Consider the following 57,671-nt stretch of genomic DNA (forward strand, 5'->3'; position numbering starts at 1 on the left):
CATGCGGCAAATGCGATGAAACGCGCAAATGGATCCGCACGCGCAGCACCGCGCCGGCATCGACGTGCGCTTTTTTGCACGCCACTTCGGAATCGGCAGGCTGCCACCGTTATGTCGTTTTACCTTTCCAACACGAGAACCCACGTTCGCAAAGCGCGAAGACGGAATCGACGGGCGAGGCACGTCGACCGCCTGGACGCGACGAGGCAGCGCGAAAGTCCATCAGGGCCTTTGTCGCGAGGCGACGTCGAACGATCGAAATCAACCGAAAGGAAACGTCATGCCGATCAGAAACAGCACGCAAGTACGGTCATCATCGCTCGACCTCCCGCGCGACAACACGCAGCCCGCGCCGGCCCCGCGCCAACGAAGCGCATCGATGACCGGCCCGCGCCCCTCCGGCGGCGCATTGCTCGGCGCGCTGGGCAATGCGCCTGCCCTTCCGGCACACACCGGCAACCATGCACCGGCGCAGGCGAGCCCGCTTTCGACGACATCGCAACCGGCCGGGACGGCGCAGCAGCTCCCATCGCCGCCGCTGCCGGCGCCGATGCCGGTCAGGCGCAGCTCGCTGCCTACGCGCGGCTCGTCGTCAGGCTCCGCGATTGGCCGCCAAGGCGGCTCACGGTCGCTGCCCGGTTCGGGCAAGCTGGGCGCTCAACGTGCAGCCTTGGAAGACGGGACGATACCGGTGCTCAACTTGTCGGGCGGCGGGGAGTCGAGCGAAGAAGTGCCCGTACACGAGGAACCGCAGCCACACACGCCTGCATCGCAGCACGACAGTGCGGCGTCCGTTCGACATCAGGAGACCGTCGAAACGAACACTGCCGACACGCAACCGGCCACGCCGCGTTCGGGCAGCCTGTTGCCGCACGATAAGGCGGCCACGGGGCTGACAGCCGCGACGACGAGCGAGGCCGAATCGACACCCGACACGTCGCGCGCGGCCAGCCCGGTGCCGCTCCCGAAAGAGGCGCCCGCGCCCGAAGAAAAGGCAACGACGAGCGCCGTGCCACCGCAAGACGAACCGGTGCCGACAAAAAACACTTTCACGACGCCTTCCCACGCGGAAGCCTCATCGTCGCGCCTGCCCGACACACCTTCGTTGCCCAAGGGGCACGACACGGCGTCCCGGAGCGCCCTCTCCCCGAAGCCGGCCAGCTTCTCGGCGCCTCACGTCGTCGCGCACGACATCGACATTCAGGATTCCGAAAGCCCGACCGAGGCAACCGTTCCGAGCGCGTCGTCCCGGGTAGCGCCGGAAACCCGCACGCTGGCCGCCGCCGCGACATCGGTGCCCGCGGAGATCTCGGTCGCGCAGACCGAGGGCACACGTCCGGCATCGGCCGCCTCGATCACCAACAACCTGTCGGCCGCGCTGTCCCGGCCGGGGCAGATCCAGTCGTTCATCTCGAACGTCGGCGACATGCTGACCCGGAATCCCTACGGCGCCGCGCAACCGCTCAAAGGGTGGACGGCCAACCTCGTCAACGCGTTCAGTCATGAATTCGTCGCAACCGGCGGCGCCACGCTCTTCCGGGAGTTGTGCTCGATGGCTGCCGAAGCAGTCCTCGACAAGACCGGTGCCGGGCCCGAAACACGCGGCGCAATTACGGCCACGCTGTTCACGGCGGCCGCGATGGGCAACCTGGCCGCGATGTTGCACAAGTATCACACCGGCGCCGCGGACAACAAGACCTACGCGGGCCACGGTGCGCAGATCTTCGCGCTGATAGCAACAGTGGCCACCGCAGCCTATACCGGCAAGAACGACGAGGGCAACGGGCACCTTGGGCAGCTCTCCAGCATACTGCCTAGCGCGATCAAATCGTACGCATACCTGGCGCGCGACGTGATCAACGTGTTCCGCCCGCTCGAAGGCAATCACGACGCAGGCTACGAGCACCCCGTCAGAGGTCAGCTGCTCAACGACGCTCCGTATTTCGGAAACCAGCTCGCCGTGAACACCGCGCAGGGCAGCTCGCAATGGTCGGCCCCGTCCTACGTCGACAGCCTCATTCACCACACGAAGAGCAACGCAGCGATCAAAGGCCTGTTCGGCTATTCGGCGGCGAATGCCGCCGGCGAGGGGCTGGATGCGATCGGGGGACGCGTGGCCTCGGAAATCGCGACGCACGGCTTCACGGGCAAGGCGCTCGATGAACTGAAGACGCTGCGCCTGAGCTGGGGCAAGATCGACACCTCCGCAACCAGCACGGCCAGGCAGCTCGGGGACAAGGCGGCCGGCGCGGGAATCGCGCGTCTCAGCCTGTTCCTCTCCCTTTATGCCGCCACCGCCGTGGTCAATCACGCCGTGGAGGGTAAAGGCGATTGGTCCGCCGGCGGCAAGAGCTTCGCGGAGAACGCGTTGGGCGCACTGCTCATCATCGCGGGATGCCTGCCGTTTGCCGCGAGCACGTCGGGACCGTCGAACCGGTCGAACGAGGGGCGAACGATCGGCGCCGACAGCGCGATGGAACTGGGCGTGATGCGTCGCACGACCGCCTGAGCAACCGCGGTGCGCCGAGCAAGCGAAACGACGCGGGTTCGCGCAGGTGGCCGCATCGGTGGCGCGGCGGCTCGCCTGCCGCAAGCCGCAAGCCGCAAGCCGCTTGCATCGGCATCGCGGCCGCCACCCGGTTCGGCGGTTCGGCAATCCGACGACGACTTCGCATCCGTCAACGCACTGTAAGCGCCGGGCAATAAATTAGGTTTCGCGGGCGGCCGCTATCGGCCCTCCATCAGCAGCTGATGAATACCGTCATTCTCACGCGGAGAAAATCATGTCCACTACAGCAGTACAAGGCTATAACGCCGGCTATCTGAACGGCATCGATGATGTCGGCGGCATTGGCGGCACGAACGAATCGCAGCTCGCACAACTGCTCGAGTTGCTCATCGAAGAAATCAAGCAGATTCTCGATCCCTCCAGCCAGAATTCAGGCGATGCGGGTGGCGTGGGCGGCATCGGCGGCGGTACGCCTTCGTACTCCGCGCCGCCCGCCTATGCCGGCGGCGGCACCGCACCCGCTGGCGTGAGTGGCGGCGGTGGCGGCCAGGGCGGTGGCGGCGCGTCGCCGGGCATAGGCGGCGGTGGAAGCGGTGGCGGCGGCAGCCACGGCAACACGCTGCCCACTGTATCGGGCGGCGACGCCGCGCACGCCATCGCACAGGATCTCAAATCGCGCTACGGCCTCACCGACGCGCAGGTAGCCGGCGTGCTCGGCAACCTGCAGCAGGAAAGCGGGCTGCAAGGCAACGTCAATCAAGGCGGCGCGAAGGGCGCGCCCTCCGGCAACTTCGCGGACGACAACGCCAACGGCTGGGGTCTTGCGCAATGGGGCGGCACACGCAAACAAGGCGAAATCAACTATGCGAAGGAGCACGGGCTCGACCCGGGCAGCCTCGAAGCCAACATCGGCTTCATGAATCAGGAACTCGACACGACGTACAGCAAGACGATCACGGACATCAAGCAGACGACGACGGCGGAACAAGCGGCCCTGGTCTGGGACAAGGACTACGAACAGGCCACCGATCCGCAAATGGAAAACCGCAACAAGTACGCCGAGCAATTCCTCGCGCAAGGTTTCTGAACGCGAACGCGTCCGCCCCCCGGGGCGTTTGAAGCTCGCACGATCCCGCCCGATGTCCGGGCGGGATTTTTTTGCCGCGCGAGAACACCGCTCGCCGGCAATTTACGAACTACCCGGTCGCGCCCACGCAGATCAAATCTGCGACGCGATGGCGCCGGCGGCGGTGCGCCGTATTCATGAGGAGGCTCGTCGAAGCGACGGCAGCGGGAGGATGTCGCAAGCGTTGCGCTTGCTCGGACACGACGTCGGCCTTGTCGAGCTCGATCGTTGATGCGTCAGGCGCGGCTGGTGCGGTCCAGGCGCGTACACCGTTATCGGGTGGCAGGTCGAGAGCCCGATTGCGCCGAATCGGCTTGCACGACGATTCGATCCGGCGCGGTGCAATCGGGCATCAGTCTCGTTCGAGCAGGCGTCGCATGGCAAGGCGCACGTAGGGATCGGCACTGTCCTCGTGTGCCGTCGCATAGCCATGCCACGACGGATCGTCGAGGACTTTCAGGCAGATTGCCTTCAGTTCGGGCGCGCGATCGTCGGGCAATCCGTTCACGATCTGCCACGCATCGTGCGGACGCCCGCGCACCAACGCGATCGTCACGGCAAACACGTGCACCTCGCGCGTTTCGGGGTAGACATCGTGCATGCGCGCCAGCAGCGCCTCGGCCTCGTCCAGCTCGTTGGCCTCGATATGCTCGATGATCGCCTGCGCCATGGCCGGCGCATCGGCCGGCAGTTCGGTAAGAAGCTCCATCATGCTCGTCACCGTCCGTGCATCAGGCTGCGCCCGTGCCCGAGGTCAGCGTTCGCACCGCCTCCTTGCCGCCCGCCAATGCGAGTGCGGTAGCGGCGCCCTCCGGCGTCAGGTTTTCCGCGAGCGCCGTGCCGCCCTCGAGCGCCTCGAGCCCACCCGTCGCAATGGCCCCCGCCCCCGCAAGGGCTTCCTTCGGGTTGCCGCTCAGCAGCCCCTTGCCGAACGTCGCCGCGCCGTGCAGCGCGTTGCCGACACCATGAAGGACATCCCCGGCAGCCTTGGTGACATCCCCGACCACGCTTTTCACAATATTGCCGATGAAGCTCATTCGTTTTCTCCTTGATCGTGAAAGAAACGCGCGTTCGATGAAACGCGCGGAACCGAACCGCGCGAAGCCGGCCCTCGTTCCAATCTAATGAATGCGGATGCGAACGCGTTCGCGCGCGCGAAGCCGCACCGCGAAAACCGAATGAGCGACACCCGCGAGACGGCTCGGCGGCAGGCCGCCGCGAACCTGCTTCGTCAATCCGGACGACGCTTCGCGCGGTTCACGGGAGTGTCATGACCGGCCTGCACAGTCCAGTCCATCCTGTCTCCTGGTCCGAGAACATCATGGCTGCTCCACCGAAGATCGAGTTCCGGTCGCGTGCGATCGAATCCGCCGCCCTCACCCGCACGCCGAGCGACCCCGGCCCGTCCACGGGAGCGAAGCCCGCGCCGGTGCCAACCCGGCGCGCGAGTGCCGGCGCGCTCATCGACGAGCTCGGCGGCCTCGGCAAGCGCCCGCGCGCGGAAGGTCCGCCCACCGCGCCCGCTGCGCCCAAGCCCGCCGCGGCTATCGCACCGCAGAAGCCCGGTGTGGACGACATCGGCGCATTCGTGCCGGGTGCCGGCGGCAAAGGCCGGCGCTTCGCCGATTTCGCGCACGCGATGGGCGTCAACCGCAAAGGCATGACGTTGACGGCCTTCGCCGCCAAGCGGCCCGCGAAAGACGGCCTGAACGGCGTATCGACGGCGGCGCACGGGCAGTTCGGCTACGACGCGGCGCCCGCCACCGACCTCGTGAACGCGCTGGCCTCGGGCTCGGCCGCCGCCGCCGCGCATTCGATCCATCGCCGTTACGAAAACAAGGTCAAGGCGATGCTCGCCGCCGACGTCGAACGCTTCGAGCACCCCGAAAAACGCCCGCCGGGCGCGCCGATGCCCAACCAGGTCGACAACCTGCTGCTGACGAAAAACGGCAACGGACAATGGCAATACGACACCGGCAAGCTCTCGCGCATTGCGCGAGACGACGCGCATCCGCTCACGCAGCATGCCCGCGACGTATTGACCGCCATGAGCATCGCCGAGAACAAGGGCAAGCAACGTAACGGCGCGCTCTACCAGTCGGTCACGTCCGCCATCGGCCTGACGGCAAGCGGGCTGCTCGTGGGCGGCTCGCACGGCGCGCTGGCGCCGCTCGCGGCATCCGGGCACCTGACCAACGCGGTCAAGGAAGCGCTCGATTTGAAGAAGCCGTTTGTCGAAGGACGGCAAAACCTGCGCAATGCGAAGGCCGCCACGATTCAACGCTACGTCGACACGGTATTGGCCCCGCACGACTACACGGGCCAGACGCAGGACGAGCGCCTGCGCGCGGCGCTGCAAACGAGCCGCGCGAAGATCGACGATCTGCGCGCCATGGAGGCGCGGCCGGCGGACGAAGGCCTGCCCGCGGACTTGCGCAGCCCGCAGGCGCAGGCGGGTATCTATGCGTCGCTCTATGACGATGCACGCCGCTACGCCAACAGCACGACGTCGTTCGGCAAGCGCTTGATCGCGGGCATGCACGCCGAAGACAAGGCGAAGGTACACAAGGATGCCGAGCGCGACATCGTGGTCAAGCACATTCTGTCGATGGTCACCAGAAGCATCGGGCGCCTCGATCCGGCCACGCTCGCGGCGCTCGCGGGTGCCGACATGGCAGTCGATGCATCAGCCTCGCAGCGCGCCAGGCAGGCGCTCGTGATCGTGGGCAACCATCCGCGCGCGAGCCGCAACCAGGATCTGATCGCCGCGCACACGCTGCTGACGGACAGCGGCATTCCGAAGGGCGAAGCGGCACTGCTGCTTTCGCAGCTTGCACGCGCGCGGCGCGAAAAACCGCAAGAGGCGCCGGCGCCGCGCGATACATCGGCTTCCAGCCGGAGCGCCGCACCGCTGACCGACAGCGAGCGGCTCAAACAGATCGCCAACATCATCGGGCAGCCCGGCCTCACGGCAACCGCCGCCAAGACGGCGGAGGACCTCATCAAGAAAAACCTCGCGCTGAGGTCTTGACGCGCGGCGCGGCGTCGCGCGCAATCGCGACGCCCTCGCCGCGGCGCGCAGCCGGCGATTGATTTGCCGGTTCGCGGCACTCGACGAAACTTCGGAATACGCGGGCTATCCGCCACCGTGCGCGCTTACCGTGAAGCGGGGTGGCCGTCGGCCGTCATCGCCGTCCATGCCGCCCTGACCTTCAATGCGAAAGGGAGAACCGATCATGCGATTCGCGTTCGCCGGCTTCGATCGCTGGCGTGTCGTCTTCGACGCGTTCGTCGCCGCAGGCTGGGAGCCTGTGGCGCTCTACTCGATTCCGGTCGACAACCGGCTCGACTTCAATAGCGAACTCGTCGAGCGCGCGGACAAGCTGCGTATTCCGGTGCAGCTGTCACGCATGAACGAAGACGATCTGCGCCGGCTCGCCGAACGGCAATGCGATGCACTGATCGTGGCCGGCTACAACTGGAAGATTCCGGCGTGGCAGCCCTATCTGCGCCATGCGGCCAACTTCCATCCGTCACCGCTGCCCGACGGGCGCGGCCCGTACCCGGCCATGCGCGCGATCCTCGAGGGGCGGCGCGAGTGGGGCGTCAGTTGCCATCGAATCGATGCCGATTTCGATACCGGGGAGATCGTCGATGCCGAATGCTTTCCGCTCGATGCCGACGAATGGCACGAGACGCTGCAACTGAAGCTGCAGATGGCCGCCCATCGGCTGGCCACGCGCGTGGCCCGTGACTTCGATCGGCTTTGGAACGAACGGCGTCCGCAAGGTGCGGGCAGCTACTGGCCGCGCGTTGCCGATGCCGAGCGCACGATCGATTTCACGCGGCCCGTGGCCGAGGTGATGTGCGTCGTGCGGGCCTGCGGGAACGTCGAATCGATCGCGCCGCTCTTCGGCACGACCGTCCACGTAAGGCGCGCCACTGGCTGGCAGGAAGCACACACGTACGAGCCCGGGCAGATCGTGCATCAGTACCGGCGCTGGGTCGTGGTCGCCGCGCAGGACGGCTTCGTCGCCTTGCTCGAATGGAGCCCGCTGAACGCGTCCCTTCGTCGGCAGATGGAGGGCTGAATCGGGACATCGGTTGCGCGGGTAAACGACGAAGCGGCCGCGCTGCGGTGTTTCGCAGCGCGGCCGCCGATTGTGGCCGCTTGTCCCCGATCGTCGTTTCCTGCAGCCCCCCGATCGGCGGCCGCTCGGGTCGCCGATCGGGATGATCGCCGGAACGGCCGGCAACGTTACTTCGTGCTGACGCCGGCGATCGTACCCGTGTGAATGCCGGTGATGTTCTCGAAGGCAATCGCGGCGCGCGTCTTGCCCGGCGTCAGCACGTTCGCGCCGCCCAGCGCATCCGAAAGCGCCTTGCTCGCGTCGTGGCTGATCTTGCCGCCGCCATGCGCGTTCGCCGTCTGCTGCAGCTGTGCACCGATCGCCGCCGCATCCGACTGGCTCAGCTTGCCCGACTTCACCGCGTTGGCGAGCGTCTTCGCCGCGGCATTGCCGTCGCCGTGCGACAACGCGCTTTCCATGGCCTGGAAGTCGGCGCCGTCCTGCGCGTTGAAATTGGCCAGCGCCTTGCCCTCGTCGGCCATCTGCAGCGGCTTGCCGTCCTTCAAGAGGTCGCCCGTACCGGGTGTGAAGCCTGCCGTCGCGCCCGTCGTCGGCAAGCCACCCGTCGTCGGCAGCGTACCGGTGTTCGTCGGGAAACCGCCCGTGCCGGGCAAGCCGCCCGTCGCCCCCGACTGCCCCGCCGCGCCGCCCGCGCCACCCGTTGCGTTGCCCGCCGCGCCGAGTCCGCCTTGAGCCGCCCATTGGAAATTGCCGACCGCGGACTTGCCGTCGGTGCCCGCCACGTCGTGCGTCTCGATCTGCTGGTAGGCACCCGGGTTCGCGAGCATGGTCTGCGCCGCTTGCTGCACCGTGGGTGGCGTGCCGCCGTCGGCGTTCGTCGCGAGTTTGTACATCGTGTTCGGATCCGACGCGTTGATGCCATGCTGGCCCATGTACGAGGCCAGTACGCCCGCCGCGTTTTGCACCGTCATCCCGCCGGTGCCGCCCGGCATGGCGCCCGCGCCCCCCATGCCGCCGGGCGTGGCGCCCACCCCGCCGGGCATCGCGCCCGCGCCGCCACCAGGCACGCCACCGGGCATGCCGCCAGCACCGCCCGGCATGCCGCCGGGCTGCCCGTTCTGCCCCGTCTGCATCTGCTTGAGCAACTGGCTGATGAGGCCGATGAGATCCTTGAGCACGTCCTGCGTCGAGCTCGCCGAGGCACCGTTGGTCAGCCGTTGCAGGTAGCTCGCCGGATCGGTGGGGTAAGTGGTCATACTCGGAACGTTCAGATTCATGATGTTTCCTTCCTGTCGGGTAAGTGTTGCGTGACCGTGTGTACTACGAAGCAAAGTCAGTCTAGGTTGCTGTCGCTGCTACAAGCGCACCGATGCGAAGGCCGCGATTGAAATGCGAATCGCCCGGCGCGCGGAAAACATGAAACGGACACTCATGCGCGGACCCACGTCATCGACGCGGAGAATCCGCCGTTGTCGGCCGGCCCGCCGTGCGTGCTCGCCGGCGCGTCGGTGGACGCAGGCGCCTGAACGCTGGCGTCGAGCTTGGCGGCACGCTCGAGCAGACGCGCGCCGATCTTCGCGCCCTCGATGCTTTCGCGCTGCTCGGCCGCGCTGAGCGCATAGCTGTGCCACAGCGGGTCTTCGAGGCCGAACAGACACACCGCCATCAGCGCGGTATGAAGCCCCGAGCGCTTCGCTTCGGTGTCGTCGTCTTCGAGCACGCGGCGCGCGTCGCCCCATGCCTGGCGCCGGACGTAGCGCCACGCGGCGACCGTCCCCGTGCCGGGCCATTTGGGCCGAAGCACGCGGATCGCCTCGAGGAGATCCTCGAAGTCGGCTTCGTCGTCGAGCTGCGAAGCCGTCCACAGCACCTTGGTTAGGCCGCCGGCAATCTCGTCCCTGCATCCTGTGTAAGTCACGATGTCCTCGTCTGCTGGAGTGCTGCAATCAAAAAGCGCACGGCGGCGTCGCGCCCAGCCGTGCCACGCTAGCTGCCGGCTCGTGCGGTGGACGTCCCCTGGCGGTTAGTCTCTTGTATCGGGCCGGCTTTCGCCGACGCGATGCGAACGGAACGATCGGGATGCGAAGAGAGAACGGAGAAGAAAACCGACCGCGGCGATGGAAGCGATCGGTGCGACAGGCCGGAGGGCTCGCCGTATCGAAAGGGGATTTGCTTTATGCCCGGCGTAGAAGAAGGCCCGCCATCGGTTGATGCGCCACCGGCCGTCGGCCAGGCGGTCCCCTTCGAATCGCCCCCGGCGACCGATGCAGCGTCCGCAGGCAATCGGCTCATGAAATGGAGCGATCACCACGGGCAGGAGGCGCTCTGTCCATCACGCATCGATCGACGAATCGAAACGCTGGATTGCGCGGGTCTTCTGCTTGCAGAGCAGGGGCGCTACGCGCTCCCACATTTCCACCGCCTGAGGATCCAGCCATTCCGGCGGTTCGATATTCGTGACCAGACCGAAATCGGGTTCCTGCGTATTTAACTGCCGCTTCCCCGGACTACCATCCGCGACGAGCGCACCGCATCCCCTGTGCTTGCACGGCTTCATCGGGCGTCGTGCCATCTCTACAATCCTGCTAACATTATTTGCACATTCGTTAGCATTCTGCTAACATACGTTCATGCACTCAATCGAATTCACCAAACAAGCCGCCCAAGCCCTCAAGGCAATGCCGCGCAACATTTCGGCGACGATTCGGGCAAAGATCGATGCATTGGCAGTTGATCCTTACGCTGCGAATCCGAACGCGAAGAAGTTGGCAGGCCAGCCCGGCTACCGGCTCCGAGTTGGCGATTGGCGTGTGTTGTACGAAATCGAAGATGGCCGCGTTGTGATCGTTGTGCTGGCCGTCAAACCCCGTGGAGGTGCCTACAAATGACCGAAGTTCAATTTATCGAGCAGGACGGCCACCGGGCCTTTGCGGTGGTCCCCATTGAACTGTGGGACCGCGTGAAGGACCTGATCGAAGATCTCGAAGATGAAGCGCTGTACGCGCAAGCCAAGGCAAGCGACGACGGTCGACGCATCCCGGCCGCCGTGCTCGATGCTGAGCTGGCAGGCGATCACCCCGTTCGTGCCTGGCGCAATCATCTGCGCATGACGCAAGACGCACTCGCCGCTACGGCAGGCATCAGCAAACCGTATCTCAGCCAGATCGAAACGCGTCAGCGCGTCGGCACTGCCGACGTTCTCTCTAAGATCGCCAGCGCGCTCTCCGTGCCGGTTGACGACCTGATCGAGTTGCCGCCTCCGCAACCGTAACGCGATGTCGCTCGTCTCACCGGTCTGCATAATGCAATCGCATAAGTGTGGCGACAGCAACGCCCGCGCCCACGCAGCGCGGGCAGCGACGGAACACGAAGACTGCCATATCGAATCCAAGCGCGGATGAGGAAAACGCCACGTGACAATCGCCCCGTAAGTTTCGATACCTATATCGTCTCGCATTGAACGGCGACAAGTAAAATGGGTTTGCCAGATCAGCCGGCGTCAACCACACCGAGAGCCAAATGAAACGAGACAACGCGCTGTTGCAGTCGATTCTTAAAACACTTGAGGATAGTGAATTCGCATATCTGACTGCGGGCTATATCCGTAACACCATATCTGGGAGCGACACGTCGAAAGACGATGCAATCAATCACCATATCCGTTTGCTTGCCGATAGAGGCCTCATCGACATCAGCAACACTGCGGGCATCAGGCTCACCTGGGACGGTCACGACGCGTTGAAGCCCAACTCCGGCATTTTCGGCTAAGCAAACGAAAAAGCCCGCGAGGCCGTTATCTTGCGGGCTTTCACATATCGATCTGAGTACGGCGCTAAGCTGCGACGCAACAGTACTCGATCACATCGCCTTCTGCATCTCATTCACGATATGGTCCACGACCGACTGTGACACGAAAGACTCCGAGCGGCCGGCAACCTGCTTGCCGTTTACCCACACTACGCGACCGCCACCGATTGCGGGCGCACCTCGAATACTGAAGCGCGTCCGAGCAAGCTCATCCTGCCCGTCCCGAACGATGAGTTCAATCGCAAAATGGGTATAACCTTGGGAATCAGGCTTAAAATCAAACGGATGCGCAGCCTCGCGTAACCCGTACCTGATCGAGGGACCGGCGCAGATCTGCTTCAGCGGCGGCCGCACGTCCGGCTACATGCTTCACCAACTGCTCGAAGCGAACGGCGGCATACCGGACAACTGCATCGTCACATTTCAGAACACCGGAAAGGAGCGCGAAGAAACACTCGAATTCATCAACGAGTGCTCGAACGCATTGAGCTCGTCTAATCATTGCTCAACGAGGTTGTCGACGAGCTGTCGCACGGGCTCAACACGTGGGATGAGTTGCCGTGGCCCGGCGTCTGGATCGGCGCGACGATCGTAGACCAGGCCGAGGCAGACCGCGACATCGAAAAGCTTCTCATGACGCCGGCACGCCGCCGGTTCTTGTCCATGGAGCCGCTGTTGGGGCCCGTCGATCTGCGAGCCTGGTTCGACCCAACTGGCGTTTGCTGCATGCAGGAAATGCAGTCCTGTGAAGACTGCCCTGCGGACGCACCGTGGATTCACGGACCAACCACCGAATACGCGGAGGACGGCACAGGCTACAGCTCGCCCGAAATCGACTGGGTGATCGTTGGGGGGAAAGCGGCCACGGCGCGCGGTCGATGCATCCGGACTGGGCGCGCGGTCTTCGCGACCAATGCGCGAGCTACGGCGTGCCGTTTCTATTCAGGCAATGTGGCGAATGGATCGACCATGATCAGCCAGGCGTTGACATGCTCGGCACAGCCCATTCCGCCCTTCACCAAGGGCCCGACGGCAAGCATTCCGTTCGCCTTGGCAAGCGCGCCGCTGGCCGCCACCTCGACGGCCGCACGCACGACTAATTGCCTGGAGTGGTTCGATGAGCGACACGACGATATCAAAGGCTCGGACGAGCGTTCAGGACGCCTATGCTTGCGCCAATGCAAAAAGCAAGCAAGCTCAGTACACAGGTGGCGGTGGCGATCCTCAAAAACCTAACGTGCTTTCCTTTCGGTAAACGCTGAAATCCTTCGTTGAACAGCGTGTTCTGTGTCCAGTACGAACAGAAAACCGCAATGCCCGTGAACAGCAGGCCGACGACGAAGCACACCAAGGAAACCTTCAGTGCACAAAGTGGAATCACTTTCGACAAGCGGTCGAATATCGCGAGCATTCCGGCCGCTGCCCCGCCATTGAGGAGCGCGAGGTATTTGAACACCTCGATCGAAATTGTGACCATCGATTTATAGGTCTCGATCTGATGGTCTTCGTTAAAAGTATTGGCCATATCACTTCCCCAGTTCGAGGAATCGTAGCATGACCGAACACCCTATCCTTTTCCGCGGCCCGATGGTACGGGCCATCCTCGAAGGCCGCAAGACGCAAACCCGCAGAATCATCAAGCTGCCGCGAGGCTGACGAGTTAGGCCGTCAATGGGACGCCGAGGTATACGCCATCGCCACGGGCGCGCGAAAGCCGATCGTCACGATTGGCGAGTGCGTCCGGATCCACGTTACGGACAAGGGCTCAGAATGGAAAGACCGCAAAGGCCGGCTACAGGTTCTGACCAAGTACGCGGCCGAGTACCAGGATCAGGACGCGCTCGAGCTCTACGACTGGTCGATACGATTCGCCGGATACATGCGCGCTAAGGTTGACCGCCAAGGGCGCCCCAAGAAGCCGAGTTCCGATGGAACGATACACAACACGCTCGGCTACCTTCGGGCGGCGATCAAATATGCTCACAAGATCGGGAAGATCGAATACGACCAGACGGCAAAAATGGGCATTCCGAAGCAGAGCGATGAGCGCCATGTCTATAAGGGGCGCCGCGAAATGTTGGAAATCGCGAAAGCTTGCTCGCATCGACAAACCCGAGCCGCCATCCGAACCGCGTTCTACTCCGGGATGCGAATGAGCGAAATTCTGCGCGCGGTCCCGACCAAGGACGGGTTCTCTCTCGGCACGACGAAAAATGGTCGACGGCGGCTAATTCCGATTCATCCGCGGATCGCCGTTATTGCCCGGAGCGTGAAATTTACCGAGCCGGCGTGGAAGATCAAAGACGAGTGGATCAAGGCTCGACGGAAGTCGGGGCACCTGGGGGTGCGGTTTCACGACCTCCGCCATAGCGCCGCATCGGAAATGATCAACGCCGGAATCGACCTTTACACGGTCGCTGGGGTGCTCGGTCACAAGACGACGACGTCGACCAAACGGTACGCTCACTTGGTGACCGATCGGCTCGCGGAAGCCGTCAAGAAGATCGGGCGATCCTGACCCGGTTACACGGATCGGGCAGAAAAACCCACACCCCGGGGAGTTTAGAGGCTCCGTTTGGAACATCGCGAAATGCCGGAAACCCTTGTGGCGGAAGGCAGCAGGAGTCGAACCTACCCAGGAGCGTCTGACGCCCCTAACTGGATTTGAAGTCCAGCCGTACCACCGGATACGAATGCCTTCCGCGGGAAAAAGAAACCGAAGAACAACGAGCGCCTACGCCTGTATACCCACCCAACCGCTGTCAGGCCGCAGGTAGTGAAGATCGCGGTGGAAGCGAGTATACCCAACCCGGTCGAAGAACTCGAGAATCTGGATCGCGCGCTTGCGACCGAGCCCCGTCGCGTCGCGAAACGTCGCCGCATCGAGCCCGCCGCCGCGCGACGGTGCGAGATGCGCGACCAGCGCCGCCAGCTCGCGCGCGACGTCCGCGTGATAGAACAGGTCCCGCACGACCTGATGCACGTCGCCGCGCCGCGCGAGCTTGCGCAGCAGCGTGCGCACCGCGTCCTCGGCCGCGCCAGTATCGCGGGCCAGGTCACGCACCCACGGCGGATCGAAGCGCCCCGCGTGAATCAGCGGCAGCAGTTGCCGCGCGAGCGCTTCCTCGCGCGGCTCGAGGCTTACCGAATGCGACGGCAGATGGAGCCACGGCCCGCTGCGCGCGACTTCGCCGCCCGCCACCAGCGCATCGACGAGCGCGCGCCACAGCACATCGCCGGCGAGCGGCGCAGCCATCCGCCGCAGCCGTGCGGCGTCGAGCCCCTGCTCGTCGGGCATGCGCTCGTGATACACGCGCAGCGTATCGACCGCCCGCGTCTGCAACGCACGCCAGTGCGCATGGGAAATCACCGCGCCTTCGTTCGACGCGGCATCGCGTTGCCCGATCGCCAGCGCGTCGTCCGGCAACGCCAGCGCATTCGGCGCAAAGCCCGTCAGATGCGTGAGCATCGCGCGCGCAATGCCGAGCGGCGCCTGCGCGAGCAGTGCGTCGAGGCGCCCTTCGTCGAGCCACGCCGCGAGCGCATCGAGCCACGCGCGGCGCGCGGGCGTGCGGCGCTTGCGTGCCGGCCCGAACGGATCGAGCACCCGGCCGCCGCCGACGGTGCGCGTCGCCTGCGGATTGCGAACGATGAAGCGGTCGCCCGGCAGCGCGAACACCGGCTCGTCGAATACCAGTTGCACGCGCATCCGCTGGCCCGCCGCGAGCGTGTCGCCGTCGAGCAGCGCGACATGAGCCACGCGATGCAGCGTACCGAGATGCACGTGCAGCGGCGCCCAGTGGGTCAGCGTCAACCCCGCGTCCGCAAGCAACGTCAGCTCGACGTCCAGGCGCGGCGACGTCGAGACGAGCCGCGCATCGGCGACGGTGTCGCCTCGCTCGACGTCGGCCTTGTCGACGCCGGCCAGATTCAGCGCGCAACGCTCGCCCGCGCGGCCAGCCTCGACCGGCCGGTTCTGCGCATGGATGCTGCGCACGCGGGCCGCGCCGCCCGTGCGCACGATCGCGAGCGTGTCACCCGTCGCGACGCGGCCCGCGAACGCGGTACCCGTCACGACGGTACCCTGCCCGGCGAGCGTAAATACGCGATCGACCGCGAGCCGGAACAGGCCGTCGTCGCGACGCGCGCGCCACGCAATCGCCGCGTCGGCCAGGTGCTGCTTCAACGCGGCGACGCCCGGATCGTCGGCAACGGTCGCACGCGTTTCGAAAATCGGCACGCCGGCCAATGTCGAATCGTGCAGCCACGCGGCGATCTCGTCGCGCACCTCGACGACGCGCGCGGCATCGACGCGATCGCATTTCGTCAGCGCGACGGCGCCATGCGTGACGCCGAGCAGTTGCAGGATCGCGAGATGCTCGCGCGTCTGCGGCATCACACCGTCGTCGGCGGCAATCACGATGAGCGCGAAGTCGATGCCGCACGCGCCGGCCGCCATCGTATGAATCAGCTTCTCGTGGCCCGGCACGTCGATCAGGCCGAGCACGTCGCCGTTGTCGAGCGGCGTATACGCGTAACCGAGTTCGATCGAGATGCCGCGCGCCTTCTCTTCCTTCAGCCGATCGGTGTCGACGCCCGTCAGCGCACACACGAGCGTGGTCTTGCCGTGGTCGATGTGTCCCGCGGTCCCGACGATCATGCAGCGGGCCCCGCGAGCGGCGCGCATTGCGCGACGAACGCCGCTTCGTCGGCCGCTTCGAGGCAGCGCAGGTCGAGCCGTAGCGCGTTGTCGGCGATGCGGCCGATCACCGGGCGCGGCCATTCGCGCAGCCGTTTCTCGAGCTGCGCGAGCGCGCGACCGCTGCGCTTGCCGTCCGACGAGCGCACCACGAGGCCGGCGCTCGGCAACTGGTCGACCGGCAGCGCGCCGCTGCCGATCTGGCTGAACATCGGTTCGACCGTCACGTCGAAACCGCTGCCGAACGCAGCCTGCAGCGCCGGCCGCACGCGCTCGGCCGCCTCGGCGATCTCGCGCTGCGGGCGCGTCAGCAGGCGCAGCGTCGTGAGCCGATCGCGCAGGAATTCGGGCGACTGGTACAGGCGCAGCACCGGTTCGAGCGCCGCGAGCGTCAGCTTGCCCACGCGTAGCGCGCGTTTGAGCGGATGCTTCTTGATCTTCGCGATGAGCGCGCGATCGCCGACGATCAGGCCCGCCTGCGGCCCGCCGAGCAGCTTGTCGCCGCTGAACGTGACAACGTTTGCACCGGCGGCCACGGTTTCCTGCACGGTCATCTCGTGCGGCAGCCCCCATTGCGTCAGATCGGCCAGCGTGCCGCTGCCGAGATCGACGGCGACCGGCACGCCGCGCTCGCGCGCGAGCGGTGCGAGTTCGGCGAGCGTCGCCTCCTTCGTGAAGCCGCTGATCGCGTAGTTGCTGCAGTGCACCTTCATCAGCAGCGCGGTACGCGGGCCGATCGCGTCCGCGTAGTCGCGCAGATGCGTGCGGTTGGTCGTGCCGACCTCGCGCAGCTTCGCGCCGGCACGGCTCATGATGTCGGGAATGCGGAACGCCCCGCCGATCTCGACCAGCTCGCCGCGCGACACGACCACTTCCCGCTTCGTCGCGAGCGCCGACAGCGTCAGCAGCACGGCCGCCGCATTGTTGTTGACGACGGTCGCGGCTTCCGCGCCCGTCAGTTCGCACAGCAAAGTGTCGATCAGGTCGTCACGATCGCCGCGGCGGCCGGTGGCGAGATCGAATTCGAGGTTGACGGGCCGCGTGAGCGCGTCGACCACCGCACGTACCGCGTCATCGGGCAGCAGCGCGCGCCCGAGGTTCGTGTGCAGCACGGTGCCGGTCAGGTTGAACACGGTGCGCACGGCGCCTGCGTTCTGCGCGGCCAACGTGCGCGCGACGGCAGCGGCGATGCGCGGCTCGTCGAGCGGCTCGGCCGCCGCGGGATCGTGCTGGGCGGCCGTGCGCCAGCGTTCCAGTTCGGCGCGCACGGCATTCAGCACGCGCGTGCGGCCATAGTCGGCGACGAGCGGCTGCAGCGGCGCCGACGACAGCACGCGCTCGACCGACGGCACACGTGCCAGCACGGCATTCAATTCATTCACACCCGGTTCGGTCACGTCGTTGTCGCTCCAGTCTCATGCTTCGCAGTCGGCCGGGGCCGACGCTCGCGCACCGCCCCGGCCCCGTGCCGTCAATCCGCTTCCCGCGACACGTCGGGCCACAGCAGCGGGTTCGGCGAACTGCGCTGGTAGCCGGCTTCGTTCATCAGCAGGTCGAGCGTGAGACTCGCGAGATCGTCCGCCAGCGGCTCGAACTCGTAGTCCTTCTCCTGATAGCCGATCTTGCGATAGGTCTTGCATTCGTCGCACGATTCGGCCTTGATGGCTTCGCTGCCGCCTTCGATCCCGTGATACGCGATGCCCTTCGTCGAATCGCAGTGCGAGCATTTGGTGCGCACCATGTGCCACTCGGTCGTGCACAGCCCGCACTGCAGGAAGCGGTAGCCCTGATACTGGCCGCCCACCCGCACGACGCTCGCGACCGGATGGGTGCCGCACACCGGGCACAGCCCCGGCTGGTCGAGATACGGCACGTCGGCCGGCGTCACGCGGCTCGCGAGGTCCGTCCACGCGACCTGCAGCGCGGCCATCAGGAACGGCGCGGTGGCCGGGTCGACCTCGGCGAAGCGCAGCGCGAGGATCGCATCGGCCTGCGCGTCGAGCTCGGCAGGCGCCATCAGGCGCAGCCGGTCGAGCAGCTTCGCGAGCGGCGGATTGACGAGCCCGGCGCCTTCGACGCGATCGAGCAGTTCATACAGCACGGCGCGCCAGCGCGCATCGCGCTCGCCGTCGAGCGCCGGCACGAGCGGCATCGAATGTTCCTGCGCGCGCGCGATCGCTTCCTTCGACGGCAGCGGCAGCGCCAGCGTCTGCAGCGTCGCGTGCTGCGCGTCGGCGACGGTGGCCATCAGCCGCAGGTAGCCGCTGATCGGGTTCAGGTCGGCAAGCTTGCGCAGCCGCGCGGCGCGCGCCGCGAATGCGGTCGCGCGCTCCGGCAGGCGAAAGCGCGGAATGGCCGAATGATCGAGCGCCGAGATCTCGGTCGGTTCGAGAATGCGTTGTGTCACGACAATATCTTCCAAAAAAACAAGCGCCGACAGGTCGGCGCTTCGGGCGGTTCCGACGGCTGACGGGGCGGCCCGCCGCAATCGGCGTGCCGCCCCGCTCCGCTGCGCTACTTCACGCTTTCACGGAACCACTTCGGGTGATGCTTGCGGGCCCAGCCCAGCGTGACGGTGCCGCGCACCATCGCGCCGATCGAACCCTTCACCCACAACGCCGCGTAAATGTGCACGATGATGCTCGCGATCAGCACGAAGGCCGCCACGGCATGCACGACAGCGGCCGCGCGGATCACCCCGATCGGGAAGTAGAACGAGAAATAGCGCCGCCAGATCACGATTCCCGACAGCAGGAGCAGCAGCAGGCACGCCACCAGCGTGAAGAATAGCAGCTTCTGCCCGGCGTTATAGCGCCCGACCGGCGGCAGCTTGTCTTCCTGGTTGGTCAGCACGTCGCCGATCTGCTTCAGCCACTGCCGGTCGTCCGCGTCGAGCGCATTGTGGTGCCAGAAGCGCACCACGAGAATCGCGAACGACACGAACATCACAAGGCCGACGAACGGATGCAGGATCCGCGTCCACTGGCCGCCGCCGAACAGCGCGGTCAGCCAGAACATCGACGGATGGAACAGCGCGAGCCCGGACAGCGCGAGCAGCACGAACGTGATCGCGGTGATCCAGTGGTTCGTGCGCTCGTTCGGCGTGTAGCGGACGATCAGGTTGGGGTCGTCGTGGCTCATTTCGCGTCCTCCTTGATGCGTCGCGCCTCGTCCCGGGCGGCGGCTTCTTCGTCGTCGGTGACCTCGTTCGGACCGACCCGCGTGTAGTGGAAGAACCCGGCCAGCGCGGTCAGCGCGAGGCCCGCGACCGCGAGCGGTTTCGCGATCCCCTTCCACAGCTTCACCATCGGGCTGATCGACGGATTGTCGGGCAGCCCGTGGTACAGCGACGGTTTATCGGCGTGATGCAGCACGTACATCACGTGCGTGCCGCCGACGCCCTGCGGGTCGTACAGCCCCGCATGCTCGAAGCCGCGCTCCTTCAGGTCCTCGATCCGCTCGGCCGCGTGCTGCTTCATGTCCTCCTTGGTGCCGAACACGATCGCGCCCGTCGGGCAGGTCTTCACGCAGGCCGGTTCCTGGCCGACCGCGACGCGGTCGGAACAGAGCGTGCACTTGTATGCGCGATGATCCTTCTTCGAGATCCGCGGCACGTTGAACGGGCAGCCGGTCACGCAGTAGCCGCAACCGATGCAGTTCTCCTCGTGGAAATCGACGATCCCGTTGTTGTACTGCACGATCGCACCCGGCGACGGACACGCCTTCAGGCAGCCCGGATCCTCGCAGTGCATGCAGCCGTCCTTGCGGATCAGCCACTCGAGGTCGCCCGCCGGGTTCTCGTATTCGGAGAACCGCATGACCGTCCACGAATGCTCGCTCAGGTCGGCCGGGTTGTCGTACACGCCGACGTTGGTGCCGACTTCGTCGCGCAGGTCGTTCCACTCCATGCATGCCGTCTGACATGCCTTGCAGCCGATGCACTTCGATACGTCGATCAGCTTCGCGACGCTGCCGGTCACCGGTTCGCGCACCGTGGGCGGCGGCGTCGTGGTGGCCGAGACGCGCTTGATATCCAGCGATTGCAATGCCATCTCTTTCCCCTTACGCCTTTTCGACCTTCACCAGGAACGACTTGAATTCCGGTGTATAGGAGTTGCCGTCGCCCACGGACGGAGTCAGGGTATTGGCGAGATAGCCGGGCTTCGTCAGACCCTTGAAGCCCCAGTGCAACGGGACGCCGACCGTCTGGACCTTCTTGCCGTCGACCGTCAGCGGCTTGATCCGCTTCGTGACGAGGGCGACCGCGACGATGTAGCCGCGCTTGGACGACACCTTCACGCGCTCGCCATGCGCGACGCCGACCTCCTTCGCGAGGTCTTCGCCGATCTCGACGAATTGCTCGGGCTGGATGATCGAATTCAGCCGCGCATGCTTGGTCCAGTAGTGGAAATGCTCGGTCAGCCGGTAGGTCGTCGCCACGTGCGGGAAGTCCGCCACCTTGCCGAACGACGCACGGTCGTCCGGGAACACGCGGGCGGCCGGGTTGTTCAGCGCCAGCGGGTTGTTCGGGTGCAGCGGGTTCGCGCCGAGCGGCGTCTCGAACGGCTCGTAGTGCTCGGGGAACGGACCTTCGTTCATCCCCGCGCGGGCGAAGAAGCGCGCGACGCCCTCCGGGTTCATGATGAACGGCCCCATCCCGTTCTCGGGCGGTTCGTCCGCCTTGAAGTCCGGAACGTCGGCGCCCTTCCACGCGCTGCCGTTCCAGCCGATCAGCTTGCGGGTCGGGTCGAACGGCTTGCCGGCGACGTCGCACGATGCGCGGTTGTACAGGATCCGCCGGTTCGCCGGCCACGCCCACGCCCAGTTCAGCGTCTGGCCGATGCCGGTCGGGTCGGCGTTGTCGCGCCGCGCCATCTGGTTGCCGGCCTGCGTCCACGCACCGCAGAAGATCCAGCAGCCGCTCGCGGTCGTGCCGTCGTCCTTGAGTTGCGCGAACGCGGCGAGCTGCTCGCCCTTCTTCACGAGCGTCTTCGCCGGATCCTTCGGATCGGGCAGATCGGCGAGCGCTTTCCCGTTGAACTCCATCGCCAGCTCTTCGGGCGTCGGGCTTTCCGGGTTCGCGTACGGCCAGGTCAGGTTCACGATCGGGTCCGGGTACTTGCCGCCGTCCTTCTGGTACATCTTGCGCAAGCGCAGGAACAGCCCCGACATGATCTCGAGGTCGCTCCTTGCCTCGCCGGGCGGCTCCGCGCCCTTCCAGTGCCACTGCAGCACGCGGCTCGAACTGACGAGCGAGCCGTTTTCCTCCGCGAAGCAGGTGGTCGGCAGGCGGAACACCTCGGTCTGGATCTTCGACGCATCGACGTCGTTGTAATCGCCGTGATGCTTCCAGAACTCGGACGTCTCGGTCGCGAGCGGATCCATGATCACGAGCCACTTCAGCTTCGCGAGGCCGGCCGCCGTCTTCACCTTCGACGGCGCCGCCGCGAGCGGGTTGAAGCCCTGGCAGATGTAGCCGTTCATCTTGCCGGCATTCATCAGCTCGATCGCCTGCAGCAGGTCGTACTGCTTGTCCAGCTTCGGCAGGTAGTCGTACGCCCAGTTGTTTTCGGCGGTGGCCGCGTCGCCCCACCACGACTTCATGAAGCTGACGTGGAACGCCTTGTAGTTCTTCCAGTAGCTCAACTGGTTGGGCCGCAGCGGCTGCTGCACGCGCTTCTTGATGTACGCGTCGAAATCCTGCTCGGCCTGCATCGGCAGCGTCATGTAGCCGGGCAGCAGGTTCGACATCAGCCCGAGGTCGGTCAGCCCCTGGATGTTCGAGTGGCCGCGCAGCGCGTTCATCCCGCCGCCGGCGATGCCGATGTTGCCGAGCAGCAGCTGCACCATCGCGCCGGTGCGGATGATCTGCGCGCCGATCGAGTGGTGGGTCCAGCCGAGCGCGTACAGCACCGTGCCGGCGCGGCCGGGCACGGCCGTGGTCGCGAGCATCTCGCACACCTTCAGGAACTTGTCCTTGGGCGTGCCGCAGACCTGCTGGACCATGTCCGCCGTATAGCGCGCGTAGTGCTGCTTCAGCAAGTTGTATACACAGCGCGGATGCTGCAGCGTCGGATCGACCTTCGCGAAGCCGTCGTCGCCGCGCTCGTAGTCCCAGCTCGATTTGTCCGGGTACGCGTGTTTCTCCGCGTCGTAGCCGGAATAGATGCCGTCGTTGAACGCGAAATCCTCGCGCACGATGAACGAGAAGTCCGTGTAGTTCTTCACGTACTCATGCTGGATCTTGTCGTTCGTCAGCAGATAGTTGATGACGCCGCCCAGGAAGACGATGTCGGTGCCGGTGCGGATCGGCGCGTAGTAATCGGCCACCGAGGCCGTACGCGTGAAGCGCGGGTCGACGACGATCAGCCGCGCCTTGCGGTGCGCCTTCGCCTCCGTTACCCACTTGAAACCGCACGGATGGGCCTCGGCTGCATTGCCGCCCATCACGAGAATCACGTCCGCGTTCTTGATGTCGACCCAATGGTTCGTCATCGCTCCACGGCCAAACGTCGGGGCAAGACCTGCCACCGTCGGGCCATGTCAGACACGCGCCTGATTGTCGAATGCGAGCATCCCGAGACTGCGGATGGTCTTGTGCGTCAGGTAGCCGACCTCGTTGCTGCCCGCCGACGCGGCCAGCATGCCCGTCGTGAGCCAGCGGTTGACCTTCGCGCCGTCTTCGGCCGTCTCGACGAAGTTCGCGTCGCGGTCGGCCTTCATCAGCTTCGCGATGCGGTCGAGCGCGTCGTTCCACGAGATGGGTTCCCACTTGTCCGAGCCGGGCGCGCGATACTCGGGGTGCGTCAGGCGGTTCGGGCTGTGGATGAAGTCGATCAGGCTCGCGCCCTTCGGGCACAGCGTGCCGCGATTGACGGGGTGGTCGGGATCGCCTTCGATATGGATGATGCTCGGCTGCGCGTTCTTCGCGCCGTCGCCGAGGCTGTACATCAGGATGCCGCAACCTACTGAACAGTAAGGACAGGTGTTGCGCGTTTCGACGGTGCGCGCCAGTTTGTACTGCCGGACTTCGGCCAGCGCTTCGGACGGAGAAAAGCCCATCAGGGCAAGACTCGATCCGGCGAGCGACGTGGCCGTCACCTTCAGGAACTGGCGCCGGGACATTTGTAGCATGATGGTCTCGGCGTTATTGTGGGGTGGGGTGCAACTGAAAGGGATTATAGACAGTTCAGGCAACTATGATCGAATCCTCGGATCAATACCGATTGGTCCGATTTATCTGAGATGATCCGCGTTCCGCGCGCAACCGAACCGTCATGAAACGACAGATCACTTCCGAAGCCACCCGTCTCGCCCAGCAGCAGGCCAACTGGGCCCTCACCGCGTTCAAGCGCTTCTCGTCCGACCGCTGCTCCGCGATGGCCGCGGGCATCGCGTTTTTCTCCGCGTTCTCGCTCGCGCCGACCCTCGTGATGGTGATCGCCGTGGCCGGCTGGTTCTACGGCGACGACGCCGCGCGCGGCCAGGTGTTCGAACAGGCGCACCAGCTGATCGGCGACGACGCGGCGGCCTCCATCCAGACGATCGTGCAGAACGCGCACCGCGCGGGCGAGCGCGGCGGCCTCGCCACGCTGATCTCGTTCGCCGCGCTCGCGATCGGCGCGTCGGCCACGTTCGCGTCGCTCAGCGCGGCGCTCAGCGTGATCTGGCCGGCCACCGAAAGCCGCTGGTCGAGCATGCTCGGCCTCGTGCGCGTGCGGCTGATCTCGTTCGGGCTGGTGCTCGGCGTCGCGTTCCTGCTGATCGTGTCGCTCGTGCTCGACACGGCGATCACCTTCATCGGCACCTGGCTGCTCGGCGATTCGCCGTACGTGGTCGTCACGAACTTCATCCAGTTCTTCGTCGGCATCGCGGTGCTCGCGGCCGCGTTCGCGTCGCTGATGAAGTTCCTGCCCGACGCGCGCGTCGCGTGGCGCGACGCCGCGATCGGCGGCATCGTGTCCGCGATCCTGTTCTCCGGCGGCAAGAAGCTGTTCGCGCTGTATCTCGCGCATGCGGGCACCGCCAGTGCGTTCGGCGCGGCCGGATCGTTCGCGGTCCTGCTGATGTGGCTGTACTTCTCCGCGATCGTGCTGCTGCTCGGCGCGGAGTTCGCGGCGGCACGCGGCGATGCGCATCGGCCGACCGAGGATTCGGCGCCGGCCGGGTCGGCTCAAGTTGCTCAACCTGGCCACGCCGATCATCGCCCGCGCGACGACTGATTTACCCACCGCCTGCAAACGGCCGCGCATCGATGTCGCGCGCGCCCGGCACACGCCTCGCCCCTTTGCAACCCCGTGTCCGCCGCGCATTCGTGCGGCGTCGGCGCATGCGTTGCTCGCCGACCTGCATGCACCTGCAACGGCAAACGTTTGCATGCCCTCGTTTTGTTGCTGCAACGGGCCAAAACAGGCGGTTCACGGGTGTGCGCGTCAGCGATTGAAACAATCGCGGCGCAGCAATTGTCAACTGTTTCATAAACAGGAACAGTTGCTGATGTGCTTGATATATATGGACTTTTCCGCGCTGTTACCTTTTCGAGACACTTTATTTTTGAGCTTTCTTGCGTGTATGGCACTGAGCTATTCTCCAATCCGCAACAAATAACGATGAATCACTTGCGTGGAGAAACTCAACGATGAAGAAACTTGCTCTCTCGACCCTCTCGCTCGCGCTGCTGGGCGCTGCCGGTGCTGCTCAGGCGCAATCGAGCGTGACGCTGTATGGCGTGATCGACACGTCGATCACCTATGTTCACGGTAACGATGGTCAAGGTAACAATTCGTGGTCGATGGGTAGCGGCAACCTGCAAGGCGCCCGCTTCGGCCTGAAGGGTTCGGAAGACCTCGGTGGCGGCCTGAAGGCGATCTTCCAGTTGGAAAACGGCTTCAACTCGGCAACGGGTGCATTGGGCCAAGGCCAGCGCATGTTCGGCCGCCAGGCTTTCGTCGGCCTGCAAAGCGACCAATACGGTACGCTGACGCTGGGTCGCCAGTACGACCCGCTCGTCGACCTGGTCCAGGCAGTCACGGCTGACAACTACTTCGGCAGCGTGTTCGCCACGCCGGGCGACGTCGACAACAACGACAACAGCCTGCGCGTCAGCAACGCGATCAAGTACACGTCGCCGGTCTGGGCAGGCCTCCAGGTCGAGGCGATGTACGCACTCGGCGGTGTCGCCGGCGCAACCGGCAAGGGTCAGACGTGGGCGGCGGCTGCAGCCTACAACAACGGCCCGCTCGGCCTGGCTGCAGGTTACTTCCACGCGAACAACTCGGCTCCGCTGAGCCCCGCTGGCGTGCGCACCGGCTGGGCCGGCACGTCGGACGCGATCTTCGACGGTTCGGGCAGCTTCATCAACAACGCATACACGTCGGCATCGTCGATCGGCATCGCGCAAGCCGCCGGCCAGTATGCATTCGGCCCGGTAACGTTCGGCCTCGGCTACAGCAACGCACAGTACAAGGCTGACGCGAACTCCGGCTTCGGCACGAACCAGAAGTACAACACGGGTCGCGCATTCGTCACGTACCAGGCATCGGCACCGCTGCTGCTCGGCCTCGGCTACATCTACACGAAGGGTAGCGGCCAGACCGACGCCAAGTACCATCAGGTTTCGCTCGGCGCGGACTACTCGCTGTCGAAGCGTACGGACATCTACCTGGTTGGCGCATATCAGCACGCAAGCGGCCACAACGCCGACGGCAGCGAAGCGCAAGCGTCGATCGGCTCGTACGGCATCGCCGGCAAGAGCTCGCAGGAAATCGTCGCACTCGGCCTGCGTCACAAGTTCTAAAAACGAAGTATCCGGTGTGCATGGCGTCTCCGACGCCCTGTCGCCGACCTGGAAAGCCAGCCCCGGTTTCGGCCGCGGCTGGCTTTTTTTCGTCCGCCTCCGGCGAGCGAGCCGGCATTCGCTGCACGGGCTGCCGGGCAAACCGCGCCCCGATGCATGCTTGCTTGCCGGCAACGGCACCTTGCGGCTGTCAGCGGCCCGGAACACCGTTTCCGAATGGTCGGGCAGGTCGCCATTTCTCCGTACGACGGCTACCATCCGCACAGCCGGCACCGCCCGCTTCATCCGATGCGCGACTTGTTGGCCGCACGTGTCGATTTCGGCAGGCGTCGTCCGTCGTATCGATGGCGGCATCCGGTTTGCCGCGGCCCCATACAGACAGGAGACTCGTCATGACGATTCAGAAGATCACGCCATTCCTCTGGTATTCGACGCAAGCCGAAGAAGCAGCGGCCTTCTATGCCGGCATCTTTCCGGATTCGCGCGTCGTGCGCGTCACGGCCGTGCCCGGCACCGACGGCACGCGAATGGTCGAATTCGAGCTGTTCGGGCAACCGTTCTTCGCGATGAGCCACCCGCGCACGGAGACGTTCAACCACGCGATCTCGCTGCTCGTCAGTTGCGCGGACCAGGCGGAACTCGACCGCTACTGGAGCGCCCTGCTCGACAACGGCGGCACGGCCGACGGCTGCGGCTGGCTGAGGGATCGTTATGGGGTGTCGTGGCAGATCGTTCCGGAGGCGCTCATCCCGATGATGGCCGATCGCGACGCGGTCAAGGCGGGACGCGTGGCCGCCGCGATGATGCAGATGACCAAGTTCGACGACGCCGCGCTGAAGGCCGCCTTTGCGGGCACCGCGGGCTGACGAAACGCGTCGGGCCGCGCTGGCGTGACGCCGCGCCGGCTGGCCTGCACGCACCCGGCTCGACCGTTTGCGCATGCAGCCGGCTCGCACGCGTTCGCTATCCGTCGCTGGCCGGCCAGCCGGTAGCGTGCATCGTTGGCGCCGACTGCGACGCAGACAGCATCGACTCGACCGTCCGCCGCGCGTAGCCAATGAATTCGGCCAGCGGTTCGCCGGACAGGATCGCCGCGCCCGCTTCGCCATCGAGATAGGCGGCACGCGCGGCCGCCACGACCGGCCGGTGCGCGTCCGGCAAGCGCGCCAGCACCCACGCCGCGGCGACGTCCTTCGGCGCGATCCTGCCGGTCGCGGCGCTGTACCAGATGCGTGCGAGCGCGAGCACCACGTTGCACTCGTCGCCGCGCCAGTCCGGCTCGGCATTCCACTGCGCAACGGTGGCGAGCAGCGCGGCGCCGAAATCGCGCGGGGGCACCGGCTCGAACAGCACGGCTGCGGGCGGCCCGACCAGCGCGACACCGTGCTGCCGCACCTTCGTCAGCAGGATCGCCAGATCGTGATCGACGAGCGGCGCTTCGACGATGCCGGCTTCCAGGTCGCGACGCAGCCATTCGCCGAACTGCAGTTCGCGCCGCGCCGGATGACGCCACGGCACCACGTCGCCGTGCGCGACGACGGTGACCTCGAGCGGACGCATGCCGCCTGCGTGACCGGGAGGCGCCGACGCATCGAGCAGGTCGAACATCAGCGCACGCCGCACCGTTGCGTCGGGCCGCACGGCCACCGTCACCAGCAGGTCGATGTCACTGCGCGGTTTCAAGCCGCCGTCGAGCGCCGAGCCGAACAGGTGGATCGCTTCCATCGTCGCACCGAGATGCCGCTCGAGCGCGGCGCGCGCGACAGCGACCTGCCCGGCGATTTCAGACGGAACGAATTCAGTCACGATGCGCGGGCCTCACGATGCGCACGCAACAGGCGGTAGGGACTTTCACCCCCAAGTGAGTGCGCCTGCCGGGCGCACCAATAAAAATCCCCGCACGCTTTCGCGTACGGGGACCGCGGGACATCGCAACGGCTGCCGACATGCGTGCGGCAGCGTTGCTGCGGCATTACGCTGCCGCGTCCTTCAGCTTCTTCAGCGCACGTGCCTTCACGCGCACGCTGGCCGGCTTCGCCGGGAACCAGCGCTCTTGACCCGTGAACGGATCCTTGCCGAAGCGCTTCTTCTTCGCCGGCACGACTTGCGCCGTGATCTTCAGCAGACCCGGCAGCGTGAACTCGCCTGCGCCCTTCTTGTGAACCGAGCCCAGCACGACGTTCTCGAGTGCGGCGAGCACTGCCTTGACCGCCTTCACTTCGACAGCTGCGCGCTCAGCGATGTGCGTTGCGAGCGATGCCTTCGTGAACTTGTCCTTCAGCGGCGTCGGAGCAGCCGGTGCTGCCTTTGCGACAGCCTTCTTGGCCACTACTTTCTTCGCGGGCGCAGCCTTTTTGGCAGCCACTTTCTTGGTCGCCGGTGCGGCAGCCTTCTTGGCCACCTTTTTTGCGGAAGTCGCCATGTTTCTCCTACCAGGTGTGGTCGTTGGATACACGAAGCGTGCAACGCGCGCGCTTCAACGCCGGATTCTACAAGCGCCTTGACGCTTCGTGCAGTACTTTTATGCGTTTTCGCGGGGTTTCCCGCACGTTTTGTTGCGCGCGACCGACTTCATCGACGCTCGAGCGTGAAAAAACGCCTTCACGTAGGCGCTCAAATGGGGCGAACGCGAATTACGTTCGATATTTGCGCACCTATACTGGGCCCGCTCAATGCCCGGATGCCTCCATGCGCGAAGTCAGATACGTCAAAGGACTCGACGGCCTGCGAGCCCTCGCCGTCATCCTCGTTTTCCTGTCCCACAAGGGCCACGTCCTTGCCATCGACGTCGGCAAGCTTGGCGTGTGGACGTTTTTCCTCATCAGCGGATTCCTGATCGTCGGCGAACTGCATCGCAACCGCCAGGCGGTCGAGCGCGGCGCCATGACGCGCCGCCACGCGCTCGCGCTGTTCCTCGCGAAACGCGCGCTGCGGATCTTTCCCGTGTACTACCTGCTGCTCGCGGCGCTCGCGATCGCGCACGCGCTGTTCTACCAGCGCGGCGTCAATCTCGGGCTCGCATGGCACGCGGCGTTCCTGTCGAATTACTGGATCGGCGTCGTCAAGGATGGCTGGCCGGGCTCCACGTCGCACTTCTGGAGCCTCGCCGTTGAACAGCAGTTCTATCTGATCGCGCCGCTCGCGCTGCTCGCGGTGCCCGCCGCGCGCCACGTCGCGCTCAGTGTGGCGGCCGTCGCGCTGTGCGCGGTCGCGCATCTCGCGCTCTACCTGGCGGACGCATCGCCGGTGCTGATCTATGCGTTTTCCCCGTGGAATTTCGCGTTGATCGCGCTCGGCGGCGTCGGCGCGATGGCGCTCGCCGATCGCGGCGCGGCCGCCGCGCGCCGCGTACCGCCGGGCTGGCTCGGCGCGGCAGGCGTCGCCTTCTTCCTCGCGCTGCCCGCCTGCACGGCGTTGCCCGATGCGGCTGCAGGGCTCGCCGATCTCGGCCTGTCCGCGTCGCTCGGCGCGCTGATGCTGTGGATCGTCAGCGAGCCCGAGCATCCCGTCGTCGCGCTGCTCGACTGCGCGCCGCTCGCCTATCTCGGCACGATCAGCTACGGCTTCTACCTGTTCCACAACCTGATCCCGGCGCGTTTCGGCGCGCTGCCCGCGTCCTTCGCGCACGTGCCGATGCCGGACCTCGTCCGCGACGCGCTGCCGGAAATGCTGCAATTCGCGCTCGCCGTACTGCTCGCGCACCTGTCGTGGCGCTATCTCGAAAAGCGGCTGCTCGACTTCAAAAAGCCGATCGCCGCGATGCTGGCCCGGCACTTCGCCGCGCAGCCGAGCGCGTCGCCGCGCTGAGCGGCGCGCCGACGCGGTGCGCGGCCGGAACCGGATCGGAACGCGTCGATACCGGTGACGACGTCCGGCGGCATGGCAGCCGATGCGTCATCGCGCGACATCCGCGCGACGCGCGAGCGTCGCGCATACCGCGCAATCCATCCACCGATCCGGTCACGCGGCGAATGCCGCGGCACCGGTTTCACGCACGACGTCCCGCCGCGTCGGCAGACTTCGCGCGTCGCGCGCCACCACCCCGCACCCATTCCCGGCGCCGCACGCAAACGTCGCGCACCATGCTCGTGCGCCGCAAATACAAAAAAGCCCCGGCGCGCGAGCGGCCGGGGCCAACGGAACAACCACCACCTGAAACGACGGAGCGCGCGGCCGCTTAAGCGACGGCAGCCAGCGCGGGGAGGCAGGTACGCAGGTACGCCTCGAATTCGCGGCTCACTTCCGGATGCTGGAGGGCGAGCTCGACGGTTGCCTTCAGATACCCCAGCTTGCTGCCGCAGTCGAAACGCGTACCGTAGTAGCGATACGCGAGCACCTGTTCGTTCGCGAGCAGCGACTGGACGGCGTCGGTGAGCTGCAGTTCGCCGCCCGCGCCGGGCTTGAGCTTGCGCAGATGATCGAAGATCGTCGGCATGAACACGTAGCGGCCGACCACGCCGAGGTTCGACGGCGCATCCTCGGGCGCCGGCTTCTCGATGATGCCCGACAGCTTGATGATGTCCTCTTCCCATTCCCGGCCTTCGACGACGCCGTACGAGCGGCTGTCCTCGCGCGGGATCGTCTCGACCCCGATCACCGAGCTGTGATAGTGGTCGAACACGTCGACGAGCTGCTTGAGCACCGGCTGTTCGCCGTGCAGCAGGTCGTCGGCGAGGATCACCGCGAACGGCTCGCCGTGCACGAGCTTCTCCGCGCACAGCACCGCATGGCCGAGGCCGAGCGCTTCCGGCTGCCGCACGTAGAAGCAGTTGACGTGGCTCGGCTTGATGCCGCGCACGAGCTCGAGCAGCTTTTCCTTGCCGCGCGCCTCGAGTTCGGCCTCGATCTCGTACGACTTGTCGAAATGATCCTCGATCGCGCGCTTGCTGCGCCCGGTGACGAAGATCATCTCGGTGATACCGGCGTTGATCGCTTCCTCGACCGCGTACTGGATCAGCGGCTTGTCGACGACGGGCAACATTTCCTTCGGGCTCGCCTTCGTTGCCGGGAGGAACCGCGTGCCGAGACCGGCAACGGGGAACACGGCCTTGGTGACTTTCAACATGTTCGCATCCTGATAGCGTTGTCTGCGCCGCGTCGACCCGCGACCCGGCGCGATTGTGTTCCGAACGGCATATCGAGAATCGACGGCACTGCCAATTCCGCTCCGCTCATTTTCGATATGAACTGATCGCCCAATTATTCCGGAAAAAAATATAATCGTTTCAAGCCGGTCGATATTGCCGAACCGATTGCCGGAGCAGAAACAAATTACCGATTTCCCGGATACAAATTCTTACGATTCGAATTCCTCGATATAGGGCACGCCTCCCCGTTCGAGGCCCGGGCGGATCGGTTCGTTCTTCAGCGCCTCGCGGTACGCCGACAGCACGGCCATGACCAGTAGTACTGCAGCGCTCGCGATCCAATGCATGTCCATCTTGCCGCTCCTTGCATCAATCAACTGGAGCTTCAAACTATCAGAAAAAAATCGGCAAATAATTCAGGCGGCTCTCGGAACCGCTTTCAGGTATCGATAAACCCATGATGCGGAATACCGATATTTCCGGACGAGATTTTTTTATTCATTGACGGAATTCTTGCGCATTACGATTGGATGAAACTTCCCGTCCATCCGTCGCAAGGAATCGAATCGCATGCAAGCTTTCAGCGGATCGTCTCTGGCCGCGCCGCCCGTCGCCGACCACAAGGAACACGTGATCGACGCGATGCGCGGCTTCGCGGCGCTGCTCGTCGCCTATTTCCACTGCCGCCAGGTCGTCTGGGTCGGCATGCAAAGCTTCCATCACGCTTACGGTCACGCGCTGACCCCGGGCGCGATCGCCGGCTACCTGACCTTTCCGTTCGCGTGGGGCTCCGCCGGCGTACCGATCTTCTTCGTGATCAGCGGCTACTGCATCCACCGCAACGCGGCGCTCAAGCTGGCGGCGAACCCCGCGTACCGGCTCGACGCGCCGAACTTCTGGGTGCGCCGCTTCGCGCGCATCTACCCGGTGCTGCTCGCCGCGCTGCTGTTCACGCTCGCGCTCGACGCGGTCAGCCTGCAGATCGAGCCCGTCAGCCACAAGATCCGCGACGTCGGCGTCGTCGCGTTCCTCGTGAACCTGTTCTCGCTGCAGGGCGTCGCCGGCTATACGTACGGGTCGAACGGCGCGCTGTGGACGCTGTCGCTCGAAGTGCAGTTCTACGCGATCTCCCCGCTGCTGTTCGCGCTGCGCCGGCGCATCGGCATGCCGGCCGTCGTGGCCGCGGTCGCGCTCGTCAACGTCGCGTCGGCGTGGCTGCTCGAACGGCACGACCTGCAGTTCTTCACGTCCTACTGGCTGTCCTGGACGATCGGCGCGTGGATCGCCGACGTGCGCGCGCAGCAGTCGCGCGGCACGGCCGTCGTGCCGTCGCGCGCATGGTACGTCGCGGCCGCGGTGCTGCTCGCCGCCGGCTGCGGCGCGTTCCATTTCGGCCAGTACGGCGCGTTCCAGCTGTGGTCGGCCGGCTTCGCGTGCTTCCTGTACCGCGCCCTCGCCCGCCCGCCGCGCGCCACGCCGCCGCTGCGCGTGCTGAGCTGGTTCGGCGACTTCAGCTACTCGCTGTATCTCGTCCACCTGCCGCTGTTCGTCTTCCTCGGCTCGGTGCTGTTCCACTCCGAGCTGCAACTGTCGATCTGGCCGTCGTTCGCGTTCATGGCCGTCGCGATTCCGGTGGCGTACCTGTTCTACCGGATGTTCGAACGGCCGGCGATGATGTGGTCGGCCAGCTTCAAGCCGACCCGCACCGCCCGCGTCGTCGCGTCGACGCCCGAGCAGGCGGCCTGACGCCGGGCGGCCGGCCCGTCCGGCTCCGGAGCCCTCGTGCGGCCTCCCGCCGCTCGGGGGCTTTTTCACGGCTGGCACGCGGTTGCAGGCCGGTTCGACAAGGGACCGGCAGCCTGCCGCGCGCCGACCGCGCCACGGCCCGCGCAAGCCGCCGGTGCGCGGTTTCCTGGGTACGACTGCGACGGTGTCCTGCTCGCGCCACGTTGCCGACGGCCCGCTCCCGTTCCGGATGACGATCGGCCGCGATCACGCCGACTCGGACTCGGGCTCGAGCCCGCCAGCCCGCCCCAACCACGCGCGTCGCCCGCCGAAAGACGAAGCCCCCGCACGGCACGACGCCGCACGGAGGCTCGTTTCCCGCCGGCGCGCGCCGGCTGCTATTTCTTCGCTTTCGCGGCCCGGGCGGCCTTCGCCGTATCGGAGAGAATCTTCTCGACCCGCTCCACGTACGTTTCGGTCCCGAACCGCCGCACCGCAGTCGCGCGCCCACTCGCGACGAGCCGCTCGCGCAGCGCGCCGTCGCGCTTGAGCGCCGCCAGCGCATCGGCCAGCGCGGCCGCGTTGCCCGGCTCGCAGAGCAGCCCGTTGTCGCCGTCCTCGATGATCTCGACGACGCCGCCCGCACGCGCCGCGACAACCGGCCGGCGCGCCAGCATCCCCTCGACGATCACCCGCCCGAACGGTTCGGGCGTGATGGACGTATGCGCGACGACGTCCACCGCCGTCATGCATGCGGCCACGTCGCGCTGGAATCCGAGGAAATGCACGCGCTCGTCCATCCCGTGCTGCGCGACGTATTCGTGCAGTTGCGCCGCATAGTCGTCCTCGCCGAACAGCGGCGCGCCGACCAGCACCACGTGCATGTCCGGATGCCGCGCGGCGGCCTCCAGCAGCACGTGCTGCCCCTTCCAGCGCGCGAGCCGGCTGAACGAACCGACCAGCCATGCGTCCGTCGGCAACCCGAGGCGCGCGCAGCGCCGCCTGGCTCACGCCTTCCAGCGCATCGAACGGTTCGGCCGAGATGCCGTTGAACACGACGTCGACGTGCTGCGGCGTGAAGCCCGTCAGCGCGCGGAACGCCTGCGCGGATGCATCGGAGTTCGCGATCACGCGCGTGACGCCGAGCCGCGCGCAGTACTTGATCGCCTGCAACTGCTTGCCGCCGAAATGGTCGGCGCTGACGATGTCGCGCAAATGCCAGACCACCGGCTTGCGCGCGAGCCGCCCGGCAAGCGCGGCGACCACCATCGCGCGTTGCGTGTTCGCGTAGATCACCTCGGCGCGGCGCGCGCGCCGGGCGACGTCGCGCACGAGCCGCACGAGCTGCTTCACCGCGCCGAACGACACGCCGCCCTGCTTGCGCACGCCCGCGAGCGCGCCTTGGTCGACCACGTCGACGCGTGCGCCGATCTCGTCGAGCGCCGCGCGGAACGGGCCGTCGTCGAACAGCAGCACGTCGGCGTTCGCGCGCATGTGCTTCATGATCTCGAGCAGCGACAGCTCGGCGCCGCCGAGCACGCCGCTCTGATCGAGCACGAGCGTCGCCGGGCCGCGCGCGGCCGGCATCGGCGCGGCCGTGCCGCGCCGCGCGGTCGAGCCGGGCAGCGCTTGCTCCACGTAGTCGAGGAAGCGCTGCCGGAACGTATCGGCGGAAAACCGCTCCGCGTTCGCGCGGCACGCGTCAGGCGTGAAGCGCTGCGGCGCGCGCTCGAAATCGTCGACGGCCGCGACGATCGCGTGCGGCGTCTGTTCGTCGAAGAACAGGCCCGTCGGGTTCAGGCTCGACTGCGGGTCGAGCACGGTTTCGAGCGCACCGCCCTTGCCGTACGCGATGACCGGCGTGCCGCACGCCTGCGCCTCGACGACCGAGATCCCGAAATCCTCCTCGGCCGCGAACACGAACGCCTTCGCGCGCCGCATCCGGTCGTGCAGCACCGCGAACGGCTGATAGCCCATGATCTCGACGTTCGGGCCGGCCTTCGCGCGGATTTTCTGCATCTCGGGGCCGTCGCCGATCACGACGAGCTTGCGCTCGGGCGTGCGCGAAAACGCTTCGACGATCAGGTCGATCTTCTTGTACGGCACCATCCGCGACGCGGTCAGGTAGAAGTCCTCCTTCGCCGCGTTCAGCGAGAACGCGTCGACGTCGACCGGCGGGAAGATCACCGCGGCGTCGCGGTGGTAGACCTTCTTGATGCGCCGCGCGATGAACGCGGAATTCGCGACGAAGCCGTCCACCGCGTTCGCGGTGCGCGTATCCCAGTTGCGGATGTAATGGAGAATCATCCGCGCGAGCAGCGATTTCGGCCCGTGCGTGAGATTCGACTGTTCCAGATACTGGTGCTGCAGGTCCCACGCATAGCGGATCGGCGAATGCACGTAGCTGATGTGCACCTGGTCCGGCCCGGTCAGCACGCCCTTCGCGACCGCGTGGCTGCTCGAGATCACGAGGTCGTACTCGGACACGTCGAGCTGCTCGATCGCGAGCGGCATCAGCGGCAGGTAGCTGCGGTACTTGGTGCGCGCGAACGGCAGCTTCTGGATGAACGACGTCGTCACCGGCTTGCCGCGCACGAACGCGCGGTCGTCGAGGAAATCGACGAGGCTGAACAGGTCCGCGTCGGGAAAGCACGCGACGATCTGTTCGAGCACGCGCTCGGCGCCCGCGTAGGTGACGAGCCAGTCGTGGACGATCGCCACGCGCAGCGCACGCGCCGGCTGCCGCGCGCCGGCCCGTTCGGCCGGCACCGCGCGGTGCAGCGCGGCGGCGTCGCCCGCGTGGGCCACGGCGGCGTCGGCCGTGGCGAGATTCAGGACGGCGTGTTCCGCCAGATCGCGATTCATGCAGTTCTCCTCGCATTGAGACGGACGAACAGGTCGCGCACGAGTGCACGCAATCCCGGCGTCATCGTGAGCGACCACGCAACGTTCAGCACCAGCACGACCGCGCACAGGCCGATCGACTGGACCAGCCCCGGCCACGCTTGCGCCAGAAACAGGCTCGCGAGCAGGAAGGCGAGATGGGCGAGCATGTCGAGCACGATCGCGCGCATCCGGATCGCCGACAGGTACAGCAGCACGCCGTAGTCGACGAGCGCGCGCGCCGCGACGACCACCGCCGCGCCGATCAGCCCGAAGTGATGAATGCCGAGCCACAGGCCGCCGACGAAGAACGGCATCTCGACGAGCCCGGCGAATGCCGCGCGGGCCGGGTTGACCTGCGACTGGATCAGGATGCGTGTGACGCTCGCCTGGCCGACGAGCCATACGCTGATCACGAGCACGCGGCCGACCGGCGCCGAATGCGCGGCGAGATCGGCGCCGACCCACAGCGTGAGGAACGGCGCGAGCGCGAAGATCGCGACGATGCCGACCGGCGTGAACACGCCGTTCAGGAATTCGAGCGACTGGCGCGCGAGGGTATCCGCGTGATCGCGGCCGACCGCCGACAGGCGCGGAAACAGCGTGCGCACCAGTGCGTTCGGCAGCATGTTCAGGCGCGTGACGAGGTTCTGCGGCACCGTGTAGTAGGTGACGAACTTCGCGCCCATGCCGGCGCCGAGCATCACGCGGTCGAGCGTGTCGGCGATCATGCTGGTCGTGCTCGCGATCAGCATCCAGCCGCCGAAGTTGAACAGCCCCTTCGCGGTACCCCACTGCGGCGGATCGATGCGGCGGATGCCGAGCACCTTGATGCTGGCCTGGCCGAGCATCACCGCCGCGATCAGCCGCGCGACGACGGCCGCGGCGAGCACCGTCTGCAGGTTCGGCGCGATCCACCACGCGGCGGCGAGCGGCAGCAGCTGGAACAGGAACGTGCCGATCGTCTGGTTCGTGTTGAACACGCCGAACCGTTCGGCGCCGTTGATTGCGCCGGCGAACACCCACGACACGTTCGCGAGCGGAATCGCGAGCGCGAGCCACGGCAGCGCGAGATACACCTCGTGCTGCATCGCGGCCGACACCTTCGTGAAATACGCGGTGTAGACGAACGCACCGAAATAGATCAGCAGCCCGCCCGCGATGCCGGTGCCGAGATTCAGCCAGAACGCGCTCCAGAACACGCGCGCGCTTTCGTCGGCGTCGCCGCTCGCGAGCGCCTTCGAGATGTGGTTCTGCGCGGCCATGCTCATCCCGAGATCGAGGATCCCGAAATAGCCGATCAGCGTCCACACGAGGCTGACGACGCCGTAGCGTTCGACGCCGAGCGCGTGGATGTACGCGGGCACGGTCACCAGCGACACGAAGGTCGGCAGGATCAGCCCGATGAAGTTGATCGAAACGTTCTTGAGTATGCCTTTGTCCATGCTTAAGCCTTGAGTGACGTCGACGACGGCGCGCCGCCCGTCACGGTTTCCAGCGATACATCAGCACCTTGCCGCGCGCGTCTTCCTCGACGAACACGAGGTATTCGCCGTTCTCGCGCCGGAACGCGCTGATGCCGAACGGCACGTCGACCCAGCCGGAGGCCTTGCCGACCTCGGCGCCCGGGCTCATCACGCCCACTTCCTTGCCGGTTTCCTTGTCGTACACGTGGATCTTGCCGACCGGCTCCACCGTGAAGATGTAGCGGCCTTCGACCGTGATCCCGATCAGGTCGAGGATCGGCTTCGCATCGAGCTGCCATGGCAGCGCGACCTGGTAGCGCACCACCGGCGAGCCGCTCGACCACTTGTCGAAGCGCACCAGCACGCGGCCGACTTCCTTGTTGATGCCCGGCTGCGGCGGCGCGTCGGCCGTGTAGCCGGTCACGTACAGCGTGTCCGTCTGCGCGTCGTAGATCGACCGGCGCAGTTGCGTGAACGGCTGCGGCATCGGGTAGGTCGTGACCTTGTCGTACGAATAGATCGGGTTGCCGGCCTTGTCGACGCCGCCGTACTGGAAGCGGTGGATGCCGCGCACGTCGCTCGTGCGCCAGATGTCGCCCTTCGTGTCGACCCACCAGCCCCAGCCGCCCGCCTTCGCCTTGCCCGTCGTGTTGAGCTCGGACTCGTCGGCATCGATCCGGCCGTTGCCGTTCGCGTCGCGCCACAGCCAGTCGCCGCCCGGCGGCTTGTTCGGCACCTTGTCGACCGGCCGCGCGCGGCCCGCGATCAGGCCGGACGGAATCGCGACCTCGCCGTCGCGCTTCGCGTCGAAGCGGTAGATCTTCAGATGATCGGCGTACATGTCGGTCAGGTACAGGAACGTGCGGCCGTCGACGCGCCGCGCGATCGGCATGCCCGGATACTGGTCGGTGTGGAACACGGGGTCGTCCGGATACTTGAAGCGGTTCGACAGGAAGCCGACGTATTTCCAGTCCTGGCCCGGCGGCTTCGACAGGTCGAGCTCGAAGCGCTTGTTGCCCGTGTACACGCTGTTCGGCCGCGCGGGGTCGAGCCACGCGCCGTCGACGAACAGCAGCCCCTGCACCTGCCAGCGCAGCTTGCCGTCCGGCGTGTAGCTTTCCAGCACCGCGCCGAGCCCCGCGCCGATCGTGTCGTGGCGCGGCCCGATCCCGTTCATCGACACGTAGACGTTGCCCGCGCGGTCGACGCCGACGCCCGTCAGCCCGTTGAAGCGCTGCGACCCCGGGCGCCCCGGCACCGGCCCCGCGAAGATGCCGCCGCGCTCGCCGAGCGAGCCCGACTGCGCATAGCCGTTCGCGCCTTTCGAGAAGATCAGGATCTGCTGGCGCGGCCCGTTGTCCGCGACCAGCACGCGCCCTTTCGCATCGACCGCCACGTCCACCGCGTCGGTGCCTGCCGGCAGCGCCGGCGCGTCGTCGAGCTTGCGGCCGTCGGCCCGCACGTGCACGAGATGCGCGGGCCCGCCCAGCGTATCGGTCAGCAGCCACAGCGTGCCGTCGCCCGCGAGCGCGATGCGGCCCGGCTCGTGCGCGCTCCACGTGCCCTTCCGCTGCATCGTCTCCGCGTCGTACACGTCCACCGCGTCGCGCGACGGATTGGTCGCGAACAGCGTCTTGTCGTCGGCCGCGAGGCCGCCCACTTCCGCCTTCGCGTCGCCCACTTCCGAGCGTGCGGGCGCCGGCACCTCGTTCATCATCATGAAGCTGGCGGCCATTCGCGCGCGGCCGGCATCGGCGCGGCCGGCATCGGCGCGGCCGCCCGGCGCGACCGGCGGCGCCGCGCGAAACGGCGCGGGCTGCTTCATGTCGCCGATCGTGCGCCGCGAGATGCCGAACCATTGCTTGCCCTTGTCCGGCCAGATGCCGGGCGACTGCAGGTGGCCGCGCTCGTTGCCGACGCCGATCGCGACATACGCATACTTGCCGTTCACCGCGATCGCGTTGCCGCCGAGGTTGCCCCAGCCGTGGGTGCCACCGGCGAAGCCGAGCATCTTCCCGTCCTGGTAGACGCTCGCCTCGGCGCCGCTCTCGTCCCACGGCGCATTCGTATACACCTTGCCGTCGGGCGTCACCGCGATCGCGCGGATGTCGATCTGCGTCCAGCTGCCGTCGCCATAGCCGAACGTGTTGCCGATCCACGAGGTCGTCGCGGGCAACACCGTTTCGGCCGGCACGGCGCTCGTCAGCAGCGCCGCGCATACCGTCACGCCAACCAGAATCAGACGTCGCAATGCGCTTCTCCAGACTCGATGCAACAACGACCGGCGCAGCCTCGGATGGCCGGCGGCTGCGCCCTGTCGCTAAATGGGTTTCAAACGTCGCGATGCAGGTTACAAGCAAAAATAATCACAAGAAATTTGGAAATATTTGGGGATGTTTCCGCCAGAAATATCGAACCGGAACGGGCAGTCAATCAGGCCCGGAAACGGCAATAACGACCGCCTTTCCCGCGCCGCCACGTAGAAAATTCCGCCCCGCGCCGCGTCTGGCGGCCGCCCGGTGCAAATCTTTCGTGTCGCGACCGTAATAATTGGCATTCGGGTATTTGTCGTCAGATAAATGGCGCGCGTTTTTTTACCGATTTCTTTTCCCTAGAATCGTTTTCGATTCCCTATTTCATTTAAAGGCATGCAATACGTACACGCATCGGATGCGGGTCGTGAAGGAGCCGCGCGATGACGGCCCTGTCGCGCCCCGCCGACCTCGCCCCGCCGCAACACGGACGCATCGTGCAGCTCGACGGGCTGCGCGCGATCGCCGTGGGCGCCGTGTTCCTGCAGCACGCGCTGAAGGCGCCGCTGTGGATGGGCGTCGATCTGTTCTTCGTGCTGAGCGGGTTGCTGATCACCGGCATCCTGCTCGATCGCAAGGCGCGCGGGCAGTCGTACTTCAGCCACTTCTACGCGCGCCGCGTGCGCCGCATCCTGCCGCCGTACGTGCTGCTGCTGGCGGTGTCGACGCTGCTGTTCGGCGCGAGCTGGCTGCCGCACTGGCCGTGGTTCGCGTTCTTCTCGACCAATATCGGGCTGTCGCTCGGCAGCATCGGCCATGACAGCCTGAACGTGCTGTGGTCGCTCGCGGTCGAGGAGCAGTTCTACATCTTCTGGCCGTTCGTCGTGCTGTGGTGCTCGGAGCGCGCGCTGCCGTGGGTCGCCGCCGCGCTGATCGTCGCGGCGCCGGTGCTGCGCGCGATCGCGACGCCGTGGTTCGATTCGTTCTGGCCGATCTACTACCTGACGCCGTTCCGGATGGACCTGCTCGCGGCAGGCGCGTTGCTCGCGATCGTGCTGCGCCGCGACCGGCGCGCGCTGGAGCCGTTCTATCCGCTCGCGATCGTCGGCGCGCTCGTGTCGCTCGCGATCCTCGGCTGGCTGCACCTGTCGTTCCCGCGCTTTCGCGCCGCGAACACGCCGCTGTCGAACGCGGCGCTCTACAGCATCTCGCTGCTGCTGTGCACGTCGATCGTCGTGATCGCGCTGCGCGGGCGCGGCCTCGTGCAACGCGTGCTGACGAACCCGATGCTCGTCTACGTCGGCACCGTCAGCTACACCGTCTACCTGATCCACCTGAGCGTGCTGTACGCGCTGTGGCCGCTGCACCTGAACCGTTTCGTCACGGCCGCGCTGGCGCTTGCGATCACGCTCGCGTACGCGACCCTGAGCTGGTACGGCTTCGAACGGCGCCTGACGCGCGGGCCCGCGCGCCGCGCGCTGCCGGCCGCCGCCGGCACGACCGCCTGAATCTCATCATCCATCGCTTCTACCAGGACAACGCCATGAGCCAAACGCGTAAAAAGGCCATCATCACCGGAATTTCGGGGCAAGACGGTGCGTACCTGACCAAACTGCTGCTCGACAAGGGCTACGAAGTCACCGGCACCTATCGCCGCACCAGCTCGGTGAATTTCTGGCGCATCGCCGAGCTCGGCGTCGACACGCACCCGAACCTGACGCTCGTCGAACACGACCTGACCGACGCGGGCTCGAGCCTGCGCCTGCTCGAACGCACGCAGCCGGACGAGCTCTACAACCTGGCCGCGCAAAGCTTCGTCGGCGTGTCGTTCGACCAACCGGCGACGACCGCCGAAGTGACCGGGATCGGCCCGCTGAACCTGCTCGAGGCGATTCGGGTCGTGAGCCCGAAGACCCGCTATTACCAGGCGTCGACGTCCGAGATGTTCGGCAAGGTGCAGGCCATCCCGCAAACGGAAACCACTGCGTTCTATCCGCGCAGCCCCTACGGCGTGGCGAAGCTGTACGCGCACTGGATGACCGTGAACTACCGCGAGTCGTACGGCCTGTTCGGCAGCAGCGGGATCCTGTTCAATCATGAATCGCCGCTGCGCGGCCGCGAATTCGTCACGCGCAAGATCACCGACACGGTCGCGAAGATCCGGCTCGGCAAGGCGACCCGTCTCGAGCTCGGCAATCTCGACGCGAAACGCGACTGGGGCTTCGCGCTCGAATACGTCGAAGGCATGTGGCGGATGCTGCAGGCCGACGAGCCCGACACCTACGTGCTGGCGACCAACCGCACCGAAACCGTGCGCGACTTCGTGCGGATGGCGTTCGCGGCGGCCGGCTACCAGCTCGAATGGACCGGCAAGGGCGAGCAGGAGCGCGGCCTCGACGCATCGACCGGCAACGTGCTCGTCGAAGTGAACCCGAAGTTCTACCGCCCCGCGGAAGTCGACTTGCTGATCGGCTGCGCGGACAAGGCGAAAAGCAAACTCGGCTGGGAACCCAAGACGACGCTCGAACAACTTTGCCAGATGATGGTCGAAGCGGATTTGACGCGGAATCAACACCATGACACGTTCTGAGGCCGGCCGTCCGTCGCGCCGTGCGTTCGTCACGGGCCTGACGGGCTTCACCGGCCGCTACATGGTCGAACGCCTGCAGGCGGCCGGCTACGACGTCTGGGGCACGGTCGCGCCCGGCACGCCCGGCCCCGCCGATCCGGCGTTCGCGCACTGCACGCTGCTGCCCGTCGACCTGCTCGACGCGCAGGCCATGCGCGCGGCCGCGGCCGACGCGCGGCCCGACGCGGTCGTGCATCTGGCCGCGCGCGCGCATGTCGCGCAGGACGAGCCCTCGCACACCTACGCTGTCAACATCGTCGGCACGCGCAACCTGCTGGCCGCGCTCGACGGCCTCGACCGCCGCCCGTCGGCGGTGCTGCTCGCAAGCAGCGCGAACGTCTACGGCAACTCGACGGCCGGCGTGCTCGACGAAACCGTCGCGCCGGCCCCGGCGAACGACTACGCGGTCAGCAAGCTCGCAATGGAATATGCGGCGAAGCTGTGGGCCGACCGGCTGCCGATCGTGATCGCGCGGCCGTTCAACTACACGGGTGTCGGCCAGAGCGATGCGTATCTGCTGCCGAAGCTCGTCGCGCACTTTGCGGGCAACGCGCCGCGGATCTCGCTCGGCAACCTAGACGTGAGCCGCGATTTCTCCGACGTGCGCGACGTGACGGCCGCCTATCTGAAGCTGATCGAAGCCGCGCCGGCCGGCGAGACGTTCAACGTCTGTTCGGAGCGCGCGTATTCGCTGAAGGAAGTGCTGGCGATGCTGTCGCGCATCGCCGGCTACGTGATCGACGTGACGATCGATCCGCGCTTCGTGCGGCACAACGAAGTGAAGCGCCTGAGCGGGTCGCGCGACAAGCTGCGGCGCGCGGTGGGCGAACTACCGATCACGCCGCTCGACGAAACGCTGCGCTGGATGGTGGACGCGGTGCGCGCCGCGCCGCCCGCGCACGCCGCGGGCTGAACGTCGGCAAAACACGCACGACGGCATGCGCCGAAACGACAACGGGCCGCTCTCTCGAGCGGCCCGTTTCATCGTCGATGCCGGGCAAAAACCGGCCGTATCGCTCAGCTGTCCAGGCCGCGCGCGAGATCGTCGCGAATGTCGCCCGCGTGCTCGAGCCCGACCGCGAGGCGAATCAGCCCTTCGGTGATCCCCGCCGCCGCACGCGCTTCCGGCGTGATGCGGCCGTGCGTCGTGGTGGCCGGATGCGTGATCGTCGTGCGCGTATCGCCGAGGTTGCCGGTGATCGACACCAGCTTCGTGTTGTCGATCACCCGCCACGCGTTCGCGCGCTGCTGCTCCGGCGTGTCGCCCTTCAGCTCGAACGACACGATTGCACCGCCGGCCTTCTGCTGGCGCTTCGCGAGTTCATGCTGCGGATGCGATTCGAGGCCCGGGTAGAACACGCGCGCGACCGCCGGATGCGCGTCGAGCCAGCGCGCGATCTCCAGCGCGTTCGCCGATTGCTTCTCGACGCGCAGCGACAGCGTCTCCATCCCCTTCAGCAGCACCCATGCGTTGAACGCCGACAGCGTCGGGCCCGCGCTGCGCACGAACGGGAACACCTTGCCCATGATGAATTCCTTCGAGCCGACCAGCGCGCCGCCGAGCACGCGGCCCTGCCCGTCGAGGAATTTCGTCGCCGAATGCATCACGACGTCCGCGCCGAGCTTCAGCGGCTGCTGCAGCACCGGGCTGCAGAAACAGTTGTCGACGACGAACAGCGCGTTCGCGGCCTTCGCGATCTTGCCGATCGCCTCGATGTCGGCGAGTTCGGTCAGCGGGTTCGACGGCGTCTCGAGGAAGAACATCTTCGTTTCCGGCCGCACGGCTTCATGCCACGCGTTCAGGTCGGTCGGGTCGACGAAGGTCGTCGTGATCCCGAACTTGCTGAAGATCTGCGAGAACATCCCGAGCGTCGAGCCGAACAGGCTGCGCGAGCTGACGAGGTGGTCGCCCGCCTGCAGCGCGGACATCACGACCGACATGATCGCGGCCATGCCCGACGCCGTCGCGATGCACGCCTCGCCGCCCTCGAGCGCCGCGAGACGCTCCTGGAACATGGTGACGGTCGGGTTCGTGAAGCGCGAATAGGTGAAATAGTCTTCCGAATTCGCGAAGCGCTCGGCCGCGTCGGCCGCGCTCGAGAAGCAGAAGCTCGACGTGAGGAACAGCGCTTCCGAATGCTCGTTGAAGTCGCTGCGCAGCGTGCCCGCGCGCACGGCAAGCGTGTCGAAGTTGAGGGAATCGTCCATGTTCCGTTTTCCGTATTCGATGGCCGCGCCGACGGTCATGCACGAGGCGCGGACCCGGTCAAAACCGAGGCCAAAAACAAAAAGCCCGCTATGCGTCGGCATCAGCGGGCTTCGGTGCGGTACGACAGCGATCGACTCGGGCCGGCTGCCGCCGGCCTTCGCTTTAGCTGTTTTGGGAAGTTGCCCCGCGTCCGCAAGCTGATATCAAATCGACGCAAGGCCACATCCTATCACGCCTCGATCCAAGCGCGCGCCGGCGTGAGTTACTCGACCGACAGTTGCAGGTTCATCTGCGAGCGCTCGGTATCGCTGGCCGTATCGCGATCGGCCTGCGACGCCGGCGTGAGACGCGCGCGCTCGATCGCATCGAGGTACTCGGGCGTCACGGCGCCGGTGATGTAGTTGCCGTCGAAGCACGACGCCTCGAAGCGCTCGAGCTTCGGGTTGATGTCGCGCACCGCGCGGCGCAGATCGTCGACGTCCTGATAGATCAGGTGATCGGCGCCGATGATCTTCGCGACTTCTTCGTCGGTGCGGCCGTGCGCGACGAGCTCGCCACGCGTCGGCATGTCGATGCCGTACACGTTCGGGAATTTCACGGGCGGCGCAGCCGACGCGAAGATCACCGACTTCGCACCCGCATCGCGCGCCATCTGCACGATTTCGTGCGAGGTCGTGCCGCGCACGATCGAATCGTCGACGATCAGCACGTGCTTGTCCTTGAACTCGATGCTCATCGCGTTGAGCTTCTGGCGCACCGACTTCTTGCGCACGGCCTGCCCCGGCATGATGAACGTGCGGCCGACGTAGCGGTTCTTGAAGAAGCCTTCGCGGTACTCGACGCCGAGCTTCGCGGCGACCTGCATCGCGGCCGGGCGCGACGAATCGGGAATCGGCATCACGACGTCGATCGGCACGTTCGGCAGTTCGCGCTTGATCTTCTCGGCGAGATAGTCGCCCATGCGCAGGCGCACGTTGTACACCGGCACGCCGTCGAGGCACGAATCCGGACGGGCCAGATACACGTATTCGAACATGCACGGATTCAGCGTCGGGTTCTCCGCGCACTGCTGGCTGTGGAAGTTGCCGGCCTTGTCGATGAAGACCGCCTCGCCCGGCTCCAGGTCACGCACGAATTCGAAACCGATGCCTTCGACCGCCACCGACTCCGACGCGACCATCCATTCGGTGCCGTGCTCGGTTTCGAGCTTGCCGATGCACAGCGGGCGGATGCCGAACGGGTCGCGGAACGCGAGCAGGCCGTAGCCGGCGATCAGCGACACGATCGCGTACGAACCCTGCAGGCGGCGATGCACGCCCGAGACCGCCTTGAACACCGACGCCGGGTCGAGCTCGAGGCCCGTGGTCGACAGTTGCAGCTCGTGCGCGAACACGTTGAGCAGCACTTCGCTGTCGGAGTTGGTGTTGATGTGCCGGCGGTCGATCCGGAACATCTCGTCCTTCAGCTGCATCCAGTTCGTCAGGTTGCCGTTGTGCGCGAGGATGATCCCGAACGGCGCGTTCACGTAGAACGGCTGCGCCTCGGCCTCGCTCGACGCCGAGCCGGCCGTCGGGTAGCGTACCTGGCCGATGCCGTAGGTGCCGGGCAGGCTGCGCATGTTGCGCGTGCGGAACACGTCGCGCACCATGCCGTTCGCCTTGTACATGTGGAAATTGCTGCCGTCCGCCGTCGCGATGCCCGCCGCGTCCTGACCGCGATGCTGCAGCAGCAGCAGGCTGTCATAGATCAGCTGATTGACAGGGGATTGGGAGATAACGCCTACGATGCCGCACATGGCATGTCCTTCAAGATGACAAAATCGGTTCCGTCCTGCCCGGCCGCGCCGTCACACGCGTACGTACTGGGCCATGCCGTCGGGCAGGAGCTGCTTCAGCTCGTGCACGCCCTGTTCGGCAAAAGGACGCAATAGCGCATTGCGCCAGAAATCCTGTTTGGGCAGTTCGGTCAGCCCGGCCGCCGCGACCAGCAGCACCACCAGCACACAGCCGCGGACGAGCCCGAACATCATGCCCAGCGAGCGGTCGACGCCGCCCAGGCCGCTCGCCTGCGCGATCCGCGACAGCAGCGCGTTCGCCACGCCGGCGACCAGCACGACGCCGATCACGAGCAACGCGAAGGCGATCACCCACTGCGTCAGCGCGCCGCCCGGCCAGTTCGCCGGAATGTACGGCACGACCAGCCCGACGTAGCGGCCCGCGATCACGACCGCCGCAATCCAGCCGATCAGCCCGAAAATCTCGGACACGAAGCCGCGCCACGCGCCGCGCAGCGCCGACAACGCGATCACCGCCAATACAGCGTAGTCGAAAGCCGTCAGCATCGCACGTTACTGCGTCAGTCCGGCTTCGCGCACCTTCGCGATCGCGGCGGATGCCGCCGCACGATCCGCGAACGGGCCGGCACGCAGCAGTGTAGCCGTGCTGCCGTCGGCCTGCTTGCTGTGCTCGACATATGCGGGCACGCCCGCCGATTTCAACTTGGTGGCCCACGAACGGGCGGTCGCGGCGTCCTTGAACGAACCGAGCTGCACCGCGAAGCGCGCACCGGCCGGCGACGCCGGCGACGATGCGTCGCCGCCGTCCGGGCTCGCGGCGCCGGCATTCGCGACGGTTGCGGGCGCAGGCTTCGGCGCGGCCGGTTTCGCCGCCGGAGCGGCCGGCTTCGGCGCGGGCTTCGGCGGCGTCACGCTCGCGGTGGTGGTCGTATCGGGTTTCGCGGCCGGCTTGGCGACATCCTTCGGCGCGGGGGCGGGTGCCGGTGCGGCCGCCACGGCCGCGTCGGATGCGGGCGGTTCGTCGTGCGCGACGCCCGCCTGCACGTCGGACACGTCGTCGTCGCGCGGCGCGACCGCCTGGTGCGCGGGCCGGTTCGGGATGTCGATCGCGATGTCGTCGGTGACCGGCTTCGGGTGCGAGTCGAGCACCATCGGGAGCACGATCACGGCGGCCACGACGAGCGCGATCGCGCCGACGAGGCGACGGCGCGCGCGTTGCTTTTCAGGAAGGGTCGGATCGAGGAGCAGTGCGTCCGATTCCGGACGCTCGGTGCGGCGCGTGCGGCGCTCGACGCGTTCAGTGCGCTCCGTGCGCACGTTCCGGGAGGCCCCGGTGCGACCGCCGCGCCGCGGGGGCGCGTCGTCGTCTTTCTTGCCGAACGAGAAAATTCCCATGAATGGCTGAGTCCGAAACTGCCCGTCAGTCAGTGTTGCTGCGATTTACGGTAGGCCAGCACGCCGGCAACCGTATGGAAACTGCCGAAAACCACGATTCTATCATTCTCGGATGCTCTTTTTAGTGCATCGCGAAACGCTTCCGCGGGCGACGCGTAACGCGTCACGCTCGAATCGGGCCCCTCCTCCACGCCGGCCTTGCGCAGCGCGGCTTCGAGCTGCTCCGCGGAGGCTGCGCGCGGCAGCGGCAGGTCGGTCACGCACCAGTGGTCGATCTCGCCCTTCAGGTGCTGCAGCACGCCGTCGATGTCCTTGTCGTGCATCGCGCCGAACACCGCGTACGTGTACGGGAAGAAACCCATGTTGCCGAGGTTCTGCTCGAGCACGGCCGACGCATGCGGGTTGTGCGCGACGTCGAGCACGATCGCCGGCTTGCCGGGCAGCACCTGGAAGCGCCCCGGCAGCTCGACGTTCGCGAGCCCGAGCCGGATGTCCTGCGCGGACACCGGCAGCACCGGGCGCAGCGCCTCGAGCGCGGCGAGCGCGGCCGACGCGTTGATCAGCTGGTTCGCGCCGCGCAGCGCCGGATACGCGAGCGCCGGATAGCGCTTGTCGCGGCCGAGGTAGCTCCATTGCTGGCGCTCGGCCCCTGCCTGCGCCTCGTAGCGGAAATCGCGGCCGACGAGCCACAGGTCGGCGCCGATCGCTTCGGCGTGGTCGACGAGCGTCTGCGGCGCGGCCGGATCGCCGCAGATCGCCGGCTTGCCCGCGCGGAAGATCCCGGCCTTCTCGAACGCGATCTTCTCGCGCGTGTCGCCGAGGTATTCGGTGTGATCGATGTCGATGCTCGTGACGATCGCGCAATCGGCGTCGATGATGTTCACCGCATCGAGCCGGCCGCCGAGGCCGACTTCGAGGATCACCGCGTCGAGCCCGCGCGAGGCGAACAGATGCAGGATCGCGAGCGTCGTGAATTCGAAATACGTGAGCGACACGGGCTCGGCCAGCGACGTGCGCGCGGCTTCGACGGCCTCGAAGTGCGGCAGCAGTTCGTCGTCGGTCACGTTCTGCCCGTTCACGCGCGCGCGCTCGTTGAATGCGAGCAGGTGCGGCGACGTGTGGCAGCCGACCTTGTAACCCGCGCGCACGAGGATCGCCTCGAGGAACGCGCAGGTCGAGCCCTTGCCGTTCGTGCCGCCGACGGTGATCACCGGGCACGCGAATTCGAGCTGCAGCGCCGCCTTGACCTGCCCGATGCGGGTCAGGCCCATGTCGATGCCGACCGGGTGCGCGCGTTCGAGATGCGAAAGCCACGCGTCGAGAGTGGGAAATGTGCTCATCGGATCAAATCTGGATCGGTACCGCCACTACGCCAAAAAGCAAAGCGCGCCGCCTGAGAAGCCAGGCGACGCGCGGAGTCACGACGTTGCGCCGGTCAGGCCAGCGCGTCGGCCGGCTGTCGCTGCAGCAGCGCGAGCAACTGCGCGATCTCGTCGCGCATCTTGCGACGGTCGACGATCATGTCGATCGCGCCCGTCTTCAGCAGGAATTCGGCGCGCTGGAAGCCTTCCGGCAGCTTCTCGCGGACCGTCTGCTCGATCACGCGCGGGCCGGCGAAGCCGATCAGCGCCTTCGGCTCCGCGATCACGACGTCGCCGAGGAACGCGAAGCTCGCCGACACGCCGCCCATCGTCGGGTCGGTCAGCACCGAGATGAACGGGAGCTTCGCTTCGGCGAGCTTGGTCAGCATCGCGGTGGTCTTGGCCATCTGCATCAGCGACAGCAGGCTCTCCTGCATCCGTGCGCCGCCCGATGCCGTGAAGCAGATGAACGGCACGTGCTGCTCCAGCGCGTTCTGCGCACCGCGCGCGAAGCGCTCGCCGACGACCGAACCCATCGAGCCGCCCATGAACGAGAATTCGAAGCACGCTGCCACGACCGGCAGCGTGTGGATCGCGCCGCCCATCACGACCATCGCGTCGGTCTCGCCGGTTTCGTCCATCGCTTCCTTCAGACGATCGGGGTACTTGCGGCTGTCCTTGAACTTCAGCGAGTCGACCGGCACGACTTCCTGGCCGATCTCGTAGCGGCCTTCCGGATCGAGCAGCCCGTCGAGGCGCTCGCGCGCGCCGATGCGCATGTGGTGATCGCACTTCGGGCACACGTGCAGGTTCGCGTCCACGTCGTTGCGATAGAGAACGGCCTCGCAGGACGGGCACTTGACCCACAGGCCTTCCGGAATGCCCTTGCGGCTTTTCGGGTCGGTCTGCTTGATCTTCGGCGGCAACAGTTTGTCGAGCCAGCTCATCGTATGGTTTCCTGTTCCGTGGCGGGGCGGGCCGACGCGGCCCGTTCCCGCTTCCTGTGTTGTGTTTATCGCGCCGTGTTGCCGGCACCGTCCAGGGCGGCGCGCAGCTCGGCGATGAACGTCTTCAGCGCGGCGGCGGCACCTTCCGGCGCGGCGCTCTCGAGCAGTTGCACGAGGCGGCTGCCGATCACGACGGCGTCCGACACTTCGGCCACCGCACGCGCCGTTTCGGCGTCGCGGATACCGAAGCCGACGCCCACCGGAACCGGCACGCGCGACTTGATGGCCGGGATTTTACCTGCAATGCTCGAAACATCCAGATTTCCCGCGCCGGTCACGCCCTTGAGCGACACGTAATACACGTAGCCGCTCGCGATCTTGCCCACGTCGGCGATGCGTTCGTCGGTCGACGTCGGCGCGAGCAGGAAGATCGGATCGATCTGCGCGGCCCGCATCTTTTCGGCGAACACGCCCGCCTCTTCAGGCGGATAGTCGACCACCAGCACGCCGTCGACGCCGGCCGCGTGCGCTTCGGCCGCGAACGCGTCGACACCCATCCGTTCGATCGGGTTCGCATAGCCCATCAGCACGACGGGGGTTTTGGGGTCGGTTTCGCGAAAACGCTTCACGTCGGCGAGCACGCTCTTCAACGTGACGCCGCGCGCGAGCGCGCGTTCCGACGAGCGCTGGATCACCGGGCCGTCGGCCATCGGGTCCGAGAACGGCACGCCGAGTTCGATCACGTCCGCGCCGCCGGCGGCGAGCGCGTGCATGAATTCGACGGTTTTCGCGGGGTCGGGGTCGCCGGCCGTGATGAACGGGATCAGGCCCTTACGGCCTTGTTCGGCGAGTGCGGCGAAGGTCTGCTGAATACGGGACATGGCAATTTTCCTCAGTGCATTCGGCGGCGGCGCGATTCACGCGCACGCCGGCGCGGCGAGCGCGCTCACGCGCTCGTGCGCGATCGCACAATAGCTTTCGTTGATCTCGTAGCCGACGAAGTCGCGCCCCTGCCGTGCGCAGGCCACCGCGGTCGTGCCGCTGCCCATGAACGGATCGAGCACGCGGCCGCCCGGCGGGCAGCTTGCGAGCACCATCCGCTCGATGATTTCCAGCGGCTTCTGGGTCGGATGATCGACGCGCTCCGCGTGCTGCCGGTGCAGGCGCGAGACCGACCAGACGTCCTTCGGGTTGTAGCCCATCTCCAGCCACTTGCTGCCTTCGAACAGCTTGCGCGAGCGGGCCTTCTTCGTGTCGGCGTCGTACGGGATGCGGACCGGATCGAGATCGAAGTAATACGCTTTGGAAACCGCGAAAAAGCCGATGTTGTCGTGCACCGACGTGAAACGGCGCGTCGTGCCGCCCATGCTCGGCACGCGCCGGTCCCAGATGATCTCGTTGACCATCGTGAGTTGCGTCTTCAGGAAACTGAAGATTTCCGGCGCGTACTGCCACGTGCAGAAGATGTACATCGACCCGCTCGGCTTCAGCTTCGGAATCGCGAGTTCGAGCCACTCGCGCGTCCACGCGAGGAAATCGTCGCCCGAACGCTTGTCCGAATCGTTGCCGTAGTCCTTGCCGAGCCCGTACGGCGGATCGGCGACGATCAGGTCGATCGACGCATCCGGCAAGTGCGCGGCATCGGTCAGGAAATCGCGGTTGTGCAGTTCGATACCGGGCGGCAGCGCGCGCGGCACGGCGGCGGGCTGAACCGCCTCCGCCTCGCTCGCGGCGCCGCCGCCCGGCTCTTCGATCAGGTCACGCATCGGTCGGGGTCAGAGCGCGATGCCCGATCGCTCGGCGACCGTGTGCATGTCCTTGTCGCCGCGGCCCGACAGGTTGACGAGCAGGATCTTGTCCTTCGGCAACGTCGGCGCGAGCTTCACGCCATACGCGATCGCATGGCTCGACTCGAGCGCGGGAATGATCCCCTCGATCCGGCAGCAGTCGTGGAACGCCTTCAACGCTTCCGCGTCGGTGATCGGCACGTACTGCGCGCGGCCGCTGTCCTTCAGCCATGCGTGCTCGGGGCCGACGCCCGGATAGTCGAGGCCCGCCGACACCGAATGCGTCTCGATGATCTGGCCGTTGTCGTCCTGCAGCAGGTACGTGCGATTGCCGTGCAGCACGCCCGGGCTGCCGGCGATCAGCGACGCCGCGTGATGGCCCGTGTCGAGGCCGTCGCCGGCCGCTTCGACGCCGATCAGCTGCACCGACGTATCGTCGATGTACGGATAGAAAATGCCCATCGCGTTCGACCCGCCGCCGACGCAGGCGATCACCGCGTCGGGCTGCCGGCCCGCGAGCTCGGGCATCTGCACCTTGCACTCGTCGCCGATCACGCGCTGGAAGTCGCGCACCATCATCGGGTACGGGTGCGGGCCCGCGACCGTGCCGATGATGTAGAACGTGCTTTCGATGTTCGTGACCCAGTCGCGCATCGCTTCGTTCAGCGCGTCCTTCAGCGTGCGCGAACCCGATTCGACCGGCACGACCGTCGCGCCCAGCAGCTTCATCCGGTACACGTTCGCGGCCTGCCGACGCACGTCCTCGGCGCCCATGTAGACGACGCACTCCATCCCGAAGCGCGCGCAGATCGTCGCGGTCGCGACGCCGTGCTGGCCGGCGCCCGTTTCCGCGATCACGCGCTTCTTGCCCATGCGCTTCGCGAGCAGCGCCTGGCCGATCACGTTGTTGATCTTGTGCGCGCCCGTGTGGTTCAGGTCTTCACGCTTCAGGTAGATCTGCGCGCCGCCGAGCGTCTCGCTCCAGCGCTGCGCGTGGTAGATCGGCGACGGACGGCCGACGAAATGCTTCAGCTCGCGCTCGAATTCGGCGACGAAATCGGGATCGTTCTGGAACTTTTCATACGCCGCGCGCAGTTCGTCCAGCGCATGAATCAGCGTCTCGGCGACGAACACGCCGCCATACGGGCCGAAATGGCCGCGATCATCAGGAAGGTTGTACATGGTGTCTCTCTCGATCGGTCGGTGCGCCCCGCCCGCGGGGCCGCACCGGCTTGCATCACCCGGCGTCCGCTTCGCGCACCGCGCGTACGAACGCCGCCATCCGGGCGTGATCCTTCACGCCCTTCGCGCCCTCCACTTCGATGCCACTGGAGACATCGACAGCAAACGGACGCAGCTGGCGGATCGCATCACCGACGTTTTGCGCGTTCAAGCCACCACTCAAAACGGCCCGACGCGCGAGCTCTGCGGGAATAAGAGACCAATCGAAGACCTTGCCGCTACCGCCGTAATCCGGCACCAGGGTGTCGAACAGGAGGCCGCGCGCTTTCGAATAATGAAGAGCCGATTCTACCAAATCGGCACGCTGCGTCGAGGGGCCGACGCGCACCGCGCGCAACCACGGCAGGCGCGCCGCGCGGCCGAGCGCGTCGCACTGCTCGGGCGTCTCGTCGCCATGGAACTGCAGCACCGTGAGCGGCACGTCGCGCACGACGGCTTCGATCTCGGCCTCGGTCGCATTCACGAACAGTCCGACCACCGAGACGAACGGCGGCGCCAGGCTCGCCAGCTCGGCCGCCTGCGCGATCGTCACCGCGCGCGGGCTCTTCGGGTAGAACACGAGGCCGATCGCATCGGCGCCGAGGGCTGCCGCGTGCAGCACGTCCTCGGGCCGCGACAGCCCGCACAGCTTGATGCGCGTGCGCGGCGGCACGCCCGCCGCCGCGGCGGAACTCGAAGGGGACACGGCGTGATCCGTCATGATTGTGGGTCCAGATCGGCCCAGACGCTGCTCCACGGCACGCTGCCGAGCTGCGCGGGCGGGACGGCGAATTCCGCCGGGTAGCCGACGTGGGCGAGGTACAGCCCGTCGGCCATGAACGTGGGTGCGGCGAGGTTGCGGTCGCGCCCGGCCAGCACGTCGGCGAGCCAGTCGGCCGGATAGCGGCCGCGCCCGACCGCGACGAGGCAGCCCATCAGGTTGCGCACCATGTGATGCAGGAACGCGTTCGCGCGAAAGCGGAAATGGATGAAATGCCCGGCGCGCCGCACGTCGATCTGATACAGGTGTTTGACCGGCGTCTTCGACTGGCATTCCGACGACCGGAACGACGAAAAATCATGCTCGCCGATCAGGTGCGCGGCGGCGGCACGCATCGCGTCGTCGTCGAGCGGCGTGTGGATCCAGCCGGCGCGCCCGGCCAGCATCGGCGAACGCACGGGATGCACGTACAGCGCGTAGTAATAGGTGCGCTCGAACGCCGAGAAGCGCGCATGGAACGTGTCCGGCATCGGCTTCGCCCATTGCACCGACACGGTCGGCGGCAGGAACGCGTTGGTGCCGCGCACCCACGAGAACACCTCGCGCTCGAGATCCGTGTCGAAATGCACGACCTGCCCGAGCCCGTGCACGCCGGTATCGGTGCGCCCGGCCACCGTCGTGTGCAGCGGCACCCGCGCGAACTCGGCCAGCGCATGCTCGAGCCGGTCCTGCACGGTCTTGCCGTGCGGCTGCGCCTGCCAGCCGCAGAACGCCGCGCCGTCGTACTGGATGCCCAGCGCGATCCGCATCACGCCTCGTCCGCCAGTTTCGCGAGCAGCGCGCGTGCATCGTCGCGCGTCGCGGCGTCGTTCGCGTCGACCACTTCCTGCAGCAGCGTCCGCGCGCCGGCCAGATCGCCCAGCTCGACGTATTCGGCCGCGAGGTCGAGCTTGTTGCGCGCGATGCGCGCGAGCTCGTCCGCGGTGAGCGCGGGCAGTGCGGCGCCCGGGGTGGACGGCAGGTCGAGATCGAAATCGAGCTTCAGCGCGCCGAACTGCGCGCCGCCGAGCGGCGGCAGCGATGTCGCCGCAGGCGGGCCGCCCGCTTGGCCGGCGGGCGTCGCCGCGTCCGGATCCCAGTCGAACTCGTCGTCGTGGTCGACCGGATGTTCCGGTGTCGTTTCACCCGAACCCATTGGCGGGTGCTGGGCGGATTGACCGTTAGTTGCGATTTTGCCGGTGTCGGACTGCGTTGCCCGCGTGGCAAGGGCCTCCGGCGTCAACGACGGCTCGTCCGCCGCCCGCGGCGGCAACGGCATGTCGAGACTGTTGAGCGCGCTGATCGCGTTCTGCATCAGCGTCGCGTGCTGTGCTTCGGTCGTCGAAGGGGCGACGGATGCGGCGGTCGGCTCCGTCGGCTCGGCCTGCTTGTCGGCGCCAGTGGTTTTTTCCGCCGGTTCTGCGTCGGGCGGAGCCTCAGCCGGAACCGGAATCGCGTCGTTCGCGGGCGACACGGCAGCGACGGCAGCCGGCAATTCGGGCGACTCGTCGCGCGGTGCCGCCACTTCAGGCGCAGTCGATGTGTCCGCTGCGGGAGGCTCGACCGCCTCCGCCGCCGTGGCAGTGGCCGCGGCGAGATTCATGTCGGACGCCGCATCGCGTGCGACCGGCATTTCGGGCGTGATCGGCAGTTCACGTTCGACGGTCGGCGCGGCTCCCGCAGCCGCAGCCGCGGCGCCGCCTGCTGCGGCTGCGGTCGTATCGGCACCCGCGTCGTCCGCGCGGCGACCCTTCCGGCGCTTGCGCCATACGAAGCCGGCCGCGAGCACGATCACGGCTGCACCGGCCGCGGCGGCCGGGCGCCAGTCCATCTGTTCGGTACGACGTGCCGGTGTCGCGACGGGCGCGATCGGTTGCACGGAAGCCGATGCCGGTTGCGGCGCGCTGGCTGCCACACCCGACGCGGCTTCGTCCACCGTCGATGCGGCGGCCGACGCACTCGCGTCATTCGCGGCCAGACGCGGCGCGGCGGGCGCCGGAGCCGGCGCAGGCGCGACGCCGGTCGTCGTCGCCGGTTTGCCGATGCCGTGCTTCTGCAACTCCATCAGCACGCGATTCTTCAACGCCAGCAATTGCTGCAGGCTCGACGGCCGGGGCTGCGACGCTCCCACGGCAGGCGCCGCGCCGGCCGGTTCGCGCACGCCGGAAACCGGGCTGCCCGGCACCGCCTGCCCCGCCGCCTCGCTCGCGGACGACGGCGCCGACTGGATCGCCCCGCTCCACACATGCGGGCCGCTGGCACCGCCCGTGGGCGCCGCCGGCTGCGTGCTGTCGATACCCGACGCGCCCTGTGCGGCCGCCGCCCCGGTCGAAGCCGAAGCACCGGTCGAAGCCGAAGCACCGATCGAAGCCGCCGCCCCCGCCGCCGCCGCGGCACTGGCACCGCTCACCGGAGCCGCATGCACGGCCGACGCCACCGGCGCGGATTGCACCGCCGAGCCAGGATGCGGCGCGGATGCGCCGTGCTGCGCGATCGCCGCCCCACCCGATGCGGCGGCGGGCGCGGAAGCGGCCGTCGCACCGGAGGCAGCGGACGCGCCGGCCGGCACGAGCGCCGCGCCGGTGGCGTCGAGCGCGGGCACGGTCAGCGTCGCGCCGACTTTCAGCCGGCTCGCGTCGCGCTTCATGAACGCCTGCGGATTGGCGTCGAACAGCGCACGGGCGGCGCGCGCGAGCACGGCCGGGTCGTGCGATTGCGTGGCCGCTTTCGCGATGTCGTTCAGCGACTGGCCCGGCTGGACCGTCACGGTAAGCGGTGCGGCGGCGCCGGCGGCGGACGCCGGCAGTTCGCCGGTGCCGACTGCCCACGCCGATGCGGCTGCGCCGAGCGCCAGGATCGTCAGCGCCCCACGCACGGCGCGCGACAGACGGGACTGACGCGGAAACAAGGAAATTCGGGACATCGTTGGCTCTATGGCCGCGCGCGGGCGCGGCTCGGATTCGCGGTTGGAAGCGTCAATAAAATTGCTGCAGAAATGCAAAAGCGCCGCGCGAAACGCGACGCTTTCGGCGGGTCTGTGCGTCGTAACCGCGTAGTTTACTTCACGCGCTCGAGTTCCGGCCGAATTCGTCGCCAGCCGGCGCGCGCGTCGGGCGGGTCCGCCTGCCGCAGCCCGTGCATTCGATCGACCAGAACGCCCCCCACGCGCGCTGTCGAAAACCGTCTCGCAACAGCATCGCCCCCTGCTCGAATGACGCGGCCTTTCGGTGCTCACTGCGCGTCCACCGCAGGATCACGGCGACAGCATCGCAAGCACTCCCTCAATGACCCGCCCCGCCAGCCGTTAAAGAATTAGCCGCAGGAAATCCAAATAATCCCAGCCGGCAATCAATCCGGAACCAACAAATTTCAATTCGTCGATAAGAAGGCAGTTCATCCCCCTTATCGGCGAAATGAAAATCCACATCACCAAAGCCTCGCCCCATAAGGCTTTCATCGCCTTGCGCCCACCCGCTTCTCATACAAAGGCGATCTTTTCCGCATCAATTCAATTTCATTACACAAAATTACACAGACCCAACCGTTGCCGTCGATACGATCGCCTTCAACCGGGAATCGGCATATTTCGACTTCGCGGTCGGACCGATGCCGTGAAGGACCAGAGGGCCATCGCGCAGTCGCACGACGGCATTCACTACCAGCTCGTTACGGGGACGAACATGGGCTATCAGCAGGGTTTGAGCGGGTTGGCCGGCGCGTCGAGCAACCTCGACGTGATCGGCAACAACATCGCGAACGCAAACACGGTCGGCTTCAAGCAGGGGCGCGCGAACTTCGCGGACATCTACGCGAATTCGGTCGCGACGTCGGTCAACACGCAGATCGGCATCGGTACGCGGCTCGCGTCGGTGCACCAGAATTTCGGCCAGGGGACCATCAATTCGACGAAGTCGTCGCTCGACGTCGCGATCAACGGCAACGGCTTCTTCCAGATGTCGAGCAACGGCGTGACCACGTACTCGCGCGACGGCACGTTCCACCGCGACAAGAACGGCGCGATCGTCGACGCGCAAGGCCGCAACCTGATGGGCTATGCGGCAGGCGCCGGCGGCGTGATCAACACCGCGCAGACCGTGCCGCTGCAGGCGCCGACCAGCAACATCGC

At 66.6% G+C, this 57,671-nt stretch carries 47 protein-coding genes, 1 tRNA gene and 4 pseudogenes (1 of these 52 running past the window's edge); 19 read left to right on the forward strand and 33 right to left on the reverse strand.

Annotation, left to right across the window (positions count from 1 at the left end; translation table 11 throughout):
* Window positions 1-379: 379 nt before the first annotated feature.
* The 3 genes and pseudogenes from LGN10_RS20340 to LGN10_RS20350 form a co-directional block, all read left to right on the forward strand.
* Window positions 380-2,509 (forward strand): hypothetical protein, encoded by a 2,130-nt coding sequence (locus LGN10_RS20340; protein WP_413227155.1) that lies wholly within the window; start codon window positions 380-382, stop codon window positions 2,507-2,509.
* Between the two features lie 274 nt (window positions 2,510-2,783).
* Entirely contained in the window at window positions 2,784-3,596 is an 813-nt protein-coding gene (locus LGN10_RS20345) for a phage tail tip lysozyme (protein ID WP_226224836.1), read from the forward strand.
* A gap of 90 nt (window positions 3,597-3,686) precedes the next feature.
* Window positions 3,687-4,062: pseudogene (locus tag LGN10_RS20350) on the forward strand (IS3 family transposase); the annotation flags it as partial.
* On the opposite strand, the gene LGN10_RS20355 reads toward LGN10_RS20350, so the two are convergent.
* Both LGN10_RS20355 and LGN10_RS20360 read right to left on the reverse strand, forming a co-directional pair.
* Window positions 3,988-4,347: an HrpB1 family type III secretion system apparatus protein gene (locus LGN10_RS20355; RefSeq protein ID WP_059582684.1), complete on the reverse strand. Its 360-nt coding sequence runs from the start codon at window positions 4,345-4,347 to the stop codon at window positions 3,988-3,990. The pseudogene LGN10_RS20350 and the gene LGN10_RS20355 sit on opposite strands and share 75 nt — an antisense overlap.
* 19 nt (window positions 4,348-4,366) lie before the next feature.
* Entirely contained in the window at window positions 4,367-4,672 is a 306-nt protein-coding gene (locus tag LGN10_RS20360; RefSeq protein ID WP_059582687.1) for a hypothetical protein, read from the reverse strand.
* A 233-nt stretch (window positions 4,673-4,905) separates the two neighbouring features.
* Here LGN10_RS20360 and LGN10_RS20365 point away from each other — a divergent pair, with 233 nt between their 5' ends.
* Together LGN10_RS20365 and LGN10_RS20370 are read left to right on the forward strand one after the other, a co-directional pair.
* On the forward strand, window positions 4,906-6,666 hold the full coding sequence (locus tag LGN10_RS20365; RefSeq protein ID WP_226224838.1) for a hypothetical protein: 1,761 nt from the start codon (window positions 4,906-4,908) through the stop codon (window positions 6,664-6,666).
* A 205-nt stretch (window positions 6,667-6,871) separates the two neighbouring features.
* A complete protein-coding gene (locus LGN10_RS20370; RefSeq protein ID WP_226224840.1) occupies window positions 6,872-7,726 on the forward strand; it encodes a methionyl-tRNA formyltransferase in 855 nt (284 codons plus the stop codon).
* 167 nt (window positions 7,727-7,893) lie between these two features.
* On the opposite strand, the gene LGN10_RS20375 is transcribed toward LGN10_RS20370, so the two are convergent.
* The 3 genes and pseudogenes from LGN10_RS20375 to LGN10_RS33730 form a co-directional block, all read right to left on the reverse strand.
* Complete coding sequence (locus tag LGN10_RS20375) at window positions 7,894-9,003, reverse strand: hypothetical protein (RefSeq protein ID WP_226224841.1); 1,110 nt, start codon at window positions 9,001-9,003, stop codon at window positions 7,894-7,896.
* A 152-nt stretch (window positions 9,004-9,155) separates the two neighbouring features.
* Window positions 9,156-9,644, reverse strand: coding sequence for an HrpB1 family type III secretion system apparatus protein (locus LGN10_RS20380; RefSeq protein WP_059582696.1), 489 nt, complete (start codon window positions 9,642-9,644; stop codon window positions 9,156-9,158).
* 591 nt (window positions 9,645-10,235) lie between these two features.
* Window positions 10,236-10,298, reverse strand: a pseudogene (locus LGN10_RS33730) (HNH endonuclease); the annotation flags it as partial.
* A 58-nt stretch (window positions 10,299-10,356) separates the two neighbouring features.
* Here LGN10_RS33730 and LGN10_RS20390 point away from each other — a divergent pair.
* From LGN10_RS20390 to LGN10_RS20400, 3 genes are all read left to right on the forward strand, one after another.
* Entirely contained in the window at window positions 10,357-10,614 is a 258-nt protein-coding gene (locus LGN10_RS20390) for a type II toxin-antitoxin system RelE family toxin (protein WP_099317261.1), read from the forward strand.
* Complete coding sequence (locus tag LGN10_RS20395; RefSeq protein ID WP_081103890.1) at window positions 10,611-10,997, forward strand: helix-turn-helix domain-containing protein; 387 nt, start codon at window positions 10,611-10,613, stop codon at window positions 10,995-10,997. Before LGN10_RS20390 ends, LGN10_RS20395 begins: the two co-directional genes overlap by 4 nt.
* Window positions 10,998-11,245: 248 nt before the next feature.
* On the forward strand, window positions 11,246-11,494 hold the full coding sequence (locus LGN10_RS20400; RefSeq protein WP_226224845.1) for a DUF2513 domain-containing protein: 249 nt from the start codon (window positions 11,246-11,248) through the stop codon (window positions 11,492-11,494).
* A 90-nt stretch (window positions 11,495-11,584) separates the two neighbouring features.
* Here the strand turns inward: LGN10_RS20400 and LGN10_RS20405 are convergent, their stop codons facing one another.
* Window positions 11,585-11,887: a hypothetical protein gene (locus tag LGN10_RS20405; protein WP_099317259.1), complete on the reverse strand. Its 303-nt coding sequence runs from the start codon at window positions 11,885-11,887 to the stop codon at window positions 11,585-11,587.
* A gap of 216 nt (window positions 11,888-12,103) precedes the next feature.
* Between LGN10_RS20405 and LGN10_RS20410 the strand changes: the two are divergent.
* Window positions 12,104-12,633 (forward strand): annotated as a pseudogene (locus tag LGN10_RS20410) (DUF5131 family protein); the annotation flags it as partial.
* A gap of 35 nt (window positions 12,634-12,668) precedes the next feature.
* Here the strand turns inward: LGN10_RS20410 and LGN10_RS20415 are convergent.
* Window positions 12,669-13,058 (reverse strand): hypothetical protein, encoded by a 390-nt coding sequence (locus LGN10_RS20415; RefSeq protein ID WP_099317258.1) that lies wholly within the window; start codon window positions 13,056-13,058, stop codon window positions 12,669-12,671.
* A gap of 354 nt (window positions 13,059-13,412) precedes the next feature.
* Here LGN10_RS20415 and LGN10_RS20420 point away from each other — a divergent pair, with 354 nt between their 5' ends.
* Entirely contained in the window at window positions 13,413-14,051 is a 639-nt protein-coding gene (locus LGN10_RS20420) for a tyrosine-type recombinase/integrase (RefSeq protein WP_226224847.1), read from the forward strand.
* 88 nt (window positions 14,052-14,139) lie between these two features.
* Here the strand turns inward: LGN10_RS20420 and LGN10_RS20425 are convergent.
* The 7 genes from LGN10_RS20425 to fdnG form a co-directional block, all read right to left on the reverse strand.
* Window positions 14,140-14,235 (reverse strand) — tRNA-Sec (locus tag LGN10_RS20425).
* Window positions 14,236-14,267: 32 nt separating this feature from the next.
* Window positions 14,268-16,193: a selenocysteine-specific translation elongation factor gene (gene selB / locus LGN10_RS20430; RefSeq protein WP_226224848.1), complete on the reverse strand. Its 1,926-nt coding sequence runs from the start codon at window positions 16,191-16,193 to the stop codon at window positions 14,268-14,270.
* The gene (gene selA, locus LGN10_RS20435; RefSeq protein WP_226224850.1) at window positions 16,190-17,629 is read right to left on the reverse strand and encodes an L-seryl-tRNA(Sec) selenium transferase; all 1,440 of its coding nucleotides are present in this window, start codon (window positions 17,627-17,629) and stop codon (window positions 16,190-16,192) included. The genes selB and selA overlap by 4 nt, the downstream gene beginning before the upstream one ends.
* Window positions 17,630-17,703: 74 nt before the next feature.
* Complete coding sequence (gene fdhE, locus LGN10_RS20440; protein ID WP_179231769.1) at window positions 17,704-18,639, reverse strand: formate dehydrogenase accessory protein FdhE; 936 nt, start codon at window positions 18,637-18,639, stop codon at window positions 17,704-17,706.
* A gap of 107 nt (window positions 18,640-18,746) precedes the next feature.
* Window positions 18,747-19,373, reverse strand: coding sequence for a formate dehydrogenase subunit gamma (locus LGN10_RS20445; RefSeq protein ID WP_006488816.1), 627 nt, complete (start codon window positions 19,371-19,373; stop codon window positions 18,747-18,749).
* Window positions 19,370-20,284 carry a formate dehydrogenase subunit beta gene (gene fdxH / locus LGN10_RS20450; protein WP_059639188.1) on the reverse strand — a complete coding sequence of 305 codons (915 nt, stop codon included), beginning with the start codon at window positions 20,282-20,284 and terminating at the stop codon, window positions 19,370-19,372. The genes LGN10_RS20445 and fdxH overlap by 4 nt, the downstream gene beginning before the upstream one ends.
* 10 nt (window positions 20,285-20,294) lie before the next feature.
* Window positions 20,295-23,366 (reverse strand): formate dehydrogenase-N subunit alpha, encoded by a 3,072-nt coding sequence (fdnG, locus tag LGN10_RS20455; RefSeq protein ID WP_148093013.1) that lies wholly within the window; start codon window positions 23,364-23,366, stop codon window positions 20,295-20,297.
* A 143-nt stretch (window positions 23,367-23,509) separates the two neighbouring features.
* Between fdnG and LGN10_RS20460 the strand changes: the two genes are divergently transcribed.
* The 3 genes from LGN10_RS20460 (at window position 23,510) to LGN10_RS20470 (ending at window position 26,894) form a co-directional block, all read left to right on the forward strand.
* The gene (locus tag LGN10_RS20460; protein ID WP_124859375.1) at window positions 23,510-24,454 is read left to right on the forward strand and encodes a YihY/virulence factor BrkB family protein; all 945 of its coding nucleotides are present in this window, start codon (window positions 23,510-23,512) and stop codon (window positions 24,452-24,454) included.
* 416 nt (window positions 24,455-24,870) lie between these two features.
* Window positions 24,871-26,028, forward strand: coding sequence for a porin (locus LGN10_RS20465; protein ID WP_059582711.1), 1,158 nt, complete (start codon window positions 24,871-24,873; stop codon window positions 26,026-26,028).
* Window positions 26,029-26,420: 392 nt separating this feature from the next.
* Entirely contained in the window at window positions 26,421-26,894 is a 474-nt protein-coding gene (locus LGN10_RS20470; RefSeq protein ID WP_059582714.1) for a VOC family protein, read from the forward strand.
* Between the two features lie 97 nt (window positions 26,895-26,991).
* Here LGN10_RS20470 and LGN10_RS20475 read toward each other — a convergent pair whose 3' ends face one another.
* Complete coding sequence (locus tag LGN10_RS20475) at window positions 26,992-27,834, reverse strand: AadA family aminoglycoside 3''-O-nucleotidyltransferase (RefSeq protein WP_226224852.1); 843 nt, start codon at window positions 27,832-27,834, stop codon at window positions 26,992-26,994.
* A 166-nt stretch (window positions 27,835-28,000) separates the two neighbouring features.
* The gene (locus tag LGN10_RS20480) at window positions 28,001-28,450 is read right to left on the reverse strand and encodes an HU family DNA-binding protein (RefSeq protein ID WP_059582715.1); all 450 of its coding nucleotides are present in this window, start codon (window positions 28,448-28,450) and stop codon (window positions 28,001-28,003) included.
* Between the two features lie 266 nt (window positions 28,451-28,716).
* Between LGN10_RS20480 and LGN10_RS20485 the strand changes: the two genes are divergently transcribed.
* Entirely contained in the window at window positions 28,717-29,835 is a 1,119-nt protein-coding gene (locus LGN10_RS20485; protein WP_089465490.1) for an acyltransferase family protein, read from the forward strand.
* Window positions 29,836-30,205: 370 nt separating this feature from the next.
* Here LGN10_RS20485 and galU read toward each other — a convergent pair whose 3' ends face one another.
* The gene (gene galU / locus LGN10_RS20490; protein WP_006482949.1) at window positions 30,206-31,093 is read right to left on the reverse strand and encodes a UTP--glucose-1-phosphate uridylyltransferase GalU; all 888 of its coding nucleotides are present in this window, start codon (window positions 31,091-31,093) and stop codon (window positions 30,206-30,208) included.
* A 231-nt stretch (window positions 31,094-31,324) separates the two neighbouring features.
* Window positions 31,325-31,468, reverse strand: coding sequence for a hypothetical protein (locus tag LGN10_RS20495; protein ID WP_006479318.1), 144 nt, complete (start codon window positions 31,466-31,468; stop codon window positions 31,325-31,327).
* Between the two features lie 217 nt (window positions 31,469-31,685).
* Between LGN10_RS20495 and LGN10_RS20500 the strand changes: the two genes are divergently transcribed.
* A complete protein-coding gene (locus LGN10_RS20500) occupies window positions 31,686-32,861 on the forward strand; it encodes an acyltransferase family protein (protein WP_226224854.1) in 1,176 nt (391 codons plus the stop codon).
* Window positions 32,862-33,238: 377 nt separating this feature from the next.
* Here the strand turns inward: LGN10_RS20500 and LGN10_RS20505 are convergent.
* From LGN10_RS20505 to LGN10_RS20515, 3 genes and pseudogenes are all read right to left on the reverse strand, one after another.
* Window positions 33,239-35,705 (reverse strand): annotated as a pseudogene (locus tag LGN10_RS20505) (glycosyltransferase family 4 protein).
* Entirely contained in the window at window positions 35,702-37,168 is a 1,467-nt protein-coding gene (locus LGN10_RS20510) for a flippase (protein ID WP_059639181.1), read from the reverse strand. The pseudogene LGN10_RS20505 and the gene LGN10_RS20510 overlap by 4 nt, the downstream one beginning before the upstream one ends.
* A gap of 40 nt (window positions 37,169-37,208) precedes the next feature.
* A complete protein-coding gene (locus tag LGN10_RS20515; RefSeq protein ID WP_226224856.1) occupies window positions 37,209-39,440 on the reverse strand; it encodes a hypothetical protein in 2,232 nt (743 codons plus the stop codon).
* Window positions 39,441-39,884: 444 nt separating this feature from the next.
* On the opposite strand from LGN10_RS20515, the gene LGN10_RS20520 reads away from it, so the two are divergent.
* The 3 genes from LGN10_RS20520 to LGN10_RS20530 are packed head-to-tail and all read left to right on the forward strand — an operon-like array spanning window position 39,885 to window position 42,983.
* On the forward strand, window positions 39,885-40,949 hold the full coding sequence (locus LGN10_RS20520; RefSeq protein ID WP_059582731.1) for an acyltransferase family protein: 1,065 nt from the start codon (window positions 39,885-39,887) through the stop codon (window positions 40,947-40,949).
* 35 nt (window positions 40,950-40,984) lie between these two features.
* Window positions 40,985-42,031, forward strand: coding sequence for a GDP-mannose 4,6-dehydratase (gene gmd, locus LGN10_RS20525; protein ID WP_059639179.1), 1,047 nt, complete (start codon window positions 40,985-40,987; stop codon window positions 42,029-42,031).
* The gene (locus LGN10_RS20530) at window positions 42,018-42,983 is read left to right on the forward strand and encodes an NAD-dependent epimerase/dehydratase family protein (RefSeq protein ID WP_226224857.1); all 966 of its coding nucleotides are present in this window, start codon (window positions 42,018-42,020) and stop codon (window positions 42,981-42,983) included. The genes gmd and LGN10_RS20530 overlap by 14 nt, the downstream gene beginning before the upstream one ends.
* 104 nt (window positions 42,984-43,087) lie before the next feature.
* Here the strand turns inward: LGN10_RS20530 and LGN10_RS20535 are convergent, their stop codons facing one another.
* The 12 genes from LGN10_RS20535 to LGN10_RS20590 all read right to left on the reverse strand — a co-directional run bounded on the left by LGN10_RS20535 (window position 43,088) and on the right by LGN10_RS20590 (window position 56,468).
* Entirely contained in the window at window positions 43,088-44,278 is a 1,191-nt protein-coding gene (locus LGN10_RS20535; RefSeq protein ID WP_226224859.1) for an O-succinylhomoserine sulfhydrylase, read from the reverse strand.
* Between the two features lie 263 nt (window positions 44,279-44,541).
* Entirely contained in the window at window positions 44,542-46,074 is a 1,533-nt protein-coding gene (purF, locus tag LGN10_RS20540; protein WP_059582739.1) for an amidophosphoribosyltransferase, read from the reverse strand.
* Between the two features lie 51 nt (window positions 46,075-46,125).
* Window positions 46,126-46,620, reverse strand: a complete 495-nt coding sequence (locus LGN10_RS20545; protein WP_059582742.1) for a CvpA family protein — start codon at window positions 46,618-46,620, stop codon at window positions 46,126-46,128.
* A 6-nt stretch (window positions 46,621-46,626) separates the two neighbouring features.
* Entirely contained in the window at window positions 46,627-47,469 is an 843-nt protein-coding gene (locus LGN10_RS20550; protein ID WP_226224861.1) for an SPOR domain-containing protein, read from the reverse strand.
* Window positions 47,470-47,498: 29 nt separating this feature from the next.
* Window positions 47,499-48,809: a bifunctional tetrahydrofolate synthase/dihydrofolate synthase gene (gene folC / locus LGN10_RS20555; protein WP_226224863.1), complete on the reverse strand. Its 1,311-nt coding sequence runs from the start codon at window positions 48,807-48,809 to the stop codon at window positions 47,499-47,501.
* Window positions 48,810-48,904: 95 nt separating this feature from the next.
* On the reverse strand, window positions 48,905-49,777 hold the full coding sequence (gene accD / locus LGN10_RS20560; RefSeq protein WP_040139428.1) for an acetyl-CoA carboxylase, carboxyltransferase subunit beta: 873 nt from the start codon (window positions 49,775-49,777) through the stop codon (window positions 48,905-48,907).
* Window positions 49,778-49,842: 65 nt separating this feature from the next.
* The gene (gene trpA / locus LGN10_RS20565) at window positions 49,843-50,658 is read right to left on the reverse strand and encodes a tryptophan synthase subunit alpha (protein WP_059582749.1); all 816 of its coding nucleotides are present in this window, start codon (window positions 50,656-50,658) and stop codon (window positions 49,843-49,845) included.
* A gap of 36 nt (window positions 50,659-50,694) precedes the next feature.
* On the reverse strand, window positions 50,695-51,543 hold the full coding sequence (locus LGN10_RS20570; RefSeq protein ID WP_059582750.1) for a DNA-methyltransferase: 849 nt from the start codon (window positions 51,541-51,543) through the stop codon (window positions 50,695-50,697).
* Window positions 51,544-51,552: 9 nt separating this feature from the next.
* The gene (gene trpB / locus LGN10_RS20575; RefSeq protein ID WP_059582753.1) at window positions 51,553-52,746 is read right to left on the reverse strand and encodes a tryptophan synthase subunit beta; all 1,194 of its coding nucleotides are present in this window, start codon (window positions 52,744-52,746) and stop codon (window positions 51,553-51,555) included.
* 55 nt (window positions 52,747-52,801) lie between these two features.
* On the reverse strand, window positions 52,802-53,506 hold the full coding sequence (locus tag LGN10_RS20580) for a phosphoribosylanthranilate isomerase (RefSeq protein ID WP_059582757.1): 705 nt from the start codon (window positions 53,504-53,506) through the stop codon (window positions 52,802-52,804).
* Window positions 53,503-54,315 carry a tRNA pseudouridine(38-40) synthase TruA gene (gene truA, locus LGN10_RS20585; RefSeq protein WP_059582759.1) on the reverse strand — a complete coding sequence of 271 codons (813 nt, stop codon included), beginning with the start codon at window positions 54,313-54,315 and terminating at the stop codon, window positions 53,503-53,505. The genes LGN10_RS20580 and truA overlap by 4 nt, the downstream gene beginning before the upstream one ends.
* Window positions 54,315-56,468: a FimV/HubP family polar landmark protein gene (locus LGN10_RS20590; RefSeq protein WP_226224864.1), complete on the reverse strand. Its 2,154-nt coding sequence runs from the start codon at window positions 56,466-56,468 to the stop codon at window positions 54,315-54,317. The genes truA and LGN10_RS20590 overlap by 1 nt, the downstream gene beginning before the upstream one ends.
* A 757-nt stretch (window positions 56,469-57,225) precedes the next feature.
* Between LGN10_RS20590 and flgE the strand changes: the two genes are divergently transcribed.
* Window positions 57,226-57,671: the start of a flagellar hook protein FlgE gene (flgE, locus tag LGN10_RS20595; protein WP_226224877.1), read on the forward strand. Its footprint extends 799 nt past the window's final position; the window shows 446 of its 1,245 coding nt (coding positions 1-446); its start codon is at window positions 57,226-57,228; its stop codon lies off the right edge, out of view.

Origin of the sequence: Burkholderia sp. AU32262 (assembly GCF_020419985.1) — a bacterium.
Classification (GTDB): Bacteria; Pseudomonadota; Gammaproteobacteria; order Burkholderiales; family Burkholderiaceae; genus Burkholderia; species Burkholderia semiarida.

Bases quoted from the DNA above. Each gene is read 5' to 3' on its own strand.
- LGN10_RS20340 (WP_413227155.1), top strand. From the start codon at position 380: ATGACCGGCCCGCGCCCCTCCGGCGGCGCATTGCTCGGCGCGCTGGGC.
- LGN10_RS20345 (WP_226224836.1), top strand. From the start codon at position 2,784: ATGTCCACTACAGCAGTACAAGGCTATAACGCCGGCTATCTGAACGGC.
- LGN10_RS20355 (WP_059582684.1), bottom strand. From the start codon at position 4,347: ATGATGGAGCTTCTTACCGAACTGCCGGCCGATGCGCCGGCCATGGCG.
- LGN10_RS20360 (WP_059582687.1), bottom strand. From the start codon at position 4,672: ATGAGCTTCATCGGCAATATTGTGAAAAGCGTGGTCGGGGATGTCACC.
- LGN10_RS20365 (WP_226224838.1), top strand. From the start codon at position 4,906: ATGACCGGCCTGCACAGTCCAGTCCATCCTGTCTCCTGGTCCGAGAAC.
- LGN10_RS20370 (WP_226224840.1), top strand. From the start codon at position 6,872: ATGCGATTCGCGTTCGCCGGCTTCGATCGCTGGCGTGTCGTCTTCGAC.
- LGN10_RS20375 (WP_226224841.1), bottom strand. From the start codon at position 9,003: ATGAATCTGAACGTTCCGAGTATGACCACTTACCCCACCGATCCGGCG.
- LGN10_RS20390 (WP_099317261.1), top strand. From the start codon at position 10,357: ATGCACTCAATCGAATTCACCAAACAAGCCGCCCAAGCCCTCAAGGCA.
- LGN10_RS20395 (WP_081103890.1), top strand. From the start codon at position 10,611: ATGACCGAAGTTCAATTTATCGAGCAGGACGGCCACCGGGCCTTTGCG.
- LGN10_RS20400 (WP_226224845.1), top strand. From the start codon at position 11,246: ATGAAACGAGACAACGCGCTGTTGCAGTCGATTCTTAAAACACTTGAG.
- LGN10_RS20415 (WP_099317258.1), bottom strand. From the start codon at position 13,058: ATGGCCAATACTTTTAACGAAGACCATCAGATCGAGACCTATAAATCG.
- LGN10_RS20420 (WP_226224847.1), top strand. From the start codon at position 13,413: ATGCGCGCTAAGGTTGACCGCCAAGGGCGCCCCAAGAAGCCGAGTTCC.
- selB (WP_226224848.1), bottom strand. From the start codon at position 16,193: ATGATCGTCGGGACCGCGGGACACATCGACCACGGCAAGACCACGCTC.
- LGN10_RS20445 (WP_006488816.1), bottom strand. From the start codon at position 19,373: ATGAGCCACGACGACCCCAACCTGATCGTCCGCTACACGCCGAACGAG.
- fdxH (WP_059639188.1), bottom strand. From the start codon at position 20,284: ATGGCATTGCAATCGCTGGATATCAAGCGCGTCTCGGCCACCACGACG.
- LGN10_RS20460 (WP_124859375.1), top strand. From the start codon at position 23,510: ATGAAACGACAGATCACTTCCGAAGCCACCCGTCTCGCCCAGCAGCAG.
- LGN10_RS20465 (WP_059582711.1), top strand. From the start codon at position 24,871: ATGAAGAAACTTGCTCTCTCGACCCTCTCGCTCGCGCTGCTGGGCGCT.
- LGN10_RS20470 (WP_059582714.1), top strand. From the start codon at position 26,421: ATGACGATTCAGAAGATCACGCCATTCCTCTGGTATTCGACGCAAGCC.
- LGN10_RS20480 (WP_059582715.1), bottom strand. From the start codon at position 28,450: ATGGCGACTTCCGCAAAAAAGGTGGCCAAGAAGGCTGCCGCACCGGCG.
- LGN10_RS20485 (WP_089465490.1), top strand. From the start codon at position 28,717: ATGCGCGAAGTCAGATACGTCAAAGGACTCGACGGCCTGCGAGCCCTC.
- galU (WP_006482949.1), bottom strand. From the start codon at position 31,093: ATGTTGAAAGTCACCAAGGCCGTGTTCCCCGTTGCCGGTCTCGGCACG.
- LGN10_RS20495 (WP_006479318.1), bottom strand. From the start codon at position 31,468: ATGGACATGCATTGGATCGCGAGCGCTGCAGTACTACTGGTCATGGCC.
- LGN10_RS20500 (WP_226224854.1), top strand. From the start codon at position 31,686: ATGCAAGCTTTCAGCGGATCGTCTCTGGCCGCGCCGCCCGTCGCCGAC.
- LGN10_RS20510 (WP_059639181.1), bottom strand. From the start codon at position 37,168: ATGGACAAAGGCATACTCAAGAACGTTTCGATCAACTTCATCGGGCTG.
- LGN10_RS20520 (WP_059582731.1), top strand. From the start codon at position 39,885: ATGACGGCCCTGTCGCGCCCCGCCGACCTCGCCCCGCCGCAACACGGA.
- gmd (WP_059639179.1), top strand. From the start codon at position 40,985: ATGAGCCAAACGCGTAAAAAGGCCATCATCACCGGAATTTCGGGGCAA.
- LGN10_RS20530 (WP_226224857.1), top strand. From the start codon at position 42,018: ATGACACGTTCTGAGGCCGGCCGTCCGTCGCGCCGTGCGTTCGTCACG.
- LGN10_RS20535 (WP_226224859.1), bottom strand. From the start codon at position 44,278: ATGGACGATTCCCTCAACTTCGACACGCTTGCCGTGCGCGCGGGCACG.
- purF (WP_059582739.1), bottom strand. From the start codon at position 46,074: ATGTGCGGCATCGTAGGCGTTATCTCCCAATCCCCTGTCAATCAGCTG.
- LGN10_RS20545 (WP_059582742.1), bottom strand. From the start codon at position 46,620: ATGCTGACGGCTTTCGACTACGCTGTATTGGCGGTGATCGCGTTGTCG.
- LGN10_RS20550 (WP_226224861.1), bottom strand. From the start codon at position 47,469: ATGGGAATTTTCTCGTTCGGCAAGAAAGACGACGACGCGCCCCCGCGG.
- folC (WP_226224863.1), bottom strand. From the start codon at position 48,809: ATGAGCACATTTCCCACTCTCGACGCGTGGCTTTCGCATCTCGAACGC.
- accD (WP_040139428.1), bottom strand. From the start codon at position 49,777: ATGAGCTGGCTCGACAAACTGTTGCCGCCGAAGATCAAGCAGACCGAC.
- trpA (WP_059582749.1), bottom strand. From the start codon at position 50,658: ATGTCCCGTATTCAGCAGACCTTCGCCGCACTCGCCGAACAAGGCCGT.
- LGN10_RS20570 (WP_059582750.1), bottom strand. From the start codon at position 51,543: ATGCGTGACCTGATCGAAGAGCCGGGCGGCGGCGCCGCGAGCGAGGCG.
- trpB (WP_059582753.1), bottom strand. From the start codon at position 52,746: ATGTACAACCTTCCTGATGATCGCGGCCATTTCGGCCCGTATGGCGGC.
- LGN10_RS20580 (WP_059582757.1), bottom strand. From the start codon at position 53,506: ATGACGGATCACGCCGTGTCCCCTTCGAGTTCCGCCGCGGCGGCGGGC.
- truA (WP_059582759.1), bottom strand. From the start codon at position 54,315: ATGCGGATCGCGCTGGGCATCCAGTACGACGGCGCGGCGTTCTGCGGC.
- LGN10_RS20590 (WP_226224864.1), bottom strand. From the start codon at position 56,468: ATGTCCCGAATTTCCTTGTTTCCGCGTCAGTCCCGTCTGTCGCGCGCC.